Here is a 51,205-nt window from a genome sequence, read left to right on the forward strand (position 1 = left end):
TTAGGATCTTCTCACCTACCTCTCCCTGGCCGCCGTCTGCTGCAAATTTCTCCTGGCTTAACACATTGCGCATTGCCTGATCCAGATCCACCTTGCGGTAAGGCATTTCCGGCAGATATACAAACCTGTCCTGAAGTCTCAGAAGTTCCAGATAACCGGTCGGACAATAGAGCGCATTTCCGCTGTTTCCCGCATACATACCGATAGCCATGTTGTTGTATCCCGGTTTATCAGAAACATCCATGGTAAATGCAGTCTCGCCTGTCTCAAAATCAAGCATGATATACTGCCACATACCAGTTTCCATATCCTGAACATATCCGTAAATATATCCTGTTGCAGTGGACAGCTTCATCATGGAAGTGTCAGACAGATCACTTCTGCACCAGATACTCTTCATCTCATATCCGTCCTCCGTCTTAACTGTATCCACACGTTCTATACCCGGCGCGATCATTTTATTGCCCTGTCTCAGCCAGCCCACATCATAAATATTCTCATAGCTTTGTATTGAGGAATCATTATCTGCTTCTCCAAGCTTCGCACTTCCTGCACCAAACCAGTTACATACGATCGTGCTTACTGTTCCCTCTCCATCATCATATACAATTGCAGAATTTTCCACAGACACCTGTGTACCTTCCGGAAGCTCATCTATAACAGGCATACTCGCAACCTGTTCTCCTGTTTTCATATCCACCGCAATAAGATTTACCGGATCCTGATTATCTGTAAACATAACCAGATCTTTGGTCAGAGACGGGGAACATCCACCTCCCCATGCAAGACCGCCACCTGTCGTCTCATCGCCTTCTTTGCTTTCCTTGGCACCCACACTTTTATAGGAAGTTTCCCAGACTTTTTTCACACCATTATCCGCCTGGAGCAGATAACACTTCAGATTTGTCAGAATGACCGCACCCTCCTTAGATGCCGCAATACCATTCTCTGCACCCTCTCCCGGTTCCAGTTCATATACAAACACTGCATCTGACAGATCCACATCTTCTCCATTCAAGATCTTATCGATAGCTGCACGTGAAACATAGCCAAAGGTTCCCTGCTGTTTTCTGTCAGGATAAATGCGGAAGCCTCCTGTTGCAAACCAGAGATTTCCCTCATAATCAAAAACTACAGATAACAGATTCTGATCCAGTGTTTTTCCAAGCGCTGCCTCTGCTGCCGCTTTAATGTCGATATCCAGAACCTTCTCAAATTCCGGAAGTACATTTCCCTCCTCATCTGTAGCCTTAAGCATAAGTACCCGATTATCGTTCGTCGGACACACAATGCGATTGCTCTCATCTACAAAAGAATATGAACTCTGTATCAAGTAGCTTCCATTGTCATGCTGTTTTGGTGAAAAATAGCCCAGGGTCTGTGCCTCATCTGCATTAATATCACGGATCGCCAGGCCACCCAGAAGTGGAACCACAGAATGTCCATAGGAATCAAAAAAGACTGCCGGGGAAGCATTGGGATTAACTTTTTCATAAGAAACATTGATCTCAGAATAAATATCAACAGGCAATACCTCATCTGTTGAATCTGTATTATAGCAGTCATGATGAATATTGGAATCACTTGCTGCCATATAAGGATTCACATCCATAACCTTCGGTGTAAGTGTCTTTATAGGCAGTTCTGATGTCTGACCTGCATTTTCCTCTGTCTGTGTTTCTTCTACCTGTGTTTCTTCTACCTGTGTTTCCTCTGCACGTACCATATTTATTGACGGTTCAGATGTTGCAGCTGCTATAAAAGCGATCATTGCAAGGATTAAAGCTCTTTTCTTCATAATTGTTTTCCTCCTGAGTGTTTTTGTCATATTACATTTCTGCGTTCAAACCAGATGGAGAGTCCTTCTTTTATTTTCTGCTCTTCCACAGGTTTCATAAAAAAATATTCTATCCGCATCCTGAACGCATGAAGCGAAAAATCAAGATCACTGCACCAGATAATCCCACATTTCGGATACAGGGAACGGAGATGTTCTGCCGCATTCAGCCCGGACACACCTGGCAATGCAAGAAACACCACTGCCGGTACTGTTTTTCGTATCCGCCCAAAAAACTGTTCCTGATCCTGATAGATTTCAATCAATGGAAAAACTTTCTTTTCTGTACAGTAATTCCTGATATATTCCGCACAGTTCTGTCCTTCCTGTTCTTGATCAGTCAATATGGCAATACAATACACGACATCCCTCCTCTTCCATTTGATGTACTCCCATTTGTTATCCTCATTATAAAAAAGTAAGAAATTTTTTCAATAATTCTGTCACGAAACGACAGAAAATGACACGAATTGTAAATCTATGGTATTGTTTTGTGATATACTTATAGCAGAATTTTATGAGAATTGCGGGAGCTGCTTTGCAGCGAAGCAATTCGTAGATATCAAGTTAGGGGCAAAATGCCTTTTGACCCTAACATCATTTTATAAATAAAGGAAGATTTACTATGAGAATTGCAATTGTTGATGATATTTCAGAAGAACGGACACTGCTTCGCAACAGACTGGAATCTCAATTTTCCAGGCGCAATGTCCACGTAGATATATTTGAATATGAAAATGGAGAAACTTTCCTCACTGCAGCGAAGGAATGTCCTTTCACGGTAGTGTTTCTGGATATTTATATGAATGGTTCTAACGGGATTGATACAGCAAAAGAACTTCGCAGATCAGATACTGACTGTCTGCTGATCTTTACAACAACTTCTACCGACCATGCATTAGAGGGATTCCAGGTCCGGGCTCTGCACTATCTTGTAAAGCCCTACAGTGAAAATGATATTTCCGCACTGGCAGATGAAATCCTTTCCCGCATCCCGGATTCCGGGAAATACATAGATGTAAAGGTGAACGGCAGTAATATTCAGATTCCCTTCCGGAAAATAATCTATGCAGAGCATTTTTCCCATATGATCCACATCCACACTGCCGGTGAAAGGGAACTGGTCACCCGTCAGTCCTTTGATTCCTTCATAACCTCCCTGAAAATGGACTCACGCTTCTATCAGTGTAACCGTGGCGTTGTGATCAATCTGGAGCATGCCGTTGATTTTGACGGAACAGGCTTTCGCCTTGATAACGGAAGCAATGTCCCGGTAAGCAGGAAGCTTCTCAAAAACGCCAGACAGACATTTATGGAATTTCTGTTCCAAAGGAGGTCCTGAAATGACTGACATACTTCGCCCTGTACTTGAACTTTCCGTAATCATTCCCGGCATACTGCTGGCATATCTGCCTGTAAAAAGCTATCTGAGACAGACACCGCTTAAGCTGACAGCATGGCTTCTTCCTCTTCTTCTGGGAATCTGTATTTTGGGAGGGGCAGTTTGCTGTGCCCTGCAAATTCCGACCAGATGGTTTTTGTTTCCTCTGCTGCCTGTGATTATGCTCATTTATCACAAAACGCTGAAAATCTCTGTCTGGAAATCTGTCAGTATTTTTCTTGCAGTCTTCGCAGTTTTTACATGTGTCAAAAGTTTGTCCCGGGCAGTTAATGCACTTATGACCGCAGACCTGCATATTACAGAAAACGAACTGTGGTTTCACACCGGTGCCGGGATTTTCTATAACGTGATCTGTCTGCTTTTTGTTCTGGCAGCCTGGTATCCTGCCCGCCACTGTGTACAGACAATGATCACAGACGAGAACTTTGCCCAGACCTGGTACGTATTCTGGATTCTTCCGGTAATCTTCATCGGAGTGAATCTTTTTATGATTCCTAAATACCGCAATACTTTATATACCGGACGGGTCCTGCAGTGCTATATTGTTTTCAGTCTTGTACTGCTCATAATCCTGCTTCTGTTTTATGCCATGTTTCTTATGATGGCAGTCAGTCTGAACAGAAATGCCAGACTTCAGCAGGAGAACCATTTTCTTACTCTTCAGCAGGAAAGATACGAGAATCTCTGCATGGCTATTGAAGAAGCCAGACAGGCGCGTCACGATATCCGGCATCACTTTGTGCAGTTATCCTCTCTGGCAGAACAGGGTGACATGGAAAAGATCAAAAAATATCTCTCCGCTGCAACCGGAAAAATCTCTGACTATAACCTGCATTTCTGTGAAAATCAGGCTGTTGACAGTGTTTTCGGATATTATTCCACCCTTGCAGAAAGAGAAAACATTCCTTTTCATGCACTGGTTTCTCTGCCTGCTGATCTTTCCATAGATGAGATTAATCTGTGCCTTGTGTTTTCCAATCTGCTGGAAAACGCCATCCAGGCAAGTGCGAAAACAGAGCCTGCCCGCAGAAAGATTAATGTGGAAGTTTACCCCCACCATAATCATCTCCTTCTGATTCATGTGGAGAACACCTTCGATGGCAAAATACAGCAAAAAAACAATATTTTCCAATCCTCCAAACGCTCCGGCAACGGCATAGGAATCGAATCTGTCCGCCACATTACCGACAAAAACGGAGGTGCCTGTGACTTTACCTATCAAGATGGTATTTTCTCTGCAAAAATAATGCTCCGGATATAATCAGTTACTGATTATACCCGGAGCATTTTGTAAAAACACTCAGATTCATGCCAAACAGATAAAATCATCCGTTTCGCTACTTGCCTGATTCACTAAAATTATTCCATACACTCATCCAGAATTGCAGCCATCTTATCAATGTGTTCTTTTGTGATCACAAGCGGAGGTACGATTCTCAGTACATCACTGCCTGCAGAGATCACCAACAGTCCTTTTGCCAGCGCAGCCTTTACAACTTCACCAACCGGGCGGCCCTGGATCACGATTCCCTGCATGAAGCCCATGCCTCGTCTTGTTGCAGCGCATTCATGTTTTGCAACAATTTCATCCAGTTTCTGTTCCAGATATGGAGTCATTTCCTGTACATGTTCAATGATCTTATCATTCTCATAAATGTCAAATACCTTGCTGACTGCAGCACATACAAACGGGTTTCCACCATAAGTTGTACCATGATCACCTGGCTCCAGAGAAGCTTTGGCAGCTTTCTCATTCAATACAAACGCACCTACCGGCACACCACATCCAAGAGCCTTGGCACTTGTCATAATATCCGGCTGTACACCGTATGCCTGCCATGCAAAATAATGTCCGGTTCTTCCCATACCGCACTGGATCTCATCGAAGATCAGCATAATATCTTTCTCATCACAAATCTGACGCAGACCTTCCAAGAATTCTTTCTTCGCCGGATAAATACCACCCTCACCCTGAACAACCTCAGTGATAATTGCGCAGGTCTTATCTGTGATCTGAGCCTTTACGCTCTCAAGGTTATTGAAATCCGCAAACTTCACACCGCCCATCAGTGGCTCAAAGGGCTCTCTGTAATGAGCAGTTCCTGTTACGGAAAGTGCTCCGATACTTCTTCCATGGAAGGAATGGTTCATGGCAATGATCTCATGATCTGCATGTCCGTCACGTACATATGCATATTTCTTAGCTGCTTTTAAAGCACCTTCGATTGCTTCTGTACCACTGTTAGTAAAGAATGCCTTGCTCATTTTACTTGCCTTTACCAACTTCGCACCTGCTTCAATGATCGGCTCATTGTAATATAAGTTGGAAATATGCATCAGCTTATCAATCTGATCTTTTAATGCTTCATCATATCCCGGATAATGATATCCCAGAGAATTTACAGCAATACCTGCTGCAAAATCCAGATATTCCTTTCCTTCGGAATCATATAAATAACATCCCTGTCCCTTTTCAAAAACAACAGGAAAACGATTATAAGTGTGAAGAATACTCTCTTCGGATTCCTTCATCTGTTCATTCATGTTCATTGTAATATTTCTCCCCGTCTTCTCTCAGAATCGCAGTACCAATACCTTTGTTTGTAAAGATCTCCAACAGTAAGCTGTGAGGAATTCTTCCGTCAAGGATATGGACTCTGTTAACGCCTTCTTCAATGGCATCAATACAGTTTTTCAGCTTCGGAATCATACCTCCGCCTACATAACCGTCATCGATCAGTTTCTGTGCTTCATCTACATGAAGTTCAGAGATCAGGCTGGACGGATCATCTTTGTCTTTATAAACGCCTTCAATATCAGAAAGGAATGCAAGCTTCTCAGCATGAACAGCCTCTGCAATGGCACATGCAGCATCATCCGCATTAATATTATAAGTAGCGAACTCATCGTCATAACCTACCGGGAAAATGATCGGCAGGAAATCTTTCTCCAGAAGATCCTCCAGAATCTTCGGCTCAACCTTTGTAACTTCACCAACAAATCCGATGTCTCCACCCTCTGTCTGTTTCTTGCGGCATTTCAGCAGACCACCGTCTTTACCACTGATACCAACAGCATTTACACCAAGAGATTCCACCATGGCAACCAGTTCCTTGTTCACCTTCGCAAGAACCATCTCTGCGATCTCCATAGTATCTTTATCTGTTACACGAAGACCATTAATAAATTTCGGCTCCATACCTACCTTGCCAACCCAGCGGCTGATTTCCTTACCACCGCCATGAACGATGATCGGTTTGAAACCAACCAGTTTCAGAAGAACAACGTCCTTGATCACATTCTTCTTCAGTTCATCATCCAGCATGGCACTTCCGCCGTACTTTACAACTACGATTTTACGATTAAATCTCTGAATATAAGGAAGTGCCTCGATCAGCACCTCCGCCTTGTCCAAATATTTCTGATTAACCATTATTCTCTCCTTTTTCCAGTCAATGTCTGGTCTCCATCCCTGCTTATTGCTTTTCGCAATTAAATCAGGAGACTTACCTGATTCGGTTAAAATCACCCTTATTCACAGAATTTTGTTATGAACGGTAATCTGCATTGATTTTTATATAATCATAAGTCAGGTCACAGCCCCATGCAGTTGCTGTGGCATCACCCATCTTCACATCAGCGATTGCTGTGACAGCTTCCTCAGAAAGAATCTTCGTTGCCTCTTCTTCACTGTAATCCACAGCCACCCCATTCTCAATAATCTGGATCTTACCAGCCTTACTCTCAAAGAACAGATCCACCTTCTCAGGATCAAACTTCGCACCGGAATATCCCATAGCACACAGGATTCTTCCCCAGTTTGCATCATGTCCGTAGATAGCAGCCTTTGTCAGAGAAGAAGTAACAACAGACTTGCTCAATGTAACTGCCTGCTCCTTAGACTCTGCACCAATGATCTTCACCTCAAACAGTGCAGTCGCACCCTCTCCGTCACCTGCGATCTTCTTCGCCAGAGTAGTATTGATATAATTCAGCGCAGCCTTGAAAGTCTCGTAATCCTCACCCTTCTCTGTGATCTCCGGATTCTCAGCCAGACCATTAGCCAGAAGAAGAACTGTATCATTGGTAGAAGTATCTCCATCAACAGAAACCATATTGTAAGTATCCTTAACATCCTCACTTAACGCTTCCTGCAGCATCTTCTTGGAAATCTTCGCATCAGTAGTAACAAACCCAAGCATGGTACACATATTCGGATGAATCATACCCGAACCCTTACACATACCACCAATCGTAACAGTTTTACCACCAATCTCAACCTGAACAGCAACTTCCTTCTTCCTAGTATCAGTAGTCATGATCGCCTTCGCAGCCTCAGTACCTGCCTCCAGAGAACCATCCAGCTTCGGAGCCATCATCTTCACACCATTCTTAATACGGTCAATGGGAACCTGCATACCAATAACACCGGTAGAAGCAACCAGCACACTGTCCGCAGCCACCCCAAGAATCTCAGCAGCCGCATCCGCAGTCTCCTTACAATAACCATAACCTTCAGCACCAGTACATGCATTGGCAATACCACTGTTACAGATCACCACCTGTGCAGACGGATGATTATAAACAATATCCTGATCCCATTTAACAGGCGCAGCCTTCACCACATTGGTAGTAAAAGTCCCCGCAGCCACACATGGCACCTCACTGTAAACCATAGCCATATCCGTTCTGCCCTTATACTTAATCTCAGCCGCTGCAGCCGCTGCCTTAAATCCCTTAGCTGCCGTAACGCCGCCATCTATAATCTTCATAAAACCTCAATCCTTTCTATATAATAAGACAAACTATCTTGTTTCCCGTCCACATCCTCCACGCTCAGCGACTGCCGCAACTCCCCTGCGCAGTCACGTCCGTCAGACATCCACATCTCTTCCGTCCTGAAAAGTCAGCTCCGGAAATTATTTGGTTTTGAACGCATTTGCAGGGGCTGTAGTAACTCTTAGTGCTCGGGAATTTGCGTTATGAGGCGGCTGCATCACTGTCTGAGCGAAGTTTGCAACGGAGCGAGTTTGACAAGCCGCCTCATGCCTTTAGCAAATTCACGAACACTTAGAGTTAGTAAGCCCCGAAACCGCGTTCAAAACCAAATAATTTCCGGAGCGTCCCCTTTTCTCTAACTTACGGACACATCGGCACCTGCAGCAGTCCCTCAGCCTCCTTAAATCCAAACATCAGGTTCATATTCTGCACAGCCTGTCCCGCAGCACCTTTAACCAGATTATCCATAGCCCCCATCATAATAACTCTGTGAGTTCTCTGATCAATCTTAAAATTCACATCCACATAATTACTTCCCTCCACACACTTCGTCTGCGGACAAACATCCTTATCCAGCACACGAACGAAAGTCTCATTCTCATAATACCTATCATAAACTGCCTTCACCTCTTCATAAGAAACATCCTTAGTCAGAGAAGCATAAGCAGTCACAAGAATACCACGATTCATAGGAATCAGATGAGGTGTAAAATTGATCAGCACTTCCTTACCACACGCATAACCAAGCTGATCCTCAATCTCAGGTGTATGTCTGTGAGTAGCAACACCATAAGCCTTAATATTCTCATTTACTTCACAGAACAGATTGGCAACCTTCGCTCCACGTCCTGCTCCTGAAGTACCGGACTTCGCATCAATAATAATGGTAGACGGATCGATCAGTCCCTCTTTAATCAGCGGATAAATAGAAAGTGTGGAACATGTAGGATAACATCCCGGATTCGCAATCAGTCTTGCCTTCTTAATCTCCTCACGATTAATCTCACACAAACCATAAACCGCCTCATCAATAAACTGCGGAGCTTTATGCTCAATTCCGTACCATTTCTCATATTTCTTCACATCTTTAATACGGAAATCCGCACTCAGATCAATAACTTTCGCCTTAGAAAGAATTCCTTCATTAATTAAAGAAGCACACAGTCCCTGAGGAGTAGCTGTAAAGATCACATCCACTTCATCAGCTAATGCTTCCATATTATCATCCATACATTTCGCATCTACCAGCTTAAAAAAGTTCTGATAAACATCTGCATATTTCTGGTCAATATAACTTCTTGAACCATACCACGCAACTTCCACATCTTTATGTCCCAGAAGCAGTCTCACGATCTCGTTACCTGCATATCCTGTGGCACCGATAATTCCTGCTTTAATCATAATAATTTCCTCCATCTTCGCCTCATCCGGCGGTCTTCATTTCATAGTAAAACTTTACTCTATCAGAGTGCTGGACTAATTATACATCTTACCTGCATAATATGCAATAGTCATTTTTCAATGTTTTTACATGGATTTTATTTCAGTTCACGGATTTCCCCCTGTCTTTTCCTATATTATGTTGCATATTTATGCAAAAACAGATAAAACTTTTTTGCATTTTTCTATTGCATATTTATAAAAAAAGGTGTATATTATCACTTGTTAAGCGGAATCACACGAAATCATCTTGTTCCGCATTGAATATTTATTCAAAAATTTCAATCAGAAATTACCGCATTTATTCAAAAATAATGCGCTGAACTCCCGACCTATTCATTTACTTTCGGCAAACGGATATCTCAGGAAATTTTTACAAATCAGGAAAATAATAAAATCCAATTTCAGGAGGAATACAATCATGAAAGAAAAAGTCGTTTTAGCATACTCAGGCGGTCTTGATACCACAGCCTTAATCCCATGGTTAAAAGAAACATTTGATTACGATGTTGTCTGCTGCTGCGTAAACTGCGGTCAGGGAAACGAACTGGACGGACTGGATGAAAGAGCAAAGCTTTCCGGTGCTTCCAAATTATATATCGAAGATATCGTAGATGAATTCTGTGATGACTTCATCGTTCCATGTGTACAGGCAGGTGCTGTATACGAACACAAATATCTCCTTGGTACATCCATGGCCCGTCCGGCAATCGCTAAGAAATTAGTTGAGATCGCACGTAAAGAAGGCGCAGTTGCTATCTGCCACGGTGCTACAGGTAAAGGTAATGACCAGATCCGTTTCGAACTCGGCATCAAGGCTCTTGCTCCTGACATCAAGATCATCGCTCCATGGCGTATGACAGACAAATGGACCATGCAGTCACGTGAAGATGAAATTGCATTCTGTAAAGCTCATGGAATCGACCTTCCATTCGATGCAAGCCACAGCTACAGCCGTGACAGAAACTTATGGCATATCAGCCATGAAGGTCTGGAACTGGAAGATCCTTCCCAGGCTCCAAATTATGACAATATGCTTGTTTTAGGTGTTACACCTGAGAAAGCCCCTGATAAAGAAACAGAAGTTACCATGACATTCGAGCAGGGTGTTCCGAAAACATTAAACGGCAAAGAAATGAAAGTTTCCGAAATCATCACTGAGCTTAACAAATTAGGCGGCGAGAACGGTATCGGTATCGTTGATATCGTTGAAAACCGTGTTGTTGGTATGAAATCACGTGGCGTATATGAGACTCCTGGCGGAACCATCCTGATGGCAGCTCATGAACAGCTCGAAGAACTTACACTTGACCGCGAGACAATGGAAACCAAGAAGAAACTTGGCAGCCAGTTCGCTCAGGTTGTTTACGAAGGAAAATGGTATACACCACTTCGCGAGGCAATCCAGGCATTCGTTGAATCCACACAGAAATATGTAACAGGTGAAGTGAAATTCAAACTGTACAAAGGCAATATCATCAAAGCCGGTACAACTTCTCCATACAGCCTGTACAATGAATCTCTTGCATCTTTCACAACAGGTGACCTCTATGACCACCACGATGCAGATGGATTCATCACACTGTTCGGACTTCCACTGAAAGTTCGCGCTATGATGTTAAAAGAAGTTGAGCAGAACAAGAAATAATTGATTGATAACAGATTCAGCCAGATGGACACTTTATTCATCTGGCTGTTTTTATTACCTGATACAGTATTGCAATTCTGTAAAAAATGGCACAAAAAAGACACAGCCAGATGGCCATGTCCGTTTTTATCTGCTATGTTTATGATTATCTGCTTTCCAGTTCCGCACGTTTCTTATCGATAAGCTCCTGAAGTTTTTCCAGCTCTTCCACTGTAATCCCATCAGATTCCAGAAGCGCATTCATCATTTCCACCGGATTAATCTTTCTGCTTTTGGCATTTCCCTTTAAATAATCCTCTCTTGAAAGAAGAGGGGTATAATTTCTTGCATACACCTTGCCGTTCATTGAAGTTCCCGCAACCTGGATCAGGTTCTCTTTCAAAAGAAGCTCCAGGCATCTTCTTACTGTCGGCATTTTCAGTTCCGGTGCAATGTCATTGATCTCAAAAGCAGACAATGGTCTTCCCTCTTCCCAAAGCACATTCATAATATCATAACGTTTACCTTTTAAGATGTCCATCTTAAGATCTCCTTCCATTTTTAACCAGATATCACTATAATACAGAAATATCGAATTAATTACAATTACAGAGACCTTACACTGATTTACAGTCCTTTTACAAATTTGTTACCAAGTTTATCCGGACAATAATACATCTTTCTACACATCACGAATCATTTCGTCATAAAACAAGCTGTTTTTTCTCAAGACGGGCATATACCCACTCTCTGAAAAGTGTATAGATGACAGATACTGTCGGAATGAAGATCAGCATTCCCGCAATTCCCATCAGACTGCCGCCAAGTGTTACAGCTACCAGTACCCAGATGGATGGAAGCCCGACAGAACCACCTACCACATGAGGATAGATCAGGTTTCCTTCTATCTGCTGCAGGATAAGGAAAAGTCCCAGAAACAGAACTGCTTTTACAGGACTTATCATAAGGATCAGAAAAAATGCTACCCAACATCCGATAATTCCGCCAAACAGCGGGATCAATGCTGTAAATGAAATCAGGACACCCACCAGCATTGCATATGGAAAATGCAGGATTGTCATGGATACAAAGAACATACTTCCAAGAATCACAGCTTCGATACACTGTCCGGTAATAAAGCTGGAAAAAATCCTGTTTGCCAGATTCCATACATGTGCCAGATATCTGACCGGTTTTTCCGGGAACATTGCGTACATTGCTTTTTTTATCTGCTGCAGGAGCTTTTCTTTCTGCAAAAGGACGTAGCAGGCGAATACAAAGCCAATGGATACATTCATTGCAGTAGTCAGAAGTCCTATGGTGATGGACACTGTGGAGGAAACAATGTTATTGACTCCGTTCTTCAGTACGCCGAGTACAGAATCGATTATTTTTCCCGGCTCAATGTCAAGAGACTGCGCCCATTTCACAACTTCCGGATTGTTTCCGAATACATTGTCGATCCATTTCTGGAAAACCGGAATATTTTCTTCTATCTTTTTCGCTATGTTTACGAATGTTGCCCCCAGTTCCGGTACTACTACCAGCATAACGATCACGATTATACAGATCACAAAGCAGATAGAAAGCACCAGGCTGACCGGCCTTGCCAGTTTTTGTGCTGTTTTTTTCTCTTGTTTCAGGACTCTTCCGAACAGATGATGTTCTATGAATTTCATTGGAATATTGAGGATAAAAGCGATTCCGAAACCAATGATGAACGGAAAGAGAAAGCCAAGCAGAACTCTGACAGTGCTGATGACTATGTGCAGGTTCTGGACACCCAGATATAAGAGAATTGCGAATGCGATGAGCCATCGAATTTTTTTTATGTTTTCTTTGTCTAGCTGCATGTTTGTTTTTCCTTTCTTTTTGATATTGGAGAGTATTATATCATATTTTCCAAAAAAACGGACGCTTAGAAAAATATTTTATCTGCTATGCGGTTTCGGCATCTAAGAGATTCTAAGTCATCTGAAATCTGCTAAAAGCATGAGAAGAAAAGTCTATGATTGCTCGCTGGTGCTCAGGCAATGGACTTTTCTTCTCATAACGCAGATTTAAGAGGACTAAGAATCTCTAAGATGCCTGCAAATGCATAGCAGATAAAATATTTTTCTAAGCTGGTAATTGGAAGGTGGAAAATATCGTATCAATTCGCATGTTAAAAGCCTACATGAATAAGAAAGACTTTAAATATGAAAGAGATTGTATAAGTTCACATGGGATATCATATACTTTATATAAATTCTGCCTGTAAAATGCTTTATAGACTATGAATTATCAAATAGCAATGCAAAAAGAATATTAAATTAAATTGCAGAAAGGAATTGACAGTTAACTACAAATATTTTATAATCATTTTATAAACAATATAAGTAAACTTATATATGTCCATAATCGGTTGGACGTTTCTACCAACTACCGTAATAGTTGTCTATAAGTTCTCTCCCCAGGGAGAAAGAATGAGGTAAAGGCAGCATCGGTAGATTTTTTTTGCCTTTCCTTAACCACAAAAAGGAGGTATGGTTATGAACGAGCAGACTTTTGTTTTAAAGGGAACAATTTGCTACAGTAATTCTCTGACAGAACTTTCCATCACTGAAAATGGATATTTAGTATGTGAAGATGGGCGATGTGCAGGGGTGTTTGATGAGCTTCCTGAGAAATTTGCAGGAATCTCATGTACAGATTTTGGCGATGAGCTGATCATTCCGGGACTGACTGATCTGCATCTTCATGCTCCGCAGTATACGTTTCGTGCCTCGGGTATGGATCTTGAGCTGCTGGACTGGCTGAATACTTATACTTTTCCGCAGGAAGCACGTTATGAAGATACAGAGTTTGCAAAAGAGGCTTATTCTATTTTCACTGAGGATATGAAGAAGAGCCCGAATACAAGAGCATGTATTTTCGGAACTCTGCATGTCCCTGCTACCGAGATCCTGATGGAACAGCTGGATAAAACCGGAATAAAGGCTATGGTCGGCAAGGTAAATATGGACCGTAATGGTTCTCCGCAGTTGCAGGAAGAGAGTGCTCAGGCTTCTGCTGATGCTACGGTTCAGTGGATTAAGGATACGCTTGATAAATTTGAAAATGTAAAGCCGATCCTTACTCCGAGATTTACTCCGTCCTGTTCTGATGCACTGATGGAGAAGCTTTCGGAGATTCAGAAAAAGTATCACCTGCCGATGCAGTCTCACCTTTCTGAGAATTTCGGTGAAATTGCCTGGGTGAAGGAGCTTTGCCCGAATACACATTTTTATGGAGAAGCATATAGCCAGTTTGATCTTTTCGGCGGTGACTGTCCGACGATTATGGCTCATTGTGTTCATTCTTCGGATGAAGAAATTGCCCTTATGAAAAAGCAGGGCGTTTATATTGCTCATTGTCCGCAGTCTAACACAAATCTCGCCTCAGGTATCTCTCCTGTGAGACGTTATCTGGACGAAGGTTTACACATCGGACTGGGATCTGACATTGCAGGTGGAACTTCCGTTTCTATTCTGCGTGCTATGGCTGATGCTATTCAGGTTTCCAAGCTGTACTGGCGGTTGGTTGATTCTTCCATGAAGCCGCTTACTGTTGAAGAGGCCTTTTATATGGGAACAGAAGGAGGCGGTTCCTTCTTTGGAAAGGTTGGAAGCTTTAAGGAGGGGTATGAATTTGATGCGGTTGTGCTTAATGACAGCACTATTCCAACTCCACTGAAGCTCTCTCCGAGGGACAGACTTGAAAGACTGATCTACCTTTCCGATGACCGTAATATTACCGCTAAATATGTAGCCGGAAGAAAGATTCTGTAACTGCAGGAAATACAGATTCTGATGGTGTTTTTCCGGCATATCGTTAACAAAACGATATGCCGGGACGATTGATTCCAGGAGTTTCACCCTGTTTTTTCGGGATGATTATCTGAGGCACCACAAAACGGCCGGCAATTTTTAAAATCAAAAGGGGGAAAGATTATGAATCTTGACAAATTATTCCATCTCAAAGAGAACCACACAGATGTAAAGACCGAAGTTATGGCAGGTATTACCACATTCATGACAATGGCATACATTCTGGCTGTAAACCCAAACATTCTGGAAGCATCCGGCATGGACAGAGGAGCTGTTTTTACAGCGACCGCACTGTCATCCTTTATTGCCACCTGTCTGATGGCTGCGCTTTCTAATTATCCATTCGTTCTTGCACCTGGCATGGGCCTGAATGCCTACTTTGCCTACACTGTTGTTCTTGGCATGGGTTACAGCTGGCAGCAGGCACTGGCAGCTGTATTTGTAGAGGGTATTATTTTTATCCTGTTATCTCTGACCAATGTGCGTGAGGCAATTTTCAATGCGATCCCAATGAACCTGAAACATGCGGTATCTGTTGGTATCGGACTGTTTATTGCTTTCATCGGACTGCAGAATGCTAAGATCGTAGTTAACAACGACTCCACTCTGGTAAGTGTATTTTCCTTTAAATCCTCCGTTTCCGGCGGAACCTTCAATACAGAAGGAATTACAGTTCTTCTGGCGCTGATCGGACTTCTCATCACCGCCATCCTTCTTGTTAAGAGTGTAAAAGGAAACATTCTCTGGGGTATCCTGATCACATGGGGACTTGGCATTATCTGTCAGTTGACAGGACTTTACAAGCCTGATCCTGCAGCCGGCTGGTTCAGCCTCCTGCCTGATTTTTCAAACGGAATCTCCATCCCAAGCATGGCTCCCACATTTATGAAAATGGACTTCTCCATTGTCTTCACACTTGATTTCGTAGTCATTATGTTTGCATTCCTGTTTGTAGATATGTTCGATACACTTGGAACACTGATCGGCGTTGCTTCCAAAGCTGATATGCTTGACAAAGAAGGCAAACTTCCAAACATCAAAGGTGCTCTTCTTTCTGACGCAGTAGGAACTACAGTAGGTGCTATGTGTGGTACTTCCACAGTTACTACTTTCGTAGAGAGTGCTTCCGGTGTTGCTGAAGGCGGACGTACAGGACTTACTTCCCTGATAGCAGCCATCCTCTTCGGATTATCACTGCTGTTATCCCCGATTTTCCTGGCAATCCCGTCCTTTGCCACAGCACCGGCTCTGATCATCGTTGGATTCCTGATGCTCACATCAGTAACCAAGATTGACTTCAACGACATGACTGAAGCAATCCCGGCATTTATCGCGATTATCGCAATGCCGTTCCTGTACAGCATTTCTGAAGGTATCTCCATGGGTGTTATCTCCTATGTGATCATCAACGTTGTTACAGGTAAAGCAAAAGAAAAGAAGATCAGTGTACTGATGTATGTGCTCGCTGTATTGTTTATTTTGAAATATATCTTTATCTGATATAAATATCAGATACACATTTACAAAAAGAAGTCTCCTGCAGAGGCTTCTTTTTATTTCTATAATCTTCTTTCTCTTTTTATATCTATGATGTATAATTATGAAAGTGTTTATTCATTTTCAGATCAATAAGGCACCGGCACTCTTAAAATATATTTGAAATATTTTATAATATGAGGGCACTGAACAGTTACAAAATTCCAGTGCCTCTGTCCACACTGAATGAATAAATATTTTGTTTTATCCACATTTTATACATTCTATTTACACTTTATTATTTTACACATTAATATAAGGAAGGATTACACACATCATGCAAAAACAACAGATCCCTTTAAAAAATTCCCTGCTCCTGCTTCTCGCAGCGATTATCTGGGGTATCGCTTTTGTGGCTCAAAGCGTAGGAATGAAATACGTAGGAGGCTTTACTTTTAATGCCGTCCGTTCCCTTATCGGAGCAGTCGTTCTGATTCCACTGATTTTTATTCTGAAAAAGAGAAACTCTCCTTCAGATTCTGCTTCCAAAGCATCTGGCAGATCTGACACCTCAAGTAATACTGTATCCAATATGCAGGAGAAAAAAACTCTGATTATCGGCGGTATCGCCTGCGGTATCTGCCTCTGTCTGGCAAGCAATTTCCAACAGTTCGGCATCAAGTATACAACCGTCGGAAAAGCCGGCTTTATCACTGCCTGTTATATTGTGATCGTCCCTGTCATCGGACTATTCCTTGGCAAAAAATGCACAAAATTTATCTGGGCTGCCGTTGCAATGGCTCTGATCGGACTTTATCTCCTGTGCATCACAGATGGATTTTCTATCGGAAAAGGAGATCTGCTCGTACTGGTATGCGCATTTCTATTTTCACTGCACATACTGGTCATCGACTACTTTTCTCCAAAAGTAGACGGAGTAAAGCTCTCCTGCATTCAGTTCCTGACATGTGGTATCCTTTCCGGCATTCCCGCTCTGCTCCTTGAGCATCCGGAACTCTCATCCATCTTGGCAGCATGGCAGCCAATCCTCTACGCAGGTGTCATGTCATGCGGAGTAGCTTACACCTTGCAGATTATCGGTCAGAAAAACATGAACCCAACTGTAGCATCCCTGATACTCAGCCTGGAATCCTGCATCTCTGTCCTAGCCGGATGGATCATCCTCAGACAGCAACTAAGTACTAAAGAAATCCTTGGATGTGTCATCATGTTTGCTGCTATCATCCTTGCACAGCTTCCACAGAAGCAGACAGAATAATATGCAGAGTAGGTCAGAGGGTCTATTCCCTCTTTCCTCTCATCAAACTGCATGTGAGTTTCTCCTTCATACGACTATACGGCTTTCCAGCATTCTTCTTTCTACAGCATTGTACCACACCACCATTCGTTGTAAGCCTTTTTTCGTAATCCTTATTCTGCTCCATGGATATTTCAAACAGAAGGTGGAAAAGAAAAAGTTATTGCTATAGACGGGCATGGAAGCTATGTAACAGAAATAGTAGATGACTAACTTTAAAAAATAAACTCCCCACTTCGTCAGAAATTCATCCGACGGGGGGAGTTTATTTTATCCGCTATTCAACTTCCCCAATCACCTTGTGGAAGTGCTCCTTTATCCTAGTAAAACTCTCATCGCTCAGGTCATGCTCTAACTTACACGCATCTTCTTTTGCAACTTCCGGGCTTACGCCGAGACGTTCCAACATCTTACTCAACACTGTATGGCGTTCATAAATATGCATTGCAATCTGAGCCCCTTTATCCAGAAGCGTCACCGTACCATAACGATCCATCGCGATATAGCCATCCTCACGTAACAGCTTCATCGCATGACTCACACTCGGTTTCGATACCCCAAGCATCGTCGCAATATCAATAGAACGAACACCGCCCCCCTGTTTAGACAACACCAAAATTGCCTCCAAATAATCCTCCGCCGATTTTCTAATTTGCATTCAAAATACCTCCCATATTGTTTTGATATTAACACAATATGAGAAATTTTTCAATCGCTCTTCTTGAGAACAGTCGTCATTAACCCTTAAATTCCTAAAGCAATCTCCATCATCCTGTTAAACGAAGTCTGCCTGGCCTCCGCAGAAATTGCCTCATCCCTGAAAACATGATCCGAAATCGTAAGAATCCCCAGTGCCTCCTTACCGGCTCTCGCAGCATTCATAAACAGCGCCGCACACTCCATCTCCACACAGAGAACCCCCATCTTTCTCCATGCCTTCGAACTCTCCGGATTATCTCCATAGAACGCATCTGAAGATACAACAGAACCCACACGAACCGGTGTACCCTGCTCTTTCGCAACCTCTACAGCCCTTGCAACCAGTTCATAACTTGCTGTAGGAGCAAAAGTCCCCGGCAGCTGATACTGGCTTGCATAATTTGAATCCGTACATGCACTCATGGCGATCACAACGTCCATTACGCTTACATCATCCTGCAGCGCACCTGCAGAGCCAATACGAATGATCTTCTCTACATCATAAAAATTATAAAGCTCATAACTGTAAATACCCATAGATGGCATCCCCATACCGCTGCCCATGACAGATATCTGCTCACCCTTATAAGTTCCGGTATAACCAAACATATTTCTCACTGTGTTAAAACATACCGGATTCTCCAGATATGTCTCCGCAATATACTTCGCACGCAGCGGATCTCCCGGCATCAGAACCTTCTTTGCAATATCACCTTTCTTTGCACTGTTGTGTGGTGTTGGAATACTCATAATCACCCTCTCCTTTCCCGTAATGCTACATCACTGCATTATTTATCATCACCTGTAAGCCGCAGCACATCCCTGATCTCTTCTTCATCCATATCAAGAATGATTGCCAGCTCCTCTACACTGAACTTTGAACTTTCATCCTCTTCATCCTCTGTAAGTTCCCGGACTGCCGCTTCCAGCTTCTCCACCTTTGCTACCAGATAGTCATCCTCAAATTTCCTCTGGGTCTGCTCCTCAATAGCATGGCGGATCCCACACCGGATACGTCCAAGCAGCCATTTCTCATCTTTCTCTTTCGGTTCTTCCTCTCCCAGAGCCATCAGAAGGCTTATATTTGCCTCCTGAATCAGATCAGCGATAAAAATCTCCTCACAGTTCATTTCAACCGCCATTTCGACCGCTGCATGCAGATACCTCTGTGACAGCTCTGCCTGTGCCAGAGCATCTCCCTTTGAAAGCAGTTCAAAAAGTTCTTCCGCACTTCTCTCTCCCTGCTCCTGTTCTTCAAGACCTTCCAGATATTCTTTCAGATATGCCTCTTCCTCCGCTGTCAGAGGAACTTTTTCTTCTTTTTCTTCGGATACTTCTTCCGGGCCGGTCTGAGATGCTGCTGAAATCTCCTCCGCACCTTCAATGGAAATACCTTTTAATTTTAAATACTGTAATATCTTGATCAGCTGTGACTTATCCAGGTCAAGTTCGCCAAAGCATTCCTTTATCTGTTCCGGTTTCAACACTTTGCCATTCTTCTCTCCAAGTTCACACACCTCTGTAAGTTTCTGCTGAAATTTCTGTATATCCATAGTCAAAATCTCCCTGTCCTGTTTATAACTTAACTATACAACAAAAAACCATGTCTGTAAAACAAAAAAGCACCGTTTTAACCGGTACTTTTTCTGAATGCGGATAACAGGACTTGAACCTGCACGGGAAGCCCACTGGTACCTAAAACCAGCGCGTCTGCCAATTCCGCCATATCCGCATTTTCTCATATTCTCAGAGTGTACCTGAAAAATCATTCTCGCACTCTGCAAAAGCAATAAAATAGCGGAAACCTCACAGAAGATTTCCGCTATTAATGAAGCATCGGGGATTCGAACCCCGGACAACTTGATTAAAAGTCAAGTGCTCTACCGACTGAGCTAATGCTCCATATAAAAGACTGGGCTAGCTGGATTCGAACCAGCGAATGCAGCAGTCAAAGTGCTGTGCCTTACCGCTTGGCGATAGCCCAAAGGCGAAGGGTGGATACAGGGATTCGAACCCTGGGCCTCCAGAGCCACAATCTGGCGCGCTAACCAACTGCGCTATACCCACCACAGCGTGCCTGAAGGGATTCGAACCCCCGACCCACGGCTTAGAAGGCCGTTGCTCTATCCAGCTGAGCTACAGACACATCTCTCTGTACATACAGAGAAGCGGGTGATGGGAATCGAACCCACGTATCTAGCTTGGAAGGCTAGTGTTCTACCATTGAACTACACCCGCATTTCGCTGAAACGGTAATGTTGTTGTTACAGCAGTCGGGGTGACAGGATTCGAACCTGCGGCCTCCTGGTCCCAAACCAGGCGCTCTAGCCAAGCTGAGCCACACCCCGCTGTTTTTCTTTATTTATTTGTGCTTCGTTGTCCGACGCAAGACATATTATATGTTAAGCGGCCCCAAATGTCAACACCTTTTTTCAATTTTTTTTGATTTTTTTTAAAAAAGTGATTTTTTATCCCTCAAAAAGTCCCTGAAACCCGCTAAATACAAGGCTTTGCGGGCTTTTCACTTTTTTCAAAAAAATCGTTTTTTTTGTTCGCAAAAAGGGATTTTTTACTGGTTTTTAAGATTTTTTGTAAAAAAATATTTTTTTCGCACAATAAAAAAATCTTAACTTTTTTAATTTTTCTTCTATTCTTTTACTGTCACGTATCTGTAAAAAGAGGTATTGCCGTTATCCGATCAACAATACCTCAAAAATATACAGTCAGATGAGTCAGGCGGATATTCGCAGCCTCCGCAAGTAACTTACCTGATTCAGTTAAATAATTTTTCAGAGGTATCTGATCTCGACCTGAGGATCTTTTCCCTCTTCTATCTGCATAACTGCATAGCTTGGCCTGCGGCCTCTCTGACGCGGGTAGGTAAGACTGCCGGGATTAATTACCAGAATCCCATCCTCATTCTCGATCACAGGCATGTGAGTATGACCATACATTGCAATCTTACATCCCTTAGCCTGCGCATTCTCAACAAGTTTATCATAATCCCGGGACACAAAATAATGATGTCCATGTGTAACCAGTATCTTATGTCCCTCCAGAGTAACCTCTTCCTCATAGGGAAGATCTGTAAAAAAGTCATTATTTCCTGCGACAATCGTACATGGGCACTCTGCCAGTGCCTCAATGAAAATCTCTCTGCCTTCCACATCCCCGCAGTGGATCAGATAATCAAAGGGAGCTTCTCTGAGCACTGTCTCTTCCAGATTCTCATCCTGTCCATGAGTATCGCTGACGATCAGTACCTTCATTTCAGTTCATCCTTTATGGCACGTAATGCTTTTCCTCTGTGGCTGATCTTATTTTTCTCTTCGCCGGAAAGCTCTGCAGAAGTACATCCATATTCCGGCAGGTAGAAGATCGGATCATAGCCGAAGCCGTTCTCTCCCTTCTCCTCATAGCCTATACGGCCTTCCATTGTTCCACGCACTGTTTTTACACTTCCATCCGGAAAAGCCGCTGCAACGGCGCATACGAACCTTGCAGTACGCTTCTCGTCCGGAACTCCGTTCAGTCTCTCTATCAGACTTGCATTTTTGATATGATATGAGGTATCTTCTCCCATATAACGGGCAGAATAAATGCCCGGCTCTTTATTCAGATAGTCAATCTCCAGACCGGAATCATCTGCCAGAGTGATCTCCCCTGTCAGTTCACAGATTGTCTTCGCCTTGATCACAGCATTTTCCTCAAAAGTAGAACCATCCTCTACAATATCTGCATGGATTCCCGCTTCTTTCATAGAAACAACCTCTACATCCATATCTGCAAGGATCTCGCGGATTTCTCTCATTTTATCCTGATTTCCGGTAGCAAAAATTATTTTTTTCATAATTCTTTGTATCCTCTTTTTATTTTGATTTTTCGCAATTACAGAAGCACTCAGCTACGGTTTTTCTTCGGTGGGCGCGGCCCAAGGAACTGATAGTAATAGGTCTTAAGCATACCATTATAGATCTTACGGTTTTTATCTGCTTTTCGCCCGATATCGTTCTCCGCTTTCTCATAAGATGTGATCAGATACATGGACCACTTGTCAAGCCTTTCATAGCTTTCCCCGATTTCACGATAAAGCTGAGTTAAATTCTCTTTTTCTTCCAGTCGTTCCCCATAAGGAGGGTTTGTGATGATGAATCCATATGGTTTGGGATGGCGGAGATCTTTTACCGCTCTCTGCTGGAAATGGATCAGCTTGTCCACACCTGCCATTTTTGCATTAGCTCTGGCAGCCTTCAACGCCTCAGGATCAATGTCAAAGCCCTGGATATCTGTTTCAATATTAAGATTTATCCTGTCCTGTGCCTCTTCATTTGCATCATACCAGCATTTTCTCGGAACCAGATGCTTCCATTCCTCAGCAAGGAAGGAACGGTTCATGCCGGGTGCAATATCTGCTGCCATCATTGCTGCTTCAATAGGAAAGGTACCGCTTCCGCAGAAAGGATCTACCAGAATCCTGTCTTTATTCCATGGTGTAAGCATGATCAGAGCAGATGCCAGTGTTTCTGTGATCGGAGCTTTCACTGTCATTTTACGATACCCTCTTTTATGCAGAGATACCCCTGAGGTATCAATACCGATCGTGGCCACATCTTTCATAAATGCCACGCGGATAGGAAAGCTTGCCCCATCCTCTTCAAACCAGGACACCCCGTATACGCCCTTCAGACGCTCTACAATGGCTTTTTTCATAATGGACTGGATATCAGACGGGCTAAAGAGCTTACTCTTCACAGAATTGGCCTTGGCAACCCAGAATTTCCCATCCTTGGGAATATAATTTTCCCATGGCAGGGCTTTTGTCTTTTCAAAAAGCTCGTCAAAGGTTTCTGCCTTTACTTCTGCTACTTTCAGCAGGATTCTTTCTGTGGAACGCAGAAAGATATTGGCATCTGCGATTCCCTGTGCATCTGCCTCAAATGTTACTTTTCCATCCTCTACTTTGGTAATCTCATAGCCCAGATCAAGGATCTCACGTTTCAGCACAGCTTCCATACCGAAATGACATGGAGCGATCAGTTCAAATTTTTCCATTCTTTATCCTTTCTATATGTAGATGGGACTTCCCTATAATTCTATGCTCTTAACAATATTTCCCTCAAAATCCTTAATTGTAAACACACCGTCCTCAAAGATCGCATATGTAGGCGGGTTTCCTTCTTTTGGAATGGAAACAGAACCCGGGTTGAGAAGTACATAGCCTTCTTTCTGCTCTGCTTTCAGTACATGGGTATGTCCATGGATCAGAATATCTCCTTCCTGGATCGGAGGCAGATTATTTTCATTGTAAATATGCCCATGTGTGGCATAAAAGGTTCTTCCATCCAGGTTCAGGATACAGTAGTCTGCCATAACTGGAAACTGCAGGACCATCTGATCGACCTCAGCTTCACAATTCCCACGTACAGCATAAATTTCTTTCTTCATGTCATTAAGCATGGAAATGACCTGTTTGGGAGCATATTCTCTGGGAAGATCATTTCTCGGGCCATGATAGAGCAGATCGCCCAGCAGTACCAGGCGTTCTGCCTTTTCTTCTTTATAGACATCCAGCATTTTTCTGCAGTAGTATGCAGAACCATGGACATCTGATGCAAACATATATTTCATAGTTTTGTGTCTCCTCTTTTATAGTGTGCCGACAAGTTGATTCTTGAAACAATCTTGCAGGATAAATTTTTTTATTTCAAGGCGGAGGAAGGAGGCGTAGCGGTGGCTACGGCGACCGACGACAACGCGGAAATAAGAAATTTAGACGCAAGATTGTTCGAGAAATCAACTTGTTGGCACAATAGGTATGCCGACAGATTGATTTCTGAAATAACCTGAAGATATACCGGTTCGTATTTTTTCTCTTACACCTTATCATGCTTACGGCGAAATTACAAGATTTCTTCCCCGATATGCTCCAAAACCGCCTATAACAGACCTGGTACAGTACCCAAGCTTTGCAAGCTGCCTTGCAAGCAAAAGGCTTGCCCCGCCCCTGTCGCAGTACAGAACCAGTATTTTTCCTTTTGGAAGGGCTGTATATCCGTCTATTTCTCCATATGGCATGTTTACGGCTCCTTTTACATGGCTGTGCATATAGGATTCTTTTTCTCTCAGATCTATGATCAACGTGTCCCTTCGGTCCACATAATAATCCAGCATTTTTGCAGAGATCGTTTCCACCGGAAACATGGCAGACTCCTTTTTGTTATATCATATGATATCAGAGACAGATGTGCCACTGTCTGACAAAAAACAGCCGACACATAAATTGGCTCACAGCAAATCAGGAGGGGCATTTCCCCCTCCTGATCCAATCAATATCTGTCTTCTTCTGAGCTGTAAGACTGGGAAGTTTTATTTTTTGCTTTACTTCTACAATCTGTCTCGTTTTTGCTTTTCACACTGTTTTTTGCATTACCAGCATGGTTCATTTCATTACCATAGCTGTTCTTATCTGAAGTTCCTGTGTAATTTCTGCTGTTTTTACTCTCAGATTCATAGTTTTTTGCCATTATTATTTTCCTCCTGATGAGATTTATCTGCCCGGATCTCCTGATACTCTGCAAAATCCGGTTTTTTTCTTCCACACTTCATCGCTGAAAGTGCTTCACATTGACTATTATCCCAAAAACCGGGGGGAATATTCATCAAAATATGTTGCTTTTTTCACCAAGCTATATTATAATCATAGCTGTAAAAAGAATTTACCCTTCAAAAATTTTTTTTACATAAACCCCTTATTTAATTATTTATACTCCCCTTGAAAGTCCCGGCAGCTCCCCTGCCGGGGCTTTCTCTTTGTATTTATTCAAGTATGAATCATCTCATACTATAGCAATTCCATAAAATAATCTCAGAAAAAATGCAAAAAGCAGCATCGCCAGTCTCATGATGTGCGATGCTGCTCCATTTTTATATTCTACTTTTCCCATCCATTTTTCATACACGCCAGCGGACAATTTGTTTCTCGACATTTACAATCCTCATTGTGTCACTCTCCCGTATGAGTTGATAGGAATATTTTACTGTATTCTTACACTGTCTTCAATATGTGGCAAAAAATGTGGCAGGGTTTCTGACCATAATTTACCAGATTTCAGACTCTACTGCTGCTCTTTCAATAGAAAGACCTTTCATATAGCTGTCCATAAATGCATTGAATCCAGCCACACCTTCCGGTTTTGGATCCAGTGTGCTGCTTTCCTGATCTGCAAATACTTTATTATCAAGGAAGCTTTCCAGAGTCTCACCTTCTTCTTTATTTACCAGATAAGAAGCAAGAAGTGCGATTCCCCAGGCTCCGCCCTCACCTGCAGTAGCCATTACAGATACCGGTGCATTGACAGCATCTGCCAGAATCTGCTGTCCTACGCCTTTTGTCTTGAATAATCCTCCATGACCAAGAAGACGGTCTACTTTTACATTTTCTTTCTCAAACAGAAGGTTCAGACCTACTCTCATGGCTCCAAGGCATGTATACAGATTAGTTCTCATAAAGTTTGCAAGGTTAAATTTGCTTTCAGGAGAACGTACAAATAACGGACGTCCTTCTTCAAAGCCTGTCATATGCTCGCCTGAGAAATAGCAGTAAGACAGAAGTCCGCCACAGTCCGGATCACCTTCAAGTGCTTTATTATAAAGAGTTCCAAACAGTTTATTCATATCCACTTCCATACCCATAGCCTCTGCAAACTCTTTAAATACATTTACCCAGGCATTCAGGTCAGAGGTACAGTTGTTGGAATGAGCCATAGCTACCAGATGTCCGGACGGAGTGGTAACCATATCAATTTCTTTATAAGGTCTGGAAAGCTCTTTTTCCAGAACGATCATGGCAAATACAGAAGTTCCTGCGGAAACATTACCCGTACGTACTGCTACACTGTTTGTGGCAACCATGCCTGTTCCTGCATCACCTTCCGGAGGGCACATCGGGATTCCGGCTTTCAGTTTTCCTGTTACGTCGAGAAGTTTCGCACCTTCTTCTGTAAGAACACCGGCATCTTCACCTGCAACAAGGGCTTTCGGCATAATATCGCGAAGTTTCCATGAGAATCCATAAGGAGCAACCAGTTCATCGAATTTATCAACCATCTCCTGGTTGTAATCTGCCTTTGTGGTATCAATCGGGAACATACCTGCTGCGTCACCGATACCGAGAACTCTCTTTCCTGTCAGTTTCCAGTGGACATAAGCCTCCAGAGTTGTAATATAATCGATATCTTTTACATGTTCCTCGCCATTAAGAATTGCCTGGTACAGATGTGCGATACTCCATCTCTGAGGAATATTGTAATTAAACAGCTCCATCAGCTTTTCACTGGCTTCCCCTGTAATATTATTTCTCCATGTACGGAATGGTACAAGAAGTTCTCCCTCTTTGTTAAATGGCATATATCCATGCATCATGGCGCTGACGCCAAATGCACCTACAGATTCCAGTTCTATGTCATATTTTGCCTTCACATCCCTTGCCATATCCTGATAACAGTCCTGAATGCCTGTCCAGATATCATCAAGGCTATATGTCCAGACACCGTTTTCATAACGATTTTCCCATTCATGACCGCCAGATGCGATTGGCTGATTTTTATCATCTACAAGTACTGCTTTGATCCTGGTAGAACCAAATTCAATACCAAGCGCTGTTTTGTTAGCGAGAATCGCTGCTTTTGCTTCTGCTGCTCCCATTTTTATGTACCTCCCTGTTTCTCTGTTATTTATGATTACAGATCATTCGACAATCTATAATCATATATTGTTTGTACACCAATATTATTGCATTTCTTTTATTGTTTTACCATGGAAATTTTACGGTTTTAACATACTTTTTATTACTTTAAACTTCTCAGGGCTGCCATCCCAGGCAGTTAATTTCAGCCTGATATGGCAGCCTCTGTATTAATTACAAAAATTATTATTTTCTGAATGCAAGTTCATTCCATCTCAGTTCATTCTTAAAATCACGAATATTTGTATCTTTATCAATGTAAACAGCTTCAATACCCATAGCTGCTGCCCAGTCACCCATCTGCTCTGCTGTCAGGTCATAGGAGAATGCTGTATGGTGGGCTCCGCCTGCAAGGATCCATGCTTCTGCACCTGTCTTAAGATTTGGCTGTGGTGTCCAGAATGCACTTCCTACAGGAAGCTTCGGCATCGGTTTCTCAACCTTCTTGCATTCCACATCGTTGATGATCAGACGGAAACGGTCTCCAAGATCGATCAGGGATGTTGCAATACCCGGGCCTGTCTTGCTTGTGAATACAAGTCTTGCAGGATCTTCTCTGTCACCCATGGAAAGCGGGCATACTTTAATGCCGATCTTACCATCTGCGACAGACGGGCATACCTCAAGCATATGAGACTGAAGGATTCCTTCTTTTCCAGGTACAAAGTTATATGTATAGTCTTCCATCATGGAAGTTCCTTTTGCATCTTTTACACCAGCTGTCATGATCTTCATCAGACGAACCATTGCAGCTGTCTTCCAGTCGCCTTCTGCACCGAATCCATAGCCTTTTTCCATAAGTCTCTGGATTGCAAGTCCGGGAAGCTGTTTAAGAGCACCCAGATCTCCAAAGTGTGTAACGATTGCCTGATAATTTTTCTCTTCCAGGAATTTCTCAAATCCGATCTCAATCTGAGCCTGAACTGCTACATGACGTTTAAATTCTTCCGGATCTCTTCCCTCAAGAAGAATATCATATTTGCTGTAGTATTCATCTACCAGCGCATCTACATCACCTTTAGCTACATCTTTTACATAATCAGCAATCTCATTTACAGGATAAGCATCAACTTCCCATCCGAATTTGATCTGTGCTTCTACTTTATCACCTTCTGTAACAGCTACGTTTCTCATGTTATCTGCTACACGACATACGCGGATATGACTGCTCTCCATGATACCAACTGCTGTACGCATCCAGGAAGCAAGTCTTTCCTGAACATCTTTATCTGCCCAGTGTCCGACAATAACTTTTCTTTCGATTCCCATTCTTGTAACAATATGACCATATTCACGACCGCCATGAGCAGACTGGTTTTCATTCATAAAATCCATATCAATGGTATCATAAGGAATCTCCTCATTAAACTGTGTATGAAGATGGCAAAGCGGTTTTCTGTATTCTTTCAGACCAAGGATCCATGATTTTGCTGGTGAGAAAGTATGCATCCATGTGATAACACCTGCACAGTCCTCATCTGCATTTGCCTCATTAAATGTTTTACGGATCAGTTCGTTTGTGATCAGTGTTGGTTTCCATACTAATTCAAATGGAAGAACACCACTCTTGTTTAATTCCTCAACAATGATTCTGGAATGCTCAGCAACTTTTCTTAAGCACTCATCTCCGTAAAGATCCTGTGAACCTGTACAAAACCAGAACTTATAGTTTCTTCCTGTTTTCATGATAAAATTCCTCCTGGATTTATTTTTTATTTATTTCATTTGTTTACAATATTTTTCTGCATGATCCCCGTATGATCAGTTCCGGATAAATCAGTCTTTCAACCTTACTTTCTTCTTCAGGAACTCCGTTGATCTTCTCAAGTATAAGCTCTGCTGCCATTTCTCCCAGCTTTTCCTGCGGATGAGCTATCGTTGTGATTCCGCTTCCTCGCTGAGCATACAGTGAATTGTCATAACCGGTAATGGAAATATCATCCGGTATCCTGACTCCCATTTTCTCCAGTTCTTCCATAACCTGAACAGCAATCTGATCATTGTAACAGACGATTCCATCCGGAAGCTGTCCGCTCTGTACCATTTCTTTTGCCATCAGTGCAGGTTTTACTTTCCTGTCCTCTGTATGAAACCAGACAACATCATCAGGATCATAGGCAATCCCTGACTCCTGTAAGGCCTTCACATATCCCTTGTGGCGCTCCAGTCCCTGCATATCGTCTGCCTTAAAGAAACCCTTGATCTTTTTATGTCCCAGTTCCAGCAGATATCTTGTTACAAGATAGCCTCCCTGTGCATCATCCATAAGAATATGAGGTTTATCCCTCATTTCTGAATAGATTCCCTGAATAAACACATACGGAATTTCAAATTTATCCAGATTCTGATAAAGATTTCTGTGTTTACAGATCATCTCACTTTTGCTTGGTTCAATGATCAGTCCATCAATATCTTTCTTCAGAAGCTCCTCCAGACATCTGGCCTCTTTCTGTCTGCTGTTTGCTGTGTTTTTCAGGATAATACTGTAACCGCTTTCTGAAAGGACATTATCCATTCCCTGTATCAGTCTCGGAAAAATATAATCAGAAATATATGTGGTCACTACCGCAATATTCTTTGAATTCTTTATATGGCGCATATTCTCAGAGCAATAAGTACCTCTTCCGTGAAATGCCTCTACATATCCGTCCTGCTCCAGGATTCCCAGTGCTTTACGAACTGTATGTCTACTCAGGGAATATTTCTGTGAAAGCTCGTTTTCTGAAGGAAGCTTCTCTCCCGGTCGGATAGCTCCTGACATAATATCACTTCTGAGCTGTTCCATCAGTGAGAAATATTTCGGCTTTCCATTATCTGTCATGTCTTCTTCCCTCCTGTATTTAGGATACAACTTGTACGCACGTACGAACAAGTTGTTTTTTATGCATAAATTATACAAAATATTGAGAGATTTTTCATTAGTTTTTTCCAAAACACCTCGAGGGATAGTGATATGTGAACAGTAACAGTTCATCCTTTACGAAAGTTACCAATATCCGATTGATTTCAACATCACTTCGGCTCAGCTTTTTCTATACCATAACATTCATGGCAAATCCCATGTACCGCCATACGTATTTCTTTATCCAGACGTGAATTACAGGTGATCAGAGTCACCATTCTCTCCCTTTCATCAGGCTCTACTCCTGTGTCATACATGGAATTATTTTTCAATATAGATAATTGTCTCCTGTATGCAGGACTGGATAACTTGTATCCATATTCAAATGCCGGGCTTTGGGAAGATGCCTGTTCCACAGAAAAAATTTTGTACAGAAACTTTCTTTTTGGTGTTGTGATCTCAATTTCAGGACATTTTTTCAGAAATTCAGGCTGTTCATAACGGTTCAGATTTGCAAACATCATATTACCTTCTATATTATGCCCGTAAAGAATACTGTGGGAATCTGTAAAATTCTTTTTTATGTCATGTTCCAGAAAAATACATCCAAACAGATCTTCCTCTCCTCTGAAATTATGTTTCAGGTAATATTCATCATCCGCCGCCTGAACTACAGGATAAGAAATATCGGCTCCCGGGACAGTAATCCAGGCAACTGTCTGAGAGTTGATCTTTCTTAAATTTTCCCAGGAAATCCCGAAGGATTCCCTGATTTCATCTGTACAGTTTTTGTTTTTTGATTCAGAAGATCTTCTCTGTTTTTTCCTGCGTTTTTTTTCACTGTTTTTTGTACTGCTGTCTTCATCAGTTTTTTTGCCATCTGCCAATAATCCGGCACCTTCTCTGTTCTTCACCCCTGCCATTTGGGAAAGCTCTGCATATTCCTGCCTTGCTGCAAGATTCTGTTCATAACTTTTTATATAGAAGCCGGCACAATACATAAGAAGCCCAATTGCTGCTATGATCATACTTACTGCAAATGTTCTGAGTTTTTTCATTTCCGCGGCATACCCTTTATATTTCTTTTCCCGGAAACAGTTCTTCTGTAGATCACTACACCTCCTGTCAGCAGTCCCATTCCGATAAGTCCAAGAACAGCCATCATTTTAAACGGTCTGACATCTCCTGTTTTAGAACTTCCTGCCATGGAACCACCCTGATAGCTTCCGTATCCACCGGAATATCCACCCGAATTTGCGTAACTGCTGCCTCCGCTTCCGGAAGTCGTGCCTCCATTATTTCCACCATTGTAAGATGCTAACGGTGCTTTCGTCGGTACAGGAGTCATTTTCGGGCAGGTTCCCGGTACAGATGGTGTTGGTGTGGCTTTTGGCTGCTCCGTCGGTTTCGGTACTTCTGTAGGTTTTGGTGTCTCTGTCGGCTTTGGTGTTTCTGTTGGTTTCGGTGTTGCAGACGGTGTTGGTGTGGCAGTCGGTTCTGCTTTTGCTTTCACATATGCCTCCTGCTGTGCAGTAATTTCCGGTGAAATATCACCTCTTGCTTTCGCTGTGTTTACAATTTTTTCAGGCTCTGTGCTTTCTGTTTTAAATACCATTTCATAGCAGACTTCAATTTTATCCATATCTGACAACGATGCTCCTGTCTGAATTACAAATCCTGTATCATCTGCCTCTATTTTGGCATCTTTCAGTTCTATGCCGTTTTTCTTCACAAAAATGCTGTCTTTTACAATGGAAGCCCCTTGGGTTTCCAGTTTATCTTCGATAACAATATTCTGATCTGTGACATCCTCACGCAGTTGTCTTACTGTCAGTTTATAGTATCCTTTCTCACCGGACGCATACTCTTTCTTATCTGATTCCTTCACAATTTCCAGAATCGGACTGTGTACCTCTGTCTCTGCTTCCCCGGTTGCAGGTATCTTTTCACTGCTGTCTGCAACTGCAGTATTGTGCACTTTCTGTCCTGCCAGGGCTGCATCAATCACTGCTGCCTGATATTCCACGATCATACTTTTCTGTTCCTGACAGTCCAGAGGATTATACATTATCTGCTCAAAAAGACCGCCTTTATCATTATCGCAGATACTATATCTGCTATCCCTGACCAGTGTCCTGCCTGTTGACATCAGGAAAGTATTATCATCATTGATCTGTACATCAGCATCTGCTACATTTCCTTTCTCATCCATCAGAATCACCGAATCCTTCAGAAGACGTACTCCCTGAGTATCGATCACATCCTGCAAAGTAACATTACGCGCCACACATCCGGTCTGCTCCTGTGTCAGGACAATGCGATATGTAATAATATCACCATATTTGTAAAATGGTTTGTCCGTCGTCTTCTCTACTTTAAGAACAGGCGAGTTCACCCAGATTTTTGAGGAGTCCTTTACTTTCTGTGCATTATCTGCATATGCCTGTGCTGTATTTACAATCTCCATCCCATTTACGCTTTCCTGCGCAGTACAGCGGAAATTAACAGTCACAGGTGTCTGATACGGAAGATCTGAAATCGTCACGATCCATCCGGTTCCCTGACGTGTAACCTGACAGCTGACCGGTTTTTCCACTGTTTCTTTATAATTTTCCGGATTCAGCTGATTTCCTGCATCATCAGTTCCTGCCACCGGATTCTGAATAACAGCCGGAACACCGCTTACAATAACAGCATCTTCAGCTCCGTCCAGAGCCAGCCCTTCAGGAAGGGAAAGATCACTGATCACAAGATTTCTTGCGATAGATCCCTTCTGAAGATTATTAACCGTAACCTGATAATTCACCTGTTCTCCTACCCGAAATTCATTTTCCGCACGTCCGTCCCCGGCTGCCAGATATGGATTCTGAAAACTTTTCTCAACAGAAAGAACTGCTGTATTTACATACACTTCTGCGTCATCCTGTGAAACAGGGGCATTCTGCGCCTGCACATTGGCAACATTAATGCTTTCCATTCCATTTGCCACTTCCGTAACTGTGCAAAGGAAAGAAATCATAACCGGAGTATTTGCCGGAAGATCTGAAATGTTCAGTCTCCATCCGCTTCCTTCTTGAAAAAATTCATAATTCACCGGTTTCTCTGATGTCTCATTATAAAATTCCGGATTGAGCTGATTCAAAACATCTTTGGTCCCTGCTGTCAGCTGCGTAATATTCTGTGGGATTCCGCTTACCGATACATCCTCTGCCGATGAAAGTGCAAGTCCTGCCGGCATACCGGTATCCCAGACAGTTACGTTCCGAGCCACTGTACCTGCTTTTTTATTCTCCACCACCACATTGTACTGTACCTGTTCTCCGACCTGCCATTCATAATGATCTGCAGATTTCTCAATCCAGAATTCTCCTGAATTTACATATACTTCTGCATCATCAGATCTCTCATCTGTATTAGCAGCTTTTACAGTTGCTGCATTTACGCTTTCGTGTCCATTTGCCTCTTCCTGTGCGATACAATGGAAAATAATCGTTACAGGCTGACTGTATGGTACATAAGAACAATAAAAAGAAAATCCGTTCTCATCTGCATTCAACTGAGAATCCACAGGTCTCGCTTCATATGCCTGTCCTGTTTTCTTATCCGGTACGGGATAGTTTACCTGTTGCTGAACTCCCAGTACTTCCATGCTCTGTGTACCACCTGCCAGAACCAGTCCCTGCGGCAGACCAATATCAGTAATAGTTACATCTTTTGCAATTGTTCCTGCCGTTACATTATTCACCACGATCCGGTAAGCTACCTGCTCTCCTGCCTGCCATTCATATTTGTCTGCTGTTTTATCAATTTCAAGCTGTGGACTGTTCGGCCATACTTCTGCCATATCCTTTCTGGATTCCTGTTCTCCTGTCTCAGGATTGATCAGATTATCCGCTGTTGCAGTCACAATATTTTCCCATTCCTGTCCATTGGAATCCGCAGATGCCTGACATTTAAAACGGATTGTGATCATCTCCCCATACTTCAGGGACGGACACTCTGCTTTCCATCCATTTTCTCCCTGTCCGGTAAGCGTACAGTTCTCACCTCCCTGACTTGTCTCTACAGCATACTGCCCTTCCAGAAGCTGCAGACATGATGGAAGCTCGTCTGTAATAACAACATTTACTGCTTTTACATCCTGTTTTGTCTGAGAAACCAGAATCTCATAATCTATGATATCTCCCGTTTTCCATTCATACTGAGAAGTATTTTTCTTTACTTCCAGTTCCGGTGGAATCACACCCTTTACCCACACTGTTTCCGTATCCATTGTATCTCCGCTTCCGTTTGTACGTTCATAACTCATGGATGCATGGTTTGGTACAAGAATACTGTATCCATCCTCTGCAAGGTATTTTGAAATGTTAATTTCTGATTCCGGTCTCTGGCGTACTTTTAAAGTAAATGTGTAAGTCTGATTATCTGTAAATGCTTCATCCTGAAGGCTCTCTGCTTTGGCCCTGCAGGTCACTTTCTGTCCTTCAACAGCAACATCAAACCAGTCTGTCACTGTCTGCCCTGCATCATTCACAATACTGACTTTTGATGCATCCTCTATAGTAAGACAATCCTCAAGTATATCCTGTACCACAAAGGATTTCAGTCTATTGGGTGTCACCTCCGCCCTGATCATATACTGAAATTCCTGTCCCTGACGAATGCCAAAAGGTTTTTCTTTTGATGCGGCAGCTGCCTGTTCCCATGTACAGTTTGCCTCTCCCACACGTTTCTCAGGCGCTTTTTTCATCTCAACATCACCGAAACAATAGGATGTAAAATCAAAATATGCATATGCTTTGCAGTATTTCTGTCCTTTAAAGTTCGGACAATAACTGTTGCCTGATGGATCCAGATATTTATTTCTTGTAATCTCTGCCCATCTTTCCTGAGAACCGGCTTTTGCAATGGCATCTTCACGACTTTTATCCCATTTATCCAGTCTGAACTGATGACAGAATTCTACCGTAAAATTATCTGTATCATAAAAAAGATTCAGCCATCCTCTCGGATCATCCGGCTCAACGGAACCAAGGGGTGAGCTTACAGAATTTCCATCTACCGTCAGATAATCATTGTTTTTCAGAACATATGCATTATCCAGACTGCTGTCTGACGGAATACGGACTCCCTGTCCCGCATCAATATCACGTATGGTTCCATGGCCACTGATTGGCAGTGTTTCTTCTGTTCCATGCTTCAGAAACTGAAACTTAACCTTTGCGTATCCTACAGAATAAATAAATACACCGATACTGTTTTTGGAAAAGCCAACCATTGGATAAGCTTCATTATCTTTCCATGCAAACGTAGCTCCGCCTTTATTCTGAACAATCGATTCTGCAGTGCGCAAATCATAACGGGGTTCTGCATTCTCTACTCCCACAAGAATGAGTCTGACATCAACAATATTTCCATTTCCATCTTTTCCTACATTGTTATAACGCATCCCTGCGCTTCCGGCTTTATAGTCCGCTCCTACACGAACGCACTCTGTGTCACGTTCACTTTTTCCATTGTCTGAAAAAGCTTCCCTGTCCAGATTATCACACCCAAAAGATTCATATGTGGTAATTCCGGGCTGAAACTTCATGTTAAAGCGATAACCATAATCTACCACCTTGTCACTGTCCCATGTTTCTACAGTTAACGGTGCCGCCTGAGTTACGCAGACAGGCACAAGCCCCAGAATTGCCTGCAGAATAAAAAGCATTGCAAGCAGCAAAGCTCCAAGGCGTTCTTTCAGTTTGAAATTGTGTTTCATTTTCCGTCTCCTTTCCGAACAAAAAATATAAAAATGAATGTGGGATTTTTCCCTGCACCTGGCAGGATTAAAGAATAGAAATAAGTTGAAATGTATGATTATAAATATTCAAGGGGAATTAATATCGTGAAACAAGAACGTTTCCACTTAAGATTTTTAAGATTCTGCGCAGGGTTTCTTTTCTGAAACCCTGCACAGATTTTCATTGATTATTTCTTTTCTTCAGCCATGAAAGAAAATAAAGAATAATTGCAAGAATAATAAAAAACGGAATCGCAACTCCGATTATCAGTATCAGTAAAACAATTATAACAGCCGCCGCTGCAATAACAACAGCCCTGCCATGCCAGGTAGAAAGATCGATTACTTTTTTCCATCTTTTCTCCTGCTGATGAGGAAGCTCTGTCTCATTGCCATAACTGCTTCCATAAGAAGAATACTCTCCGTAATCTTCCTGTGTACTTCCATCATCTGTATCGATCAGAGTCTTTGCTATCAGATGCGGGTCTCCCAGTTCCTGCAGTACTTCCTGCTCTGAACGTCCGCCACGTACCTGAGACTGTATATAATCTTCATAATACCTGATATGTGCTGCTGCTTTGCCCTCCTGCATCTGACCGGCAAGCTGGCTTCTCAGGATTTCCAAAAATTCTTTTCTGTTCATCTTCTACACTCCATTTTGCCAGAAATACATGTCAAAACTCTACTGCTCGCTCCGTTATCAGTAACGTTCGTACTCTTATTTTACCATATATACCGCAGGTAGCAACTAATATAATCATAAACTTTTTATGAAATTCTTATAAACTCAGTTACTGTTCACTCCGTTCTCAGTAACTGAGCCAAAATTCATTCCAGATTGCCTGCGGCAATGGAATTTTGGCTTGTATGTCATTTCCCGACAATTTTTGCATACATTTCAGGTCTGCGGTCTCTGAAAAGTCCCCAGTTCAGTCTGTCTGCCTTTAATGCATCCAGGTCAAAAGTGCTTACAAGCACCCCCTCTTCCCCTCCGGGCAGTTCTGCACAGAGAGCACCTGTGTTGTCTGTGATAAAAGAAGAGCCGTAAAAATTAAGAGCCGATTTCTGCATTCCGTTTTCCGGACATGGCTCTACTGTTTCCTCACCGATTCTGTTGGCAGCGATCACAGGAATCAGGTTGGAGGCAGCGTGTCCCTGCATACATCTTCTCCAGTGTTCCATGCTGTCACATTCCAGGATGGGTTCACTGCCGATGGCAGTGGGATAAAAGAGAAGCTCTGCTCCCTGCAGTGCCATACATCTTGCCGTTTCCGGGAACCACTGATCCCAGCAGATTCCAACTCCAATGGTTCCAAATCTGGTATCAAAAACCTTAAAGCCGGTATCTCCCGGTGTGAAATAGAATTTTTCCTGATAATAATGGTCATCCGGAATATGTGTTTTCCGGTAAACGCCGAGATTCTTCCCATCTGCATCCAGAACCGCAACGCTGTTATAGGTATTATTAACCTCTTTTTCATAAAAGCTGACCGGGATCACAATCCCCAGCTCTGCCGCTACCCTGCTGAAATGACGCACTGCAGGGTTTTCCTCTGCAGTCTGCGCATATTCATAATACTCATATCTGCGCTCCTGGCAGAAATAGGGCCGTTCAAAAAGCTCCGGAAGAAGAACAATCTCAGCTCCCTTTGCTGCTGCCTGACGCACCAGTTCCTCTGCATGGGCAATATTTTTCTCCGCACTTTTACTGCATTTCATCTGAACTGCTGCCACTGTTACATTTCTCATCCTGTCTGTTCCTCCTGCTCCTGTTTACATAAGTAAGTTTTTTCATAACTTTCAGGTAATAACCCTCAAACACATGACTCTCAAAGTTTTTCTGCATCAAGGTCAGATATTCTTTCCGGGAATCTGCTGGGTAATACAGTGAATATTCCCACCGCCGACAATAATGGCTCTGGCATCAATGGGATAAATCCTTCTCTCCGGAAAACACTTCTGCAGAATCTCCACTGCCCTTTTGTCATTTTCATCCCCAAACTGAGGAAGGATAATCCCTCCATTGGAAATATAGAAATTCACATAACTGGCAGCCATCCGTTCTCCGGCTTCCCGTTCGTCTTCTCCCTCTTCAAACACAAAACCATCCACATCTTCCCGGGTAAGGCAAACCGGTTTCTGAGGAATCGGAAGCTTATGAATCTTAAATTTTCTGCCTTTTGCATCTGTTTCCTGTTCCAGCACCTTCAGATCAGCCAGAGACATGGCATACTGCGGATCTGCCTCATCCTCTGTCCATGCAAGCACAACCTCTCCGGGCTTTACAAAAGCGCACACGTTATCCACATGCTCATTGGTTTCATCCTGATAGATTCCACATGGAAGCCAGATAATCTTGTGGACACCGAGCCAGTACTTCAACTGTTCCTCTATCTGTTCCCTGCTCATCTGAGGATTGCGTCCCTGACTCAGAAGACAGGCCTCTGTAACAATCAGAGTCCCCTCTCCGTCAGAATGGATGGAACCGCCCTCCAGCACAAAAGGTCTGGCATCCAGACATGGACAACCAAGAGTCCTGCAGATAAAGGCAGCCACCCTGTCGTCCTTCTCCCAGTTCCGGTAAAGTCCATCAAAGTCTCCTCCCCAGGCATTAAACTGCCAGTCAACTCCACAGACCGCCCCTTTCTCATCCAGAACCATGGTTGCTCCCACATCTCTCGCCCAGGCATCATCTGTCTCGCATTCCAGCAAAGTCACACCGGAAACATTTCCAAGCTGATTCTTTGCATTCTCCATCTGAGCTTTGGAAACCAGCATATATACATTTTCGCTCTCTCCAATAGCCTCTGCAACTTCCACAAATGCTTTCTGTGCTTCCCTTGCCCCATAATTCCAGGAACCGGGACGTTCCGGCCAGATCATCACACATCCCTCATGAGGCTCAAATTCTCCGGGCATACGATATTTTGTTCTGTTCTTTTCTGTAACTTCCATGTCTGTCTCCTTTTCTTTGATAGCCCGGCAGATATCAGGAAAGCCGGCTCTTAAAGTCTTCGTATCCGAAATGTCTGATAACCTCACACTCTCCGTCCTCATACATAACCGCAATATCCGGCAGCGGCATACCGTTAAATGTATTATTCTTCACCATAGAATAAATCGCCATATCCATAAAATACAGCTTGTCCCCGATCCGGATCTCTCTGTCAAAGGAATAATCTCCGATTACATCTCCTGCCAGACAGGTGCAGGAGGATAAGCGGTAGGTATATGCCTTCTCCCCTGCTTCCCCGCTGTCCTTAAGAGGCGGACGATAGGGCATCTCCAGCACATCCGGCATATGGCAGGCTGCAGAAGCATCCAGAACCAGCGTTCTGATTCCATTCTCCACAATGTCCATAACCTCTGTCACCAGATATCCGGCATTCAGAGCAATAGCCTCCCCGGGCTCCAGATAAATATCCAGATCATAGGTTTCCTTCATATGCCGAATACATTTTTCCAGTCGCTTTACATCATAATCCTCTCTGGTAATATGATGTCCGCCGCCCATATTCAACCAGGAAACCTCAGACAGAAATTCTCCAAACTTCTCCTCTACCGCCTGCAATGTTTTCTCCAGGTCATCTGCATTCTGTTCGCAGAGCGTATGGAAATGCAGTCCGTCGATCCATTTCAGACATTCCCCGTCAAAGTTCTCTCTGGTAACCCCCAGCCTGGAACCCGGCGCACAGGGATCATAGATTGCATGATCCCCCTGAGTGGAGCATTCCGGATTAATACGGAGTCCCAGACTGGCTCTGGTACACACATCTTTAAATTTCTTCAGCTGTGCTGTGGAATTAAAGATAATATGGTCACAGATCCGATCCAGTTCCTCTATATCTTCTGTACGGTAAGCAGGGGAAAAAACATGATTCTCTTTCCCCATCTCTTCATGTCCAAGCCTTGCCTCAAACAGACCGCTGGCAGTGGTACCTGCCAGATATTTTCCGATCATGGGATACAGGGCAAAGCCGGAAAACGCTTTCTGCGCCAGAAGGATCTTACACCCGGTATCCTCCTGGACTTTTTTCAAAATCTCCAGATTCTCCCGCATCTTCTTCTCATCGATCACATAGCAGGGAGTTTGCAGTTGATCAATCTTCATTGGCTTTCCAGACCTTTACCAGTTCAGGATCTTCGCAGACTTTCCATGGAAGTCCCCATTTGTTCAGTGCTTCCATATATGGATCCGGATCAAATTCTTCCACATTAAATACACCCGGCTTCTTCCACTGTCCGGTCACTACCATCATGGAACCGATCATAGCCGGAACACCTGTTGTATAGGAGATTGCCTGGGATTCCACCTCTTTATAGCATTCCTGATGATCACATACATTATAAATATAAATACTTTTCTCTTTTCCGTCCTTAACACCTGTGAAAATACAGCCAATATTGGTTTTACCCACTGTTCTCGGACCCAGAGATGCAGGATCCGGCAGAAGAGCTTTCAAAAACTGGATCGGCACGATCTCCTGTCCATTAAATTCCACAGGTGCGGTGGAAAGCATTCCTACATTTTCCAGACATTTCATATGTGTCAGATAGCTCTGTCCGAATGTCATAAAGAAACGGATTCTCTGTACTCCCGGAATATTTTTTGCCAGTGATTCAATCTCTTCATGATGAAGAAGATACATATCCTTCTTTCCTACCTCAGGGAAATCGTAGACAGATTTAAATTCCATAGGCTCTGTTTCTACCCAATGTCCGTCTTCCCAGTAGGAACCATTTGCGGAAACCTCTCGAAGATTGATCTCCGGGTTAAAGTTTGTGGCAAAAGGATATCCATGATCACCGCCGTTACAGTCCAGAATATCAATGGTATGGATTTCATCAAAATAATGCTTCAGGGCATAGGCACTAAATACACTGGTAACACCCGGATCAAAACCGGTTCCCAGAAGAGCAGTCAGTCCTGCTTCCTTAAATTTCTCATCATAAGCCCACTGCCAGGAATAATCGAAATATGCAGTAAAGCCTTTTTCTTTACATCTCTTTTCGTAGATTGCACGCCATGTGGGATCTTCTGTATCCTCTGCTTCATAATTGGCAGTATCAATATAATCCGCACCGGCTTCCAGACATGCATCCATGATGGTAAGATCCTGATATGGAAGTGCCACATTCAGGACAGCATCCGGCTTATAGGCTCTGATCAATTCTGCGACCTCTGCTGCATTATCCGCATCTACCTTTGCTGTCTCAATTTTTGTCTTCGTTGTACTTTCAATCTTTTCTTTGAGTGCATCGCATTTTTCCTTTGTCCTGCTTGCGATCATAATCTCTGTAAAAACATCGCTGTTCTGACAGCATTTGCGAATTGCCACTGAAGCTACCCCACCACATCCGATTACCAATAATCTGCTCATAAACTATTTTCCTCCTCTTCCAGTAAATCTTCTACATATTTTGGAAGCATAAATGCTCCTCTGTGAAGGTTTGTTGTATAATACCATGTTTCTATATTAAGATTATCAAACCTCTCCGGCCTGAAATCTTCCAGTGGATGATATTTCTTTGATGCAAATCCAAAAAGCCAGTATCCCGAGGGACAGGTAGGGATATGTGCCTGATAAACCCTGCTCACCGGAAATGACCGGAAAACCTTTCTGTGCATCTTTCTGCATTCCACCTCATCCTCATCATAAAAAGGACTTCCATGCTGATAAACCATGATTCCGTCATCTCTGAGAGCCTTATAACAGCTTCCGTAGAATTCCTTTGTAAAAAGTCCCTCTGTATGTCCCAGCGGATCTGTGGAATCATTGATGATCAGGTCATATCTGGCCTTTTTATTCCGCAGGAACCGAAGGCCGTCTTCATAATAAATGTTGACTCTCTCATCCTTCAGTCCCTGGGCAATATCCGGAAACATCTCCGCACATACATCCACAAACATTTTATCGGATTCCACCACATCAATGCTCTCAATCTGTGGATAATGGATCAGTTCTCTGGCAACTCCACCGTCACCGCCGCCGATGATCAGAACATTTTTTACATTGGGATGTACTGTCATTGGCACATGCGTGACCATCTCATCATAAATAAATTCATCTTTATCAGAGAATACGATCTCACCGTCCAGAGCCACAAATCTTCCAAATTCTTCAGACTCAAACACATCGATTCTCTGAAATTCACTTTCCCCTGAAAATAACTGTCGATTAATCCGGACAGAAAGCTTTACATTTCCTGTATGGAACTCAGAATACCATAATTCCATGATCAGATACCCCCTTTCAGGACCTGAAGATGTTCTACCTTCGGATCCTCCATTCCCTGCATGGAACAGCCTTTGTCTCTTGCATAAAGAATGTATTCTACAATTTCCTGTGTCACCATTTCCCCAGGAGCAAGAATCGGGATTCCCGGAGGATAACACATAACAAATTCACCGCTGATCCTGCCTACCGTCTGTTCCATGGGCAGAGATTCTTTCTCCGCATAAAATGCCTGCTGTGGAGACGCCACCACTGCAGGTGCGATATATTCCCCGGAAAGCATACCTGTGCTGTCCTTCTTATACAGACGTTCAATATCAGCCAGTGCCCCTACCAGTCTCTCAATATCCTGAAGCCTGTCTCCAATGGAAATGTAAGCCAGAATATTACAGATATCTCCAAACTCGATCTGAATATCATATTCATCTCTGAGAAGATCATAAACTTCAATACCTGCCAGCCCATTTCCCAGTGTATAAATGGAGAGTTTTGTAACATCAAAATCAAAAACACTGGTTCCGTTGATCAGATCCATACCATATGCATAATAACCGCCGATCTCATTGATCTCCTCTCTGGCATACTGCGCCATCCCTGCAACCTTTTCAAAGGATTCCTCTCCCCTGAGTGCCAGATTTCTTCTGGAGATATCCAGACTGGACAACAGAAGATAAGAAGCGCTTGTGGTCTGAGTCAGATTGATGATCTGGCGCACTTTCTCTGCATTCATACTCTTATTCAAAAGCAGCAGCGAACTCTGTGTCAGACTTCCGCCGGATTTGTGCATGGAAACTGCCGCCATGTCAGCACCTGCCGCCATTCCGGATACAGGAAGGTTTCTGCCGAAATAAAGATGGGTTCCATGAGCCTCATCTGCCAGCACCTTCATTCCTCTTGCATGAGCCTTCTTTACGATAGTCCGCAGATCCGAACAGATTCCATAATAGGTAGGGTTATTTACAAGAACTGCCACCGCATCCGGATTCTCATCCATAGCCTTCTCCACCTGACTGACTTCCATGCCAAGGGAAATGCCCAGCTGCGCATTCACCTCCGGGTTTACATAAACCGGAATTGCACCGCACAGTACCAGGGCATTGATGGCACTTTTATGTACATTTCGCGGCAGAATGATCTTATCCCCTGCCTTGCAGACAGACAGGATCATGCTCTGCACTGCAGATGTGGTTCCTCCTACCATAAGGAATGCATGCGCTGCGCCAAAAGCATCTGCTGCAAGCTCCTCCGCTTCTCTGATCACCGAAACCGGGTGGCAGAGATTGTCCAGCGGCTTCATAGAATTAACATCCAGCCCCACACATTTCTCTCCCAGCAACTGTGCAAGCTCCGGATTTCCTCTTCCTCTTTTATGTCCCGGCACATCAAAGGGAACGACTCTCTTCTTTCGGAAACGTTCCAGTGCTTCATATATGGGCGCATGCTGTTGTCTTTCATAATCCATTTGACATGTTCCTCTTTTCCTGTCGTCATGTACCGGCAAATACAGTTCTATCATTCAGCAATTGTATACTGCCTCAAACCGGCACAATGATTAATTATTTCTCTATATATTTGCTATATCTGCACAAAAAAAGAAGCAGATAAGTTCATTCACCATCTGCTTCTCTCATGATCTATAGAATTTCTCAGGCTCTGTCTCTTTATATACTGATCGGATTTCCCGTATAAATCCGTCTGTATCCTGTGCCTGTTCCCGTATTCTGAAATATTCATGACTGCTGTCGTCTTCAATCGCTGGCAAATATATGCTATGCTCTTATTGACCGTTTCACAAGATGATGTGTGCTTACGCACTGATTATTATAAAGTAATCAACTTATAAAATTTGAGCTTCTAACTCAATCAATAATGTGGTGTCTCCCACCCGGCAACTGCCCCGCCTGTCCGTATGGCTTAACATTCAGAAACTGTCTCTGAATGTGAGCAAATATTTGCATGAAAACGATAGTGTCTTTTCATACTAAAGATGAGAATAACATATCTTCTGAACTGTTGTCAATTCCATTTTCCATATTTTGCACTAGAGCGTGTCTGAAAAAGGCTTTCTGCAAGATGTGCGTCACAATTTGTGGTATATTTTGCCCGGATGAGGGCGCCGTAGCGGGCTACGGCAACTGAATTCGGGTGAAATATCCCGCAAAGTGGGGCGTGCAGATTGCGGGAATGATTTTTCAGACACGCTCTAGCTTTACCCGCTTTTTATATTTTCTTCATTTATCAGGGAAAACTGTGTTTATTTTTTAACAATTTCTTTCCTTGAGAAAACGTATTTTCTTTCATTACCAGGGATTACGATTCTCTTCTCTTATCAATTTGCACAACTTTTATCCAGTTTACTCACATTTTTTGACGTTTCAACAAAAATTTCTTGACATTTTTTTCTCAAAATGATATATTGTATTCATCAATTGAAAGAACCTTCGAGTACTGACGGAAAGAGTGGAGTGCAAACCACGTGGAGTCGGAGGTTTGTGGGAGCCGACCGTCTGGGCAGTATTTGAAGTATTCAGATACTGGCCTTTTTTTATAATTTCCGGAGCAGAAATCAGGAATGTCAGACAGACCGGCCGATACTTCTTTCAATTAATAATTGTTGCTGATCGCGGAGTGAACAGCAACAGAAGTTTTTCATGTTATGCGGAAACGAAAGGAGAAAAACAATTATGGGATTCAAATCAGACATTGAAATTGCACAGGAATGCGAGATGCTTCCAATTACTCAGATCGCAGAGAAAGCAGGTATTGACGACAAATATCTGGAGCAGTACGGAAAATACAAAGCAAAAATCGACTACAATCTTCTGAAAGAAAGTGATAAGAAGGATGGAAAATTAATCCTCGTTACAGCTATCAACCCAACTCCAGCAGGAGAAGGTAAAACTACTACTACTGTAGGTCTTGCAGATGGTATGCAGAGACTTGGCAAGAGTGTTATGGTAGCTCTTCGTGAGCCATCCTTAGGACCGGTATTCGGTGTAAAAGGTGGTGCAGCAGGCGGCGGATACGCACAGGTTGTTCCGATGGAAGACATCAACCTTCACTTCACAGGTGACTTCCATGCAATCGGCGCAGCTAACAACTTACTTGCAGCCATGATCGACAACCACATCTTCCAGGGCAATGCATTAAACATCGACCCACGTAAGATCACATGGAGAAGATGTGTAGATATGAACGACCGTCAGCTTCGTAACGTAGTAGATGGTCTTGGCGGAAAGACAAACGGTATGCCTCGTGAAGACGGATACGACATCACAGTTGCATCTGAAATCATGGCAGTTCTCTGTCTTGCAAGCGACATCAAAGACCTGAAAGAAAGATTATCCAAGATCATCATCGGATATACATACGGAAAAGTTTCCGAGCAGAAACCTGTAACAGCAGGTGACCTTCACGCAGAAGGCGCTATGACAGCCCTGTTAAAAGATGCTCTGAAACCAAACCTTGTACAGACTCTGGAACACGTTCCTGCAATCGTACATGGTGGACCATTCGCAAACATCGCTCATGGATGTAACTCTGTAACAGCTACAAAGATGGCTATGAAGCTTGCTGATTATGCAATCACAGAAGCTGGTTTCGGTGCTGACCTTGGTGCTGAGAAATTCCTTGATATCAAATGCCGTATGGCTGGTTTAAAACCAAGCGCAGTTGTAATCGTAGCTACAGTACGTGCCCTGAAATACAACGGCGGCGTTGCTAAAGCTGACCTTAACAATGAAAACCTGGAAGCTCTTGAAAAAGGTATCCCGAACCTGTTAAAACACGTTTCCAACATCAAAAACGTATACAAACTTCCATGTGTTGTTGCTATCAACGCATTCCCTACAGATACAAAAGCAGAGCTTGACTTTGTAGAAGCTAAATGTAAAGAACTGGGCGTTAACGTTGCTCTTTCTGAAGTATGGGCAAAAGGCGGCGAAGGCGGAATCAAACTTGCAGAAGAAGTTATCCGTCTTGTTGAAGAACCAAACGACTTCTCCTATGCATATGAACTGGAAGGTTCTATCGAAGACAAACTGAACCAGATCGTTCAGAAAGTATATGGCGGTAAGAGAGTAGTTCTGACAGCTAACGCTCAGAAACAGGCGAAACAGTTAGAAGCTCTTGGCTTTGGCAACTGCCCGATCTGTGTAGCTAAGACACAGTACAGCTTAACAGATGACCAGACTAAACTGGGTGCTCCTACTGACTTCGAAGTTACAGTACGTAACCTGAAGATTTCCGCTGGTGCAGGATTCATCGTAGCTCTTACAGGTGAGATCATGACAATGCCAGGTCTTCCTAAAGTTCCGGCTGCTGAGAGAATCGACGTAGACGAGACAGGTAAGATCACAGGTCTGTTCTAATCCGGTTGAAATCAATCGAATAATTCAAAAATATAAAAATCATATTTATGTATGATATGTGTCCAGACGATTTAACAGGCGGGAAGATTTTCCCGCCTGTTTTTTTCTTTATTTTTTTATAAGATAATCTTTTCCGGAAATACCAGGTTCCGTCATATGGATCGGATCCAGAATGCGATTAAGTTCATCCTCGTCCATAAGCTTTTCTTTCAGAATCAGACTTCTTACAGATTCGCCTGTCTTAATTGCCTTTTTTGCAATATCCGCAGCCTTCTGATATCCAAGATGGGGGCTGATTGCAGTGATAATACCTACACTGTTTTCTACCAGATAACGGCATCTTTCTTCATTTGCCGTAATTCCTACAATACAATTATCCACCAATGTCTGGACTGCATAGCCAAGAGTATCGATAGACTGAAACATGCAATAGAAAATAATCGGCTCAAACGCATTTAATTCCAGCTGACCAGCCTCTGCAGCCATGGTAATGGTAACATCATTACCAATAATATTAAAAGCAACCTGATTCACTACTTCAGGAATAACCGGATTAACTTTACCTGGCATAATAGAGGAACCATTCTGTTTTGCCGGAAGATTAATCTCCCCAAAACCAGTACGTGGACCGGAGGACATCAGACGGAGATCATTTGACATTTTGGAAAGAGTTACCGCACATGCTTTCACAGCACCGGAAACGGCTACAAATGAATCCAGATTCTGAGTGGAATCAATCAGATCAAAAGCCTGTATAAAGTCCATTCCCGATATTTCAGTGAGATTTGGAACAATTCTTCTCAGATAGCCCTCATCTGCATTAATTCCTGTTCCAATAGCAGTACCTCCCATATTAAGAGTCCGCATTTCATCCATTGCTTTATCCATTCTGTGGATATCACGCATGATTGCTACCGAATATGCCTTAAATTCCTGTCCCAGACGAATTGGTACTGCATCCTGCATCTGTGTACGCCCCATTTTTATTATGTGATCAAACTCTGTAGCTTTTTCATTAAGAGCATCATAGAGGCGAAGAAGCTGTTTTTTCAGATTCTGCAACAAACGAAGAGAAGTCATTTTACCGGCAGTAGGAATAACGTCATTGGTAGACTGTCCACAATTCACATCATCGTTAGGATTTATAATTGTATAATCGCCCTTTTTTCCTCCCAGTATCTCAATCGCGCGATTTGCAATTACTTCATTGGCATTCATATTTAAAGATGTGCCAGCTCCTCCCTGAACAGGATCCACAATAAATTCATTATGGAATTTTCCTGAAACAATTTCATCACATGCCTGGACAATCGCCTGTGCTTTTTTCTTCTCAAGAAGCCCCACCTCACAATTGGTTATCGCTGCTGCTTTTTTTATGTATGCAAGACTGTTAATAATTTCCGGATGCATATTCAGCCCCGTAATGTGGAAATTTTCAGCCGCACGTAAGGATTGTACTCCATAATATACATCTTCCGGAATATCCTTTACACCAATAGAATCCCTTTCTACACGATAGTCTGTTTTTTTCATAGTTATTCGCCCTCCCATGTATTTGCCCTCATTATATATCTCTGCTATAATATAATCAAATACATATATTTTTATAAAATATATAGTGTTTAAATTATATATCGGAGGAGTTTGTATGTTTCAGGGAATGGAATACATCTATGAGGTCTACAAGGAAAAAAGCTTTTCCAAAGCTGCTGCTGCTCTTTTCATTTCGCAGCCTTCTTTAAGCGCCAATGTAAAACGTGTGGAAAACCGCATTGGTTATCCTATTTTTGATCGAAGTACCAAACCTTTACAGTTAACTGAAGTCGGAAAACATTATATACAGGCTGTTGAAAAAGTCATGGATATTGAAAATAATCTCGAAAACTACCTACTGGATCTGGGAAATCTCAAAACAGGAACTCTTAATGTAGGTGGCAGTAACTTTTTTTCTTCGTGGATTCTGCCTCCCCTTATTGCTGATTTTTCCCAAAAATTCCCCCATGTTCAAATTTCTCTTGTAGAAGAAAGTACAGCAAAGCTATCCCAGTTTCTCCAGGCCGGAAAGTTAGATCTGGTAATCGATAACTGCATCCTGGATAACCAGATTTTTGAACATTATACCTACCAGAAAGAACAACTTCTTCTAGCGGTTCCCAAAAATTATTCAGTAAATACCAGACTGCAGAAATATCAGATTCCTATTGAGGAAATCCGGAACGGGCAGTTCCGTTCTTCTCATATTCCTTCTGTTCCATTAAACAAATTCGAGAACGAACCATTTATTATTCTTCGTTCAGATAATGATACCGGTAAGCGTGCACTTACCATTTGTCAGGAAAATCACTTTTCGCCTTCTGTAGTATTTCGCCTGGATCAGCAGATGACTGCCTATAATATTGCATGTTTGGGAATGGGTATCACTTTCATCGGGGATCTTCTGCTCTCCAGAGTTCCAACAAATTCAGAACTTGTTTTTTATAAGCTGCCCGGTCAGAGCAGTAAACGCACTGTGTTTTTTTACTGGAAGAAAGGCCGCTATATCAGCAGAGCCATGGAAGAATTCCTGAAGCTGCCCTTTTCCTGATATGTCATAATCAAATAGGCTATGGTGATTGGTCATCATCAGATGTACGTCAAAATGGGGTTGTTGTGCTAAATAAGCACAACAACCCCAGTATGTCAGGCAGATATTCGATTAGAACAATGGCTTCATCGCCGGATACAGAGTTCTGAACTTCTGATATCTCTCTTCATATTTTGCAACCAGTTCAGGATCCGGTTCTACCGTATCAACAACTTTGGCAAATTTCTTACCGATGGTTTCTACATCCGGGTAAGCACCACAGCCTACTGCTGCCAGCATAGCTCCACCCATGGACGGTCCTTCTTCGTTCTCCAGAACATCAACCTTCAGGTTCATAACGTTTGCAATGATCTTCTTCCACAGTGGGCTCTTAGCTCCACCACCGCAGATCTTGGTTCTCTCAATCTTGATTCCAAGGTTTCTTGCAACTTCCAGGGAATCACGAAGACCAAAGGCAACACCTTCCAGAACAGCCTGTGTCATGTCTGCTCTTGTGCTGTCCATGGACATTCCGAAGAATACACCTCTTGCATCAGGATTATTATGAGGTGAACGTTCTCCCATCAAATATGGAAGGAAGAATACATGATTCTCTCCCAGCTTCTGAATTGGAGCCTGCTCTGCTGCGAAATCCTTTGTCTGAAGAATCTCCTCTGCCCACCATTTGTTACAGGAAGCTGCGCTGAGCATGCATCCCATCAGATGATAGCTTCCATCTGCATGACAGAAAGAATGAAGTGCGTTATTTTCGTCCACACCAAAGTTCTTGCTGGAAATAAACACAGTTCCGGATGTTCCAAGAGAAATATTACACTGACCGTCACCAACTGTACCTGTTCCTACAGCAGCTGCCGCATTGTCACCTGCACCTGCAACAACTTTTACATTCTCACTGAATCCAAGTTCTTTCGCAATCTCAGGTTTCAGAGTTCCTACTACTTCCCAACTCTCATACAGTTTCGGAAGCTGCTCTTCTGTGATTCCACAGATCTCCAGCATTTCTTTTGACCAGCAGCGGTTCTTCACATCAAGAAGAAGCATACCGGAAGCATCAGAAACATCTGTACAAAAAGAACCGGACAGACGATATGCCAGATAATCCTTAGGAAGCATAATCTTTACTACCTTCTTAAAGTTCTCAGGCTCATTTTTCTGCATCCAGAGGATCTTCGGTGCTGTGAAGCCTGCGAAAGCAATATTTGCTGTATACTGTGAAAGTTTGTCTTTTCCGATCACTGTATTCAGATATTCTGTCTCTTCGCCTGTACGTCCGTCATTCCAGAGGATTGCAGGACGGATCACATTATCATCCTTGTCAAGTGTTACCAGACCATGCATCTGGCCGCCAAAACCAATTCCTGCTACCTGCGCTCTGTCGATATCCTTTGTCAGCTCTTTCATACCTTCCATACTCTGCGCAAACCAGTCTTCCGGTTTCTGCTCAGACCAGCCCGGATGTGGGAAGAATAAAGGATATTCTCTGGATACGATGTTACAGATTTTTCCCGATTCTTCCATAAGAAGAAGTTTTACAGCGGAAGTACCAAGATCAATACCAATATAATACATAAGTGCTCTCCTTTTCTATTTCTAATCTAATACATCCCAGAGCAAAGCCCCGGGATGCCTTTAATATAGTGTCAGTTTATTTATTCTGTATTCAGATTCATTCACTTCACATGAACATTAATAATCCGTTTTACTGATTTCTCATTAACCCCATGGATTCTCTGTCGGGTATCTTACACCTGCAGGCTGGTTGTATCCAATCTTCTTAACATCCAGTCCAAGGAATTTCACTACCTCATAGAATGCTTTTCCGTAATGTCCAAACATAACTGCTCCATGATGCGGATAGTTGCCCTCGATCAGTACGTGACGGTAGAATCTTCCCATTTCTTTGATTGCGAAAATACCGATACCACCGAATGATCTGGTAGGTACATCCAGTACTTCACCTTCTGCAACATAAGAAACCAGCTCGCCCTCGGAATTGCACTGTAAACGATAGAATGTAATGTCAGATGCAGCGATATCACCTTCAAGAGTTCCTCTTGTGAAGTCTGGTTCAGATCCTGCCGGCTCAAGAAGTCTGTGCTGGATCAGCTGATATTTAACAGCTCTGGAATCACACATCTTGCATGCAGGAGTATTTCCACAATGGAATCCCATAAATGTATCAGTAAGCTTATAATCGTATTTTCCTTTAATATCTTCAT

General features: G+C 42.9%; 39 protein-coding genes, 7 tRNA genes, 3 pseudogenes and 2 riboswitches. Of the genes and pseudogenes, 9 read left to right on the forward strand and 40 right to left on the reverse strand.

The annotated features are described in order from the left end of the window. On the reverse strand, window positions 1–1,798 hold a 1,798-nt coding region (locus AC075J_RS07595), incomplete at its 3' end, for a hypothetical protein (RefSeq protein ID WP_476390204.1). 26 nt (window positions 1,799–1,824) lie between these two features. Continuing rightward, window positions 1,825–2,199 carry a response regulator gene (locus AC075J_RS07600; protein WP_119243314.1) on the reverse strand — a complete coding sequence of 125 codons (375 nt, stop codon included), beginning with the start codon at window positions 2,197–2,199 and terminating at the stop codon, window positions 1,825–1,827. 263 nt (window positions 2,200–2,462) lie between these two features. Between AC075J_RS07600 and AC075J_RS07605 the strand changes: the two genes are divergently transcribed. Further along, window positions 2,463–3,179: a LytR/AlgR family response regulator transcription factor gene (locus AC075J_RS07605; RefSeq protein ID WP_119243315.1), complete on the forward strand. Its 717-nt coding sequence runs from the start codon at window positions 2,463–2,465 to the stop codon at window positions 3,177–3,179. Between the two features lies 1 nt (window position 3,180). Next, entirely contained in the window at window positions 3,181–4,500 is a 1,320-nt protein-coding gene (locus AC075J_RS07610) for a sensor histidine kinase (RefSeq protein ID WP_119243316.1), read from the forward strand. Window positions 4,501–4,598: 98 nt separating this feature from the next. On the opposite strand, the gene AC075J_RS07615 is transcribed toward AC075J_RS07610, so the two are convergent. The 4 genes from AC075J_RS07615 to argC all read right to left on the reverse strand — a co-directional run bounded on the left by AC075J_RS07615 (window position 4,599) and on the right by argC (window position 9,419). Next, on the reverse strand, window positions 4,599–5,789 hold the full coding sequence (locus AC075J_RS07615; RefSeq protein WP_025578615.1) for an aspartate aminotransferase family protein: 1,191 nt from the start codon (window positions 5,787–5,789) through the stop codon (window positions 4,599–4,601). Further along, window positions 5,776–6,672 (reverse strand): acetylglutamate kinase, encoded by an 897-nt coding sequence (gene argB / locus AC075J_RS07620; protein WP_020993510.1) that lies wholly within the window; start codon window positions 6,670–6,672, stop codon window positions 5,776–5,778. The genes AC075J_RS07615 and argB overlap by 14 nt, the downstream gene beginning before the upstream one ends. 115 nt (window positions 6,673–6,787) lie before the next feature. Further along, window positions 6,788–8,011, reverse strand: coding sequence for a bifunctional glutamate N-acetyltransferase/amino-acid acetyltransferase ArgJ (gene argJ / locus AC075J_RS07625; RefSeq protein WP_119243317.1), 1,224 nt, complete (start codon window positions 8,009–8,011; stop codon window positions 6,788–6,790). A gap of 367 nt (window positions 8,012–8,378) precedes the next feature. Beyond that, a complete protein-coding gene (gene argC, locus AC075J_RS07630) occupies window positions 8,379–9,419 on the reverse strand; it encodes an N-acetyl-gamma-glutamyl-phosphate reductase (protein ID WP_119243322.1) in 1,041 nt (346 codons plus the stop codon). 460 nt (window positions 9,420–9,879) lie between these two features. Between argC and AC075J_RS07635 the strand changes: the two genes are divergently transcribed. Further along, entirely contained in the window at window positions 9,880–11,106 is a 1,227-nt protein-coding gene (locus AC075J_RS07635) for an argininosuccinate synthase (protein ID WP_008706208.1), read from the forward strand. A gap of 145 nt (window positions 11,107–11,251) precedes the next feature. Here the strand turns inward: AC075J_RS07635 and AC075J_RS07640 are convergent, their stop codons facing one another. Beyond that, window positions 11,252–11,626, reverse strand: coding sequence for a BlaI/MecI/CopY family transcriptional regulator (locus tag AC075J_RS07640; RefSeq protein ID WP_020993513.1), 375 nt, complete (start codon window positions 11,624–11,626; stop codon window positions 11,252–11,254). Window positions 11,627–11,789: 163 nt separating this feature from the next. Further along, window positions 11,790–12,938 carry an AI-2E family transporter gene (locus AC075J_RS07645; RefSeq protein WP_173745039.1) on the reverse strand — a complete coding sequence of 383 codons (1,149 nt, stop codon included), beginning with the start codon at window positions 12,936–12,938 and terminating at the stop codon, window positions 11,790–11,792. A 511-nt stretch (window positions 12,939–13,449) separates the two neighbouring features. Then, window positions 13,450–13,545: riboswitch (purine riboswitch) on the forward strand. Between the two features lie 71 nt (window positions 13,546–13,616). Between AC075J_RS07645 and AC075J_RS07650 the strand changes: the two genes are divergently transcribed. From AC075J_RS07650 to AC075J_RS07660, 3 genes are all read left to right on the forward strand, one after another. Further along, complete coding sequence (locus AC075J_RS07650; RefSeq protein ID WP_330601102.1) at window positions 13,617–14,894, forward strand: amidohydrolase family protein; 1,278 nt, start codon at window positions 13,617–13,619, stop codon at window positions 14,892–14,894. Window positions 14,895–15,056: 162 nt separating this feature from the next. Further along, window positions 15,057–16,433 (forward strand): NCS2 family permease, encoded by a 1,377-nt coding sequence (locus AC075J_RS07655; protein ID WP_173679297.1) that lies wholly within the window; start codon window positions 15,057–15,059, stop codon window positions 16,431–16,433. A 328-nt stretch (window positions 16,434–16,761) separates the two neighbouring features. Further along, the gene (locus AC075J_RS07660) at window positions 16,762–17,688 is read left to right on the forward strand and encodes a DMT family transporter (protein WP_055053085.1); all 927 of its coding nucleotides are present in this window, start codon (window positions 16,762–16,764) and stop codon (window positions 17,686–17,688) included. A gap of 316 nt (window positions 17,689–18,004) precedes the next feature. Here the strand turns inward: AC075J_RS07660 and AC075J_RS07665 are convergent, their stop codons facing one another. The 29 genes and pseudogenes from AC075J_RS07665 to AC075J_RS07805 form a co-directional block, all read right to left on the reverse strand. Continuing rightward, window positions 18,005–18,385 carry a metal-dependent transcriptional regulator gene (locus AC075J_RS07665; RefSeq protein WP_055053059.1) on the reverse strand — a complete coding sequence of 127 codons (381 nt, stop codon included), beginning with the start codon at window positions 18,383–18,385 and terminating at the stop codon, window positions 18,005–18,007. 86 nt (window positions 18,386–18,471) lie between these two features. Beyond that, window positions 18,472–19,176 (reverse strand): purine-nucleoside phosphorylase, encoded by a 705-nt coding sequence (gene deoD / locus AC075J_RS07670; RefSeq protein ID WP_022380050.1) that lies wholly within the window; start codon window positions 19,174–19,176, stop codon window positions 18,472–18,474. Window positions 19,177–19,214: 38 nt separating this feature from the next. Next, a complete protein-coding gene (locus AC075J_RS07675) occupies window positions 19,215–19,979 on the reverse strand; it encodes a hypothetical protein (protein WP_476390205.1) in 765 nt (254 codons plus the stop codon). Between the two features lie 98 nt (window positions 19,980–20,077). Continuing rightward, window positions 20,078–20,158: transfer RNA gene (locus tag AC075J_RS07680), tRNA-Leu, on the reverse strand. Window positions 20,159–20,255: 97 nt separating this feature from the next. After that, window positions 20,256–20,328: transfer RNA gene (locus tag AC075J_RS07685), tRNA-Lys, on the reverse strand. Between the two features lie 10 nt (window positions 20,329–20,338). Next, window positions 20,339–20,410, reverse strand: a tRNA-Gln gene (locus tag AC075J_RS07690). 9 nt (window positions 20,411–20,419) lie between these two features. Continuing rightward, window positions 20,420–20,493, reverse strand: a tRNA-His gene (locus tag AC075J_RS07695). A 5-nt stretch (window positions 20,494–20,498) separates the two neighbouring features. Continuing rightward, window positions 20,499–20,572 (reverse strand) — tRNA-Arg (locus tag AC075J_RS07700). A gap of 21 nt (window positions 20,573–20,593) precedes the next feature. Continuing rightward, a tRNA-Gly gene (locus AC075J_RS07705) sits at window positions 20,594–20,664 on the reverse strand. 35 nt (window positions 20,665–20,699) lie between these two features. Beyond that, window positions 20,700–20,774, reverse strand: a tRNA-Pro gene (locus AC075J_RS07710). Window positions 20,775–21,215: 441 nt separating this feature from the next. Next, the gene (locus AC075J_RS07715; protein ID WP_022379962.1) at window positions 21,216–21,695 is read right to left on the reverse strand and encodes a metallophosphoesterase family protein; all 480 of its coding nucleotides are present in this window, start codon (window positions 21,693–21,695) and stop codon (window positions 21,216–21,218) included. After that, window positions 21,692–22,276: an XTP/dITP diphosphatase gene (locus tag AC075J_RS07720; RefSeq protein ID WP_008706222.1), complete on the reverse strand. Its 585-nt coding sequence runs from the start codon at window positions 22,274–22,276 to the stop codon at window positions 21,692–21,694. The genes AC075J_RS07715 and AC075J_RS07720 overlap by 4 nt, the downstream gene beginning before the upstream one ends. A 50-nt stretch (window positions 22,277–22,326) precedes the next feature. Then, window positions 22,327–23,478, reverse strand: coding sequence for a THUMP domain-containing class I SAM-dependent RNA methyltransferase (locus AC075J_RS07725; RefSeq protein WP_008706223.1), 1,152 nt, complete (start codon window positions 23,476–23,478; stop codon window positions 22,327–22,329). 33 nt (window positions 23,479–23,511) lie between these two features. Then, the gene (yfcE, locus tag AC075J_RS07730; RefSeq protein ID WP_008706224.1) at window positions 23,512–24,054 is read right to left on the reverse strand and encodes a phosphodiesterase; all 543 of its coding nucleotides are present in this window, start codon (window positions 24,052–24,054) and stop codon (window positions 23,512–23,514) included. A gap of 261 nt (window positions 24,055–24,315) precedes the next feature. Then, a complete protein-coding gene (locus AC075J_RS07735; RefSeq protein ID WP_055150506.1) occupies window positions 24,316–24,627 on the reverse strand; it encodes a rhodanese-like domain-containing protein in 312 nt (103 codons plus the stop codon). 125 nt (window positions 24,628–24,752) lie between these two features. Then, entirely contained in the window at window positions 24,753–24,950 is a 198-nt protein-coding gene (locus tag AC075J_RS07740) for a hypothetical protein (RefSeq protein ID WP_022379894.1), read from the reverse strand. A gap of 574 nt (window positions 24,951–25,524) precedes the next feature. Next, window positions 25,525–27,129 carry a xylulokinase gene (locus tag AC075J_RS07745; protein WP_008708153.1) on the reverse strand — a complete coding sequence of 535 codons (1,605 nt, stop codon included), beginning with the start codon at window positions 27,127–27,129 and terminating at the stop codon, window positions 25,525–25,527. A gap of 226 nt (window positions 27,130–27,355) precedes the next feature. Beyond that, window positions 27,356–28,855, reverse strand: a complete 1,500-nt coding sequence (gene araA, locus AC075J_RS07750) for an L-arabinose isomerase (RefSeq protein ID WP_008708151.1) — start codon at window positions 28,853–28,855, stop codon at window positions 27,356–27,358. 43 nt (window positions 28,856–28,898) lie between these two features. Then, window positions 28,899–29,990: a GntR family transcriptional regulator gene (locus AC075J_RS07755; protein ID WP_173702876.1), complete on the reverse strand. Its 1,092-nt coding sequence runs from the start codon at window positions 29,988–29,990 to the stop codon at window positions 28,899–28,901. Window positions 29,991–30,181: 191 nt separating this feature from the next. Next, window positions 30,182–31,069: a class B sortase gene (srtB, locus tag AC075J_RS07760; protein ID WP_390387362.1), complete on the reverse strand. Its 888-nt coding sequence runs from the start codon at window positions 31,067–31,069 to the stop codon at window positions 30,182–30,184. Next, window positions 31,066–35,775, reverse strand: coding sequence for an isopeptide-forming domain-containing fimbrial protein (locus AC075J_RS07765; RefSeq protein WP_476390206.1), 4,710 nt, complete (start codon window positions 35,773–35,775; stop codon window positions 31,066–31,068). Before AC075J_RS07765 ends, srtB begins: the two co-directional genes overlap by 4 nt. A 202-nt stretch (window positions 35,776–35,977) precedes the next feature. Further along, window positions 35,978–36,439 carry a DUF1700 domain-containing protein gene (locus AC075J_RS07770; protein WP_368219375.1) on the reverse strand — a complete coding sequence of 154 codons (462 nt, stop codon included), beginning with the start codon at window positions 36,437–36,439 and terminating at the stop codon, window positions 35,978–35,980. A gap of 227 nt (window positions 36,440–36,666) precedes the next feature. Continuing rightward, window positions 36,667–37,545, reverse strand: coding sequence for an N-carbamoylputrescine amidase (aguB, locus tag AC075J_RS07775; RefSeq protein ID WP_476390207.1), 879 nt, complete (start codon window positions 37,543–37,545; stop codon window positions 36,667–36,669). Between the two features lie 102 nt (window positions 37,546–37,647). Then, the gene (gene aguA / locus AC075J_RS07780) at window positions 37,648–38,751 is read right to left on the reverse strand and encodes an agmatine deiminase (protein WP_476390208.1); all 1,104 of its coding nucleotides are present in this window, start codon (window positions 38,749–38,751) and stop codon (window positions 37,648–37,650) included. Window positions 38,752–38,785: 34 nt separating this feature from the next. Further along, window positions 38,786–39,907 (reverse strand): carboxynorspermidine decarboxylase, encoded by a 1,122-nt coding sequence (gene nspC, locus AC075J_RS07785; protein ID WP_476390209.1) that lies wholly within the window; start codon window positions 39,905–39,907, stop codon window positions 38,786–38,788. Then, window positions 39,897–41,177 (reverse strand): saccharopine dehydrogenase family protein, encoded by a 1,281-nt coding sequence (locus AC075J_RS07790; protein WP_020435602.1) that lies wholly within the window; start codon window positions 41,175–41,177, stop codon window positions 39,897–39,899. Before AC075J_RS07790 ends, nspC begins: the two co-directional genes overlap by 11 nt. Then, entirely contained in the window at window positions 41,174–42,034 is an 861-nt protein-coding gene (gene speE, locus AC075J_RS07795; protein ID WP_008708139.1) for a polyamine aminopropyltransferase, read from the reverse strand. Before speE ends, AC075J_RS07790 begins: the two co-directional genes overlap by 4 nt. 2 nt (window positions 42,035–42,036) lie before the next feature. Beyond that, the gene (locus tag AC075J_RS07800; protein WP_476390210.1) at window positions 42,037–43,494 is read right to left on the reverse strand and encodes an aminotransferase class I/II-fold pyridoxal phosphate-dependent enzyme; all 1,458 of its coding nucleotides are present in this window, start codon (window positions 43,492–43,494) and stop codon (window positions 42,037–42,039) included. Between the two features lie 554 nt (window positions 43,495–44,048). Then, a pseudogene (locus AC075J_RS07805) lies at window positions 44,049–44,168 on the reverse strand (DUF6783 domain-containing protein); the annotation flags it as partial. Between AC075J_RS07805 and AC075J_RS07810 the strand changes: the two are divergent. Together AC075J_RS07810 and AC075J_RS07815 are read left to right on the forward strand one after the other, a co-directional pair. Next, a pseudogene (locus tag AC075J_RS07810) lies at window positions 44,127–44,297 on the forward strand (DUF6783 domain-containing protein). The pseudogenes AC075J_RS07805 and AC075J_RS07810 overlap by 42 nt on opposite strands. 169 nt (window positions 44,298–44,466) lie before the next feature. Next, window positions 44,467–44,552, forward strand: a riboswitch (ZMP/ZTP riboswitch). Window positions 44,553–44,716: 164 nt separating this feature from the next. Further along, the gene (locus AC075J_RS07815; protein WP_055199687.1) at window positions 44,717–46,402 is read left to right on the forward strand and encodes a formate--tetrahydrofolate ligase; all 1,686 of its coding nucleotides are present in this window, start codon (window positions 44,717–44,719) and stop codon (window positions 46,400–46,402) included. A gap of 108 nt (window positions 46,403–46,510) precedes the next feature. Here AC075J_RS07815 and AC075J_RS07820 read toward each other — a convergent pair whose 3' ends face one another. Then, on the reverse strand, window positions 46,511–47,953 hold the full coding sequence (locus tag AC075J_RS07820) for an aspartate ammonia-lyase (protein WP_173679290.1): 1,443 nt from the start codon (window positions 47,951–47,953) through the stop codon (window positions 46,511–46,513). Between the two features lie 97 nt (window positions 47,954–48,050). On the opposite strand from AC075J_RS07820, the gene AC075J_RS07825 reads away from it, so the two are divergent. Then, window positions 48,051–48,986, forward strand: a complete 936-nt coding sequence (locus tag AC075J_RS07825) for a LysR family transcriptional regulator (RefSeq protein WP_118331336.1) — start codon at window positions 48,051–48,053, stop codon at window positions 48,984–48,986. A 111-nt stretch (window positions 48,987–49,097) separates the two neighbouring features. On the opposite strand, the gene xylB is transcribed toward AC075J_RS07825, so the two are convergent. Together xylB and AC075J_RS07835 are read right to left on the reverse strand one after the other, a co-directional pair. Next, window positions 49,098–50,555: a xylulokinase gene (gene xylB, locus AC075J_RS07830; RefSeq protein ID WP_025578933.1), complete on the reverse strand. Its 1,458-nt coding sequence runs from the start codon at window positions 50,553–50,555 to the stop codon at window positions 49,098–49,100. A 144-nt stretch (window positions 50,556–50,699) separates the two neighbouring features. After that, window positions 50,700–51,205 (reverse strand): annotated as a pseudogene (locus AC075J_RS07835) (fucose isomerase); the annotation flags it as partial.

Source organism: Blautia sp. ZXY-1-C6, from assembly GCF_056339875.1.

Bases quoted from the DNA above. Each gene is read 5' to 3' on its own strand.
- AC075J_RS07735 (WP_055150506.1), bottom strand. From the start codon at position 24,627: ATGTTTCCGGTGGAAACGATCTCTGCAAAAATGCTGGATTATTATGTG.
- speE (WP_008708139.1), bottom strand. From the start codon at position 42,034: ATGGAATTATGGTATTCTGAGTTCCATACAGGAAATGTAAAGCTTTCT.
- AC075J_RS07720 (WP_008706222.1), bottom strand. From the start codon at position 22,276: ATGAAAAAAATAATTTTTGCTACCGGAAATCAGGATAAAATGAGAGAA.
- AC075J_RS07820 (WP_173679290.1), bottom strand. From the start codon at position 47,953: ATGGGAGGGCGAATAACTATGAAAAAAACAGACTATCGTGTAGAAAGG.
- srtB (WP_390387362.1), bottom strand. From the start codon at position 31,069: ATGAAAAAACTCAGAACATTTGCAGTAAGTATGATCATAGCAGCAATT.
- AC075J_RS07635 (WP_008706208.1), top strand. From the start codon at position 9,880: ATGAAAGAAAAAGTCGTTTTAGCATACTCAGGCGGTCTTGATACCACA.
- AC075J_RS07825 (WP_118331336.1), top strand. From the start codon at position 48,051: ATGTTTCAGGGAATGGAATACATCTATGAGGTCTACAAGGAAAAAAGC.
- AC075J_RS07740 (WP_022379894.1), bottom strand. From the start codon at position 24,950: ATGGCAAAAAACTATGAATCTGAGAGTAAAAACAGCAGAAATTACACA.
- AC075J_RS07800 (WP_476390210.1), bottom strand. From the start codon at position 43,494: ATGGATTATGAAAGACAACAGCATGCGCCCATATATGAAGCACTGGAA.
- AC075J_RS07645 (WP_173745039.1), bottom strand. From the start codon at position 12,938: ATGCAGCTAGACAAAGAAAACATAAAAAAAATTCGATGGCTCATCGCA.
- AC075J_RS07665 (WP_055053059.1), bottom strand. From the start codon at position 18,385: ATGCAAATTAGAAAATCGGCGGAGGATTATTTGGAGGCAATTTTGGTG.
- AC075J_RS07675 (WP_476390205.1), bottom strand. From the start codon at position 19,979: ATGGATATACAGAAATTTCAGCAGAAACTTACAGAGGTGTGTGAACTT.
- AC075J_RS07605 (WP_119243315.1), top strand. From the start codon at position 2,463: ATGAGAATTGCAATTGTTGATGATATTTCAGAAGAACGGACACTGCTT.
- aguB (WP_476390207.1), bottom strand. From the start codon at position 37,545: ATGAGAAATGTAACAGTGGCAGCAGTTCAGATGAAATGCAGTAAAAGT.
- aguA (WP_476390208.1), bottom strand. From the start codon at position 38,751: ATGGAAGTTACAGAAAAGAACAGAACAAAATATCGTATGCCCGGAGAA.
- yfcE (WP_008706224.1), bottom strand. From the start codon at position 24,054: ATGAAATATATGTTTGCATCAGATGTCCATGGTTCTGCATACTACTGC.
- AC075J_RS07790 (WP_020435602.1), bottom strand. From the start codon at position 41,177: ATGAGCAGATTATTGGTAATCGGATGTGGTGGGGTAGCTTCAGTGGCA.
- argB (WP_020993510.1), bottom strand. From the start codon at position 6,672: ATGGTTAATCAGAAATATTTGGACAAGGCGGAGGTGCTGATCGAGGCA.
- nspC (WP_476390209.1), bottom strand. From the start codon at position 39,907: ATGAAGATTGATCAACTGCAAACTCCCTGCTATGTGATCGATGAGAAG.
- AC075J_RS07650 (WP_330601102.1), top strand. From the start codon at position 13,617: ATGAACGAGCAGACTTTTGTTTTAAAGGGAACAATTTGCTACAGTAAT.
- AC075J_RS07755 (WP_173702876.1), bottom strand. From the start codon at position 29,990: ATGACAGATAATGGAAAGCCGAAATATTTCTCACTGATGGAACAGCTC.
- AC075J_RS07770 (WP_368219375.1), bottom strand. From the start codon at position 36,439: ATGAACAGAAAAGAATTTTTGGAAATCCTGAGAAGCCAGCTTGCCGGT.
- AC075J_RS07655 (WP_173679297.1), top strand. From the start codon at position 15,057: ATGAATCTTGACAAATTATTCCATCTCAAAGAGAACCACACAGATGTA.
- deoD (WP_022380050.1), bottom strand. From the start codon at position 19,176: ATGAGTATTCCAACACCACACAACAGTGCAAAGAAAGGTGATATTGCA.
- argJ (WP_119243317.1), bottom strand. From the start codon at position 8,011: ATGAAGATTATAGATGGCGGCGTTACGGCAGCTAAGGGATTTAAGGCA.
- AC075J_RS07610 (WP_119243316.1), top strand. From the start codon at position 3,181: ATGACTGACATACTTCGCCCTGTACTTGAACTTTCCGTAATCATTCCC.
- AC075J_RS07745 (WP_008708153.1), bottom strand. From the start codon at position 27,129: ATGGGAGCAGCAGAAGCAAAAGCAGCGATTCTCGCTAACAAAACAGCG.
- araA (WP_008708151.1), bottom strand. From the start codon at position 28,855: ATGAAAACAGGAAGAAACTATAAGTTCTGGTTTTGTACAGGTTCACAG.
- xylB (WP_025578933.1), bottom strand. From the start codon at position 50,555: ATGTATTATATTGGTATTGATCTTGGTACTTCCGCTGTAAAACTTCTT.
- AC075J_RS07725 (WP_008706223.1), bottom strand. From the start codon at position 23,478: ATGGAAAAATTTGAACTGATCGCTCCATGTCATTTCGGTATGGAAGCT.
- AC075J_RS07765 (WP_476390206.1), bottom strand. From the start codon at position 35,775: ATGAAACACAATTTCAAACTGAAAGAACGCCTTGGAGCTTTGCTGCTT.
- argC (WP_119243322.1), bottom strand. From the start codon at position 9,419: ATGATTAAAGCAGGAATTATCGGTGCCACAGGATATGCAGGTAACGAG.
- AC075J_RS07640 (WP_020993513.1), bottom strand. From the start codon at position 11,626: ATGGACATCTTAAAAGGTAAACGTTATGATATTATGAATGTGCTTTGG.
- AC075J_RS07815 (WP_055199687.1), top strand. From the start codon at position 44,717: ATGGGATTCAAATCAGACATTGAAATTGCACAGGAATGCGAGATGCTT.
- AC075J_RS07615 (WP_025578615.1), bottom strand. From the start codon at position 5,789: ATGAACATGAATGAACAGATGAAGGAATCCGAAGAGAGTATTCTTCAC.
- AC075J_RS07715 (WP_022379962.1), bottom strand. From the start codon at position 21,695: ATGAAGGTACTGATCGTCAGCGATACTCATGGACAGGATGAGAATCTG.